General features: G+C 65.0%; 54 protein-coding genes, 1 other RNA gene and 2 pseudogenes (2 of these 57 cut by a window edge). 15 read left to right on the plus strand and 42 right to left on the minus strand.

Annotation, left to right across the window (positions count from 1 at the left end; all coding sequences use genetic code 11):
* The 12 genes from GGD61_RS09705 to GGD61_RS09760 form a co-directional block, all read right to left on the minus strand.
* Positions 1-1,282 carry the 5' portion of an NAD-dependent malic enzyme gene (locus GGD61_RS09705; RefSeq protein ID WP_283806119.1) on the minus strand. It extends 371 nt beyond the left edge of the window, so the window shows 1,282 of its 1,653 coding nt (coding positions 1-1,282); its start codon is at positions 1,280-1,282; the stop codon falls past the left edge of the window.
* A gap of 161 nt (positions 1,283-1,443) precedes the next feature.
* On the minus strand, positions 1,444-2,436 hold the full coding sequence (locus GGD61_RS09710) for a tripartite tricarboxylate transporter substrate binding protein (protein ID WP_092253295.1): 993 nt from the start codon (positions 2,434-2,436) through the stop codon (positions 1,444-1,446).
* A gap of 98 nt (positions 2,437-2,534) precedes the next feature.
* On the minus strand, positions 2,535-4,874 hold the full coding sequence (locus GGD61_RS09715) for a mechanosensitive ion channel domain-containing protein (protein WP_183230644.1): 2,340 nt from the start codon (positions 4,872-4,874) through the stop codon (positions 2,535-2,537).
* An 819-nt stretch (positions 4,875-5,693) separates the two neighbouring features.
* Positions 5,694-6,731, minus strand: a complete 1,038-nt coding sequence (locus GGD61_RS09720; protein ID WP_092253299.1) for a patatin-like phospholipase family protein — start codon at positions 6,729-6,731, stop codon at positions 5,694-5,696.
* Positions 6,728-7,657, minus strand: coding sequence for a polyphosphate kinase 2 family protein (locus tag GGD61_RS09725; protein WP_092253301.1), 930 nt, complete (start codon positions 7,655-7,657; stop codon positions 6,728-6,730). Before GGD61_RS09725 ends, GGD61_RS09720 begins: the two co-directional genes overlap by 4 nt.
* Positions 7,617-8,636 (minus strand): branched-chain amino acid ABC transporter permease, encoded by a 1,020-nt coding sequence (locus tag GGD61_RS09730; RefSeq protein WP_026202244.1) that lies wholly within the window; start codon positions 8,634-8,636, stop codon positions 7,617-7,619. The genes GGD61_RS09725 and GGD61_RS09730 overlap by 41 nt, the downstream gene beginning before the upstream one ends.
* Positions 8,633-9,514 carry a branched-chain amino acid ABC transporter permease gene (locus tag GGD61_RS09735; RefSeq protein ID WP_092253303.1) on the minus strand — a complete coding sequence of 294 codons (882 nt, stop codon included), beginning with the start codon at positions 9,512-9,514 and terminating at the stop codon, positions 8,633-8,635. Before GGD61_RS09735 ends, GGD61_RS09730 begins: the two co-directional genes overlap by 4 nt.
* Before the next feature lie 5 nt (positions 9,515-9,519).
* Positions 9,520-10,224, minus strand: a complete 705-nt coding sequence (locus tag GGD61_RS09740; RefSeq protein ID WP_092253305.1) for an ABC transporter ATP-binding protein — start codon at positions 10,222-10,224, stop codon at positions 9,520-9,522.
* Positions 10,225-10,226: 2 nt separating this feature from the next.
* Positions 10,227-10,994, minus strand: a complete 768-nt coding sequence (locus GGD61_RS09745; RefSeq protein WP_018319739.1) for an ABC transporter ATP-binding protein — start codon at positions 10,992-10,994, stop codon at positions 10,227-10,229.
* Between the two features lie 14 nt (positions 10,995-11,008).
* Positions 11,009-12,319, minus strand: a complete 1,311-nt coding sequence (locus tag GGD61_RS09750) for an ABC transporter substrate-binding protein (RefSeq protein ID WP_092253307.1) — start codon at positions 12,317-12,319, stop codon at positions 11,009-11,011.
* 93 nt (positions 12,320-12,412) lie between these two features.
* Positions 12,413-13,117 (minus strand): NUDIX hydrolase, encoded by a 705-nt coding sequence (locus GGD61_RS09755; RefSeq protein WP_092253309.1) that lies wholly within the window; start codon positions 13,115-13,117, stop codon positions 12,413-12,415.
* A gap of 30 nt (positions 13,118-13,147) precedes the next feature.
* Complete coding sequence (locus tag GGD61_RS09760) at positions 13,148-14,173, minus strand: ABC transporter substrate-binding protein (protein WP_183230645.1); 1,026 nt, start codon at positions 14,171-14,173, stop codon at positions 13,148-13,150.
* Positions 14,174-14,311: 138 nt separating this feature from the next.
* Here GGD61_RS09760 and GGD61_RS09765 point away from each other — a divergent pair, with 138 nt between their 5' ends.
* Positions 14,312-14,761 (plus strand): cupin domain-containing protein, encoded by a 450-nt coding sequence (locus GGD61_RS09765; protein WP_028145436.1) that lies wholly within the window; start codon positions 14,312-14,314, stop codon positions 14,759-14,761.
* A 47-nt stretch (positions 14,762-14,808) separates the two neighbouring features.
* Here GGD61_RS09765 and GGD61_RS09770 read toward each other — a convergent pair whose 3' ends face one another.
* Together GGD61_RS09770 and GGD61_RS09775 are read right to left on the minus strand one after the other, a co-directional pair.
* The gene (locus tag GGD61_RS09770; RefSeq protein ID WP_183230646.1) at positions 14,809-15,597 is read right to left on the minus strand and encodes an ABC transporter permease; all 789 of its coding nucleotides are present in this window, start codon (positions 15,595-15,597) and stop codon (positions 14,809-14,811) included.
* Positions 15,597-16,415 carry an ABC transporter ATP-binding protein gene (locus GGD61_RS09775; protein WP_092253313.1) on the minus strand — a complete coding sequence of 273 codons (819 nt, stop codon included), beginning with the start codon at positions 16,413-16,415 and terminating at the stop codon, positions 15,597-15,599. The genes GGD61_RS09770 and GGD61_RS09775 overlap by 1 nt, the downstream gene beginning before the upstream one ends.
* A 280-nt stretch (positions 16,416-16,695) precedes the next feature.
* Between GGD61_RS09775 and GGD61_RS09780 the strand changes: the two genes are divergently transcribed.
* Both GGD61_RS09780 and GGD61_RS09785 read left to right on the plus strand, forming a co-directional pair.
* Positions 16,696-17,478 carry an ABC transporter ATP-binding protein gene (locus tag GGD61_RS09780; RefSeq protein WP_092253315.1) on the plus strand — a complete coding sequence of 261 codons (783 nt, stop codon included), beginning with the start codon at positions 16,696-16,698 and terminating at the stop codon, positions 17,476-17,478.
* Complete coding sequence (locus GGD61_RS09785) at positions 17,475-19,034, plus strand: glycine betaine ABC transporter substrate-binding protein (RefSeq protein ID WP_092253317.1); 1,560 nt, start codon at positions 17,475-17,477, stop codon at positions 19,032-19,034. Before GGD61_RS09780 ends, GGD61_RS09785 begins: the two co-directional genes overlap by 4 nt.
* A 134-nt stretch (positions 19,035-19,168) precedes the next feature.
* Here the strand turns inward: GGD61_RS09785 and GGD61_RS09790 are convergent, their stop codons facing one another.
* Both GGD61_RS09790 and GGD61_RS09795 read right to left on the minus strand, forming a co-directional pair.
* A complete protein-coding gene (locus GGD61_RS09790) occupies positions 19,169-20,881 on the minus strand; it encodes a sulfatase-like hydrolase/transferase (RefSeq protein WP_092253319.1) in 1,713 nt (570 codons plus the stop codon).
* A gap of 215 nt (positions 20,882-21,096) precedes the next feature.
* Positions 21,097-21,750, minus strand: coding sequence for a TetR/AcrR family transcriptional regulator (locus GGD61_RS09795; protein WP_244550618.1), 654 nt, complete (start codon positions 21,748-21,750; stop codon positions 21,097-21,099).
* Between the two features lie 107 nt (positions 21,751-21,857).
* Between GGD61_RS09795 and GGD61_RS09800 the strand changes: the two genes are divergently transcribed.
* Positions 21,858-22,478 (plus strand): hypothetical protein, encoded by a 621-nt coding sequence (locus GGD61_RS09800; protein ID WP_092253323.1) that lies wholly within the window; start codon positions 21,858-21,860, stop codon positions 22,476-22,478.
* Positions 22,479-22,489: 11 nt separating this feature from the next.
* Here GGD61_RS09800 and GGD61_RS09805 read toward each other — a convergent pair whose 3' ends face one another.
* From GGD61_RS09805 to miaA, 9 genes are all read right to left on the minus strand, one after another.
* Positions 22,490-23,338, minus strand: coding sequence for an SDR family oxidoreductase (locus GGD61_RS09805; RefSeq protein ID WP_092253325.1), 849 nt, complete (start codon positions 23,336-23,338; stop codon positions 22,490-22,492).
* Between the two features lie 161 nt (positions 23,339-23,499).
* Positions 23,500-24,519: a ketol-acid reductoisomerase gene (gene ilvC / locus GGD61_RS09810; protein WP_018319725.1), complete on the minus strand. Its 1,020-nt coding sequence runs from the start codon at positions 24,517-24,519 to the stop codon at positions 23,500-23,502.
* 147 nt (positions 24,520-24,666) lie between these two features.
* Complete coding sequence (locus GGD61_RS09815; RefSeq protein ID WP_177236957.1) at positions 24,667-25,269, minus strand: LysE family translocator; 603 nt, start codon at positions 25,267-25,269, stop codon at positions 24,667-24,669.
* A gap of 7 nt (positions 25,270-25,276) precedes the next feature.
* Complete coding sequence (locus GGD61_RS09820) at positions 25,277-26,167, minus strand: EamA family transporter (protein ID WP_092253329.1); 891 nt, start codon at positions 26,165-26,167, stop codon at positions 25,277-25,279.
* 45 nt (positions 26,168-26,212) lie between these two features.
* Complete coding sequence (locus GGD61_RS09825; RefSeq protein ID WP_018319722.1) at positions 26,213-26,908, minus strand: class I SAM-dependent methyltransferase; 696 nt, start codon at positions 26,906-26,908, stop codon at positions 26,213-26,215.
* 3 nt (positions 26,909-26,911) lie between these two features.
* Entirely contained in the window at positions 26,912-27,454 is a 543-nt protein-coding gene (gene ilvN / locus GGD61_RS09830; RefSeq protein WP_011089241.1) for an acetolactate synthase small subunit, read from the minus strand.
* Positions 27,455-27,477: 23 nt separating this feature from the next.
* Positions 27,478-28,449 (minus strand): threonine dehydratase, encoded by a 972-nt coding sequence (locus tag GGD61_RS09835; RefSeq protein ID WP_092253331.1) that lies wholly within the window; start codon positions 28,447-28,449, stop codon positions 27,478-27,480.
* A gap of 4 nt (positions 28,450-28,453) precedes the next feature.
* Positions 28,454-30,229, minus strand: coding sequence for an acetolactate synthase 3 large subunit (locus GGD61_RS09840; protein ID WP_092253333.1), 1,776 nt, complete (start codon positions 30,227-30,229; stop codon positions 28,454-28,456).
* A gap of 329 nt (positions 30,230-30,558) precedes the next feature.
* Positions 30,559-31,515, minus strand: coding sequence for a tRNA (adenosine(37)-N6)-dimethylallyltransferase MiaA (miaA, locus tag GGD61_RS09845; protein WP_092253335.1), 957 nt, complete (start codon positions 31,513-31,515; stop codon positions 30,559-30,561).
* A gap of 11 nt (positions 31,516-31,526) precedes the next feature.
* On the opposite strand from miaA, the gene serB reads away from it, so the two are divergent.
* Positions 31,527-32,432 carry a phosphoserine phosphatase SerB gene (gene serB, locus GGD61_RS09850; RefSeq protein ID WP_092253337.1) on the plus strand — a complete coding sequence of 302 codons (906 nt, stop codon included), beginning with the start codon at positions 31,527-31,529 and terminating at the stop codon, positions 32,430-32,432.
* A 161-nt stretch (positions 32,433-32,593) separates the two neighbouring features.
* On the opposite strand, the gene GGD61_RS09855 is transcribed toward serB, so the two are convergent.
* The 12 genes and pseudogenes from GGD61_RS09855 to GGD61_RS09910 all read right to left on the minus strand — a co-directional run.
* Positions 32,594-34,111, minus strand: a complete 1,518-nt coding sequence (locus GGD61_RS09855; protein WP_092253339.1) for a Do family serine endopeptidase — start codon at positions 34,109-34,111, stop codon at positions 32,594-32,596.
* Between the two features lie 141 nt (positions 34,112-34,252).
* Positions 34,253-34,459 (minus strand): DUF2065 domain-containing protein, encoded by a 207-nt coding sequence (locus GGD61_RS09860; RefSeq protein WP_018319716.1) that lies wholly within the window; start codon positions 34,457-34,459, stop codon positions 34,253-34,255.
* Positions 34,460-34,530: 71 nt separating this feature from the next.
* Positions 34,531-35,427 (minus strand): protease modulator HflC, encoded by an 897-nt coding sequence (gene hflC / locus GGD61_RS09865; RefSeq protein ID WP_018319715.1) that lies wholly within the window; start codon positions 35,425-35,427, stop codon positions 34,531-34,533.
* Positions 35,424-36,560: an FtsH protease activity modulator HflK gene (gene hflK / locus GGD61_RS09870; RefSeq protein WP_092253341.1), complete on the minus strand. Its 1,137-nt coding sequence runs from the start codon at positions 36,558-36,560 to the stop codon at positions 35,424-35,426. Before hflK ends, hflC begins: the two co-directional genes overlap by 4 nt.
* Before the next feature lie 152 nt (positions 36,561-36,712).
* The gene (locus tag GGD61_RS09875; protein WP_092253343.1) at positions 36,713-37,225 is read right to left on the minus strand and encodes a dihydrofolate reductase; all 513 of its coding nucleotides are present in this window, start codon (positions 37,223-37,225) and stop codon (positions 36,713-36,715) included.
* On the minus strand, positions 37,225-37,710 hold the full coding sequence (locus GGD61_RS09880) for a GNAT family N-acetyltransferase (RefSeq protein ID WP_183230647.1): 486 nt from the start codon (positions 37,708-37,710) through the stop codon (positions 37,225-37,227). Before GGD61_RS09880 ends, GGD61_RS09875 begins: the two co-directional genes overlap by 1 nt.
* Positions 37,711-37,715: 5 nt before the next feature.
* Positions 37,716-38,510: a thymidylate synthase gene (locus GGD61_RS09885; protein WP_018319711.1), complete on the minus strand. Its 795-nt coding sequence runs from the start codon at positions 38,508-38,510 to the stop codon at positions 37,716-37,718.
* Positions 38,511-38,681: 171 nt separating this feature from the next.
* Entirely contained in the window at positions 38,682-39,662 is a 981-nt protein-coding gene (locus tag GGD61_RS09890; RefSeq protein ID WP_092253347.1) for a tripartite tricarboxylate transporter substrate binding protein BugD, read from the minus strand.
* Positions 39,663-39,841: 179 nt separating this feature from the next.
* Positions 39,842-41,356, minus strand: a complete 1,515-nt coding sequence (locus GGD61_RS09895) for a tripartite tricarboxylate transporter permease (RefSeq protein WP_026202241.1) — start codon at positions 41,354-41,356, stop codon at positions 39,842-39,844.
* A gap of 7 nt (positions 41,357-41,363) precedes the next feature.
* Positions 41,364-42,125, minus strand: a complete 762-nt coding sequence (locus tag GGD61_RS09900; RefSeq protein ID WP_092253349.1) for a tripartite tricarboxylate transporter TctB family protein — start codon at positions 42,123-42,125, stop codon at positions 41,364-41,366.
* A 94-nt stretch (positions 42,126-42,219) separates the two neighbouring features.
* Positions 42,220-42,751: pseudogene (locus tag GGD61_RS09905) on the minus strand (chromate transporter).
* A pseudogene (locus GGD61_RS09910) lies at positions 42,748-43,049 on the minus strand (chromate transporter); the annotation flags it as partial. The pseudogenes GGD61_RS09910 and GGD61_RS09905, both read right to left, overlap by 4 nt.
* Before the next feature lie 132 nt (positions 43,050-43,181).
* On the opposite strand from GGD61_RS09910, the gene ssrA reads away from it, so the two are divergent.
* The 8 genes from ssrA (at position 43,182) to GGD61_RS09950 (ending at position 49,618) form a co-directional block, all read left to right on the plus strand.
* Positions 43,182-43,547: a transfer-messenger RNA gene (ssrA, locus tag GGD61_RS09915) on the plus strand.
* 115 nt (positions 43,548-43,662) lie between these two features.
* A complete protein-coding gene (locus GGD61_RS09920; protein ID WP_018319705.1) occupies positions 43,663-44,181 on the plus strand; it encodes an SspB family protein in 519 nt (172 codons plus the stop codon).
* 89 nt (positions 44,182-44,270) lie between these two features.
* Positions 44,271-45,719 carry a class II fumarate hydratase gene (gene fumC, locus GGD61_RS09925; protein WP_183230727.1) on the plus strand — a complete coding sequence of 483 codons (1,449 nt, stop codon included), beginning with the start codon at positions 44,271-44,273 and terminating at the stop codon, positions 45,717-45,719.
* 281 nt (positions 45,720-46,000) lie between these two features.
* Positions 46,001-46,204, plus strand: coding sequence for a DUF4169 family protein (locus GGD61_RS09930; RefSeq protein ID WP_018319703.1), 204 nt, complete (start codon positions 46,001-46,003; stop codon positions 46,202-46,204).
* Positions 46,201-46,452, plus strand: a complete 252-nt coding sequence (locus GGD61_RS09935) for a ribbon-helix-helix domain-containing protein (protein ID WP_018319702.1) — start codon at positions 46,201-46,203, stop codon at positions 46,450-46,452. Before GGD61_RS09930 ends, GGD61_RS09935 begins: the two co-directional genes overlap by 4 nt.
* A gap of 114 nt (positions 46,453-46,566) precedes the next feature.
* Complete coding sequence (locus GGD61_RS09940) at positions 46,567-46,842, plus strand: FeoA family protein (protein WP_018319701.1); 276 nt, start codon at positions 46,567-46,569, stop codon at positions 46,840-46,842.
* Positions 46,843-46,879: 37 nt separating this feature from the next.
* The gene (locus GGD61_RS09945) at positions 46,880-48,751 is read left to right on the plus strand and encodes a ferrous iron transporter B (RefSeq protein WP_183230648.1); all 1,872 of its coding nucleotides are present in this window, start codon (positions 46,880-46,882) and stop codon (positions 48,749-48,751) included.
* A 417-nt stretch (positions 48,752-49,168) separates the two neighbouring features.
* Entirely contained in the window at positions 49,169-49,618 is a 450-nt protein-coding gene (locus tag GGD61_RS09950; RefSeq protein ID WP_183230649.1) for a hypothetical protein, read from the plus strand.
* 115 nt (positions 49,619-49,733) lie between these two features.
* On the opposite strand, the gene GGD61_RS09955 is transcribed toward GGD61_RS09950, so the two are convergent.
* A complete protein-coding gene (locus GGD61_RS09955) occupies positions 49,734-50,495 on the minus strand; it encodes an outer membrane protein (protein ID WP_183230650.1) in 762 nt (253 codons plus the stop codon).
* A gap of 158 nt (positions 50,496-50,653) precedes the next feature.
* Positions 50,654-50,995, minus strand: a complete 342-nt coding sequence (locus GGD61_RS09960) for a hypothetical protein (protein ID WP_409362459.1) — start codon at positions 50,993-50,995, stop codon at positions 50,654-50,656.
* Positions 50,996-51,213: 218 nt separating this feature from the next.
* Here GGD61_RS09960 and cax point away from each other — a divergent pair, with 218 nt between their 5' ends.
* Both cax and GGD61_RS09970 read left to right on the plus strand, forming a co-directional pair.
* A complete protein-coding gene (cax, locus tag GGD61_RS09965; RefSeq protein WP_092253355.1) occupies positions 51,214-52,317 on the plus strand; it encodes a calcium/proton exchanger in 1,104 nt (367 codons plus the stop codon).
* Between the two features lie 167 nt (positions 52,318-52,484).
* Positions 52,485-52,982, plus strand: coding sequence for a GNAT family N-acetyltransferase (locus GGD61_RS09970; protein ID WP_183230651.1), 498 nt, complete (start codon positions 52,485-52,487; stop codon positions 52,980-52,982).
* Positions 52,983-53,136: 154 nt separating this feature from the next.
* Here the strand turns inward: GGD61_RS09970 and GGD61_RS09975 are convergent, their stop codons facing one another.
* The 3 genes from GGD61_RS09975 to GGD61_RS09985 all read right to left on the minus strand — a co-directional run.
* The gene (locus GGD61_RS09975; protein ID WP_092253357.1) at positions 53,137-53,379 is read right to left on the minus strand and encodes a hypothetical protein; all 243 of its coding nucleotides are present in this window, start codon (positions 53,377-53,379) and stop codon (positions 53,137-53,139) included.
* Between the two features lie 34 nt (positions 53,380-53,413).
* Positions 53,414-54,532 (minus strand): DUF2336 domain-containing protein, encoded by a 1,119-nt coding sequence (locus tag GGD61_RS09980; RefSeq protein ID WP_183230652.1) that lies wholly within the window; start codon positions 54,530-54,532, stop codon positions 53,414-53,416.
* Positions 54,533-54,879: 347 nt separating this feature from the next.
* A protein-coding gene (locus GGD61_RS09985) for an AsmA-like C-terminal region-containing protein (RefSeq protein ID WP_092253361.1) crosses the window boundary here: on the minus strand, positions 54,880-56,829 show its 3' portion. It continues 1,662 nt past the right edge of the window; 1,950 of the gene's 3,612 nt are visible here — the last part of the coding sequence; its start codon lies beyond the right edge, outside the window; its stop codon occupies positions 54,880-54,882.

The raw sequence follows: 56,829 nt of genomic DNA on the forward strand, positions 1-56,829 counted from the left end.
CGGTGTAGCGATAGGCGTCTTCCGCCGAGCATTCGGCCTTCGAGGTCGGGTTGGAGAGCGCGAACACGATCGGCTGCTCGTTGAGTTCAGCCATCGCCTTGAGCACCTCGGGCGTGAAGGCGCCGCCAACCGCGGCAACCCCGATGATCGCGGTCGGCTTCAGCGTCTTGATCGCGGTGAGGAAGTCGGCGATCGGCGCTTGACCCGTATGCGCATAGCGCAGCTTGTGGCCGGAAAGGCCCTCACGGCCGCCGACGACGAGCCCGCGGGAATCCACCAGCCAGTTGCGCCGGAGTGCTTCGGCTTCCGAAGCCCCCTCCGCCATCATCGCGGAGACCACGAGATCGGCAATGCCGGTTGCCGCCTCGCCTGCGCCGAGGAACAGGATGCGCTGATCCTTCAGCTTGCCGCCGTTCACGCGTAGCGCCGAGAACAGGCCGGCGAGCGCGACCGCCGCAGTGCCCTGAATGTCGTCGTTGAAGACGCAGGCCTCGTCGCGATATTTGTGCAGCAGCTTGAACGCCGAATGATTGGCGAAATCCTCGAACTGGATCAGCACGCCCGGAAAGGTCTTTCGCGCGGCTTGCATGAATTCGTCGACGAAGCTGTCATAGGCCTCGCCCGTCAGCCGTCGCTCTCGCAGGCCGAGATAATAGGGATCGTTCAAGAGCTCTTCGTTGTTGGTGCCGACGTCGAGCACAATCGGCAGGCACGCTTCCGGATGCACGCCCGCGCAGGCCGAATAGAGCGAGAGCTTGCCGACCGGAATACCCATGCCGTTGGCACCGAGATCGCCCAGTCCCAAAATGCGCTCGCCGTCGGTGACGACGATCAGCTTGGCCGCATAGGGCCAGTTCTTCAGAATGTCCGCGATCTGACCGCGGTCGCGCGAGGAGATGAACATGCCGCGCGGCCGCTGGAAGATCAGGCCGAATTTCTGGCAGGCGAGCCCGACCGTCGGGGTGTAGATGATCGGCTGGATCTCGTCGATATTGTCGACGACGACGCGGAAGAACAGCGCCTCGTTGCGGTCATGCAGCGCGTTCAGCGCGACGTATTTTTCCAGATCGGTCGGCAGCGTTCGCAGATTGGTGAGGACGCGCTGAGCCTGCGTCTCCATCGTCAGCACGCAAGGCGGCAACAGGCCGCGCAGGCCCAGCGCCTCGCGCTCGGCTTCCGTGAAGGCGGTCCCCTTGTTGAGCAAGGGATCGCGCAGCAGTGTCATGCCTTGCGGCGGACTGGACGATGTCGGTTGGGCAACGACCCGGGCAGGTCTATTCACGAATTCCCCCAAGAAGCTTCATATTGAACCGCGGACATTGTCGGCCAGCGCTCCATTGAGATCAAGGACGTAGCGACGGAGGCATCAATTGTGATCTCGCACCGCAGCGAGACTCTCGCGAACGACAGGCAGTCGCACGCGAAAAGGTTAACGTCGCAAGGCTATTCCGGCTTGATATCGGCAGCCTTCACGATCGGCCACCATTTCTCGGTCTCGGCCTTCTGGAACGCCGCAAGCGCTGCGGGCGTCTGCTGCGCCGGGTGCGGAATCTCCTGCCCCAGTTCGGCAAAGCGCTGCTTAACGGCGGGCTCGGCGAGCACGGCGATGATGGCCGCGTTGAGCTTGGTGACGATGTCCTTCGGCGTGTTCTTCGGTGCCCAGATGCCGTGCCAGTAGGAGATGTAGAGACCCGGCAGGCCCGCTTCGTCGACGGTCGGCACATCGGGCGCAGACGCGAGCCGCGTCGGCGAAGTCACCGCGAAGGCCTTGATCGCGCCGCTCTTGACGTGCGGCAGCGAGTTCGAGGCCTGGTCGAACATGATGTCGATCTGCCCGGCGACGAGATCGATCATGGCGGGTCCTGCGCCGCGATAAGGCACGAACTGGAAGTCGGTGCCGGTCTTGTCCTTGAAGAAGACGCCGGCGACATGCGCGCCCGTGCCGGCCCCGGCCGTCCCGGCGGTGGCCTTGCCGGGGTTGGCCTTCAGCCAGGCGATCATCTCTTTCAGGCTGTTCGCCTCGAGCGACTTCCTGCCGACGATGAGCTGCGTTCCCATCGCGATCATTGCGACCGGCTCGAAATCGGCGACCACGTCATAGGGCAGCTTGAAGATCGCGCCGTTCAGCACATGGGTGCCCCAATGGCCGATGGTGATCGTGGTGCCGTCGGGTGTCGCGCGTGCAACGCGCGCGCCGGCGATGCTGCCGGATGCGCCCGCCACGTTCTCGACCACGATCGTAGTGTGCAGTTCGGCGGCGATTCGCTCGGACAGGATTCGCGCCAGCGTGTCGGTCGGGCCTCCCGCCGCGAACGGTACGATGAGGGTTATGGGGCGCGATGGCTGGGCGCTTGCCGGTGCGCACCACATCGCGCATCCAATCAACGCGCCAACGACGATCACGTGACCGCGCAACACGGCCCACAGCCCCCGCATCAGCCTCTCCCACCCCTTTTCGCCGCCCGCATGTCGGCAGCGGGCTGGAGGGCGAGTGAACGCTGCCGGGCGGGCCGAGGCAAGCGGTAAGTTGACCGCTATCCGGCGGCCCGCCGCGGCGTCAGATTGGCCGCACCATCTGCCGGCGGCACGACGTGCATCAGGATGGTCTGGGTGGCGGAAGCGACGTCGATACCGTTCTGCTGGAAGCGCAGCTTCATGCGGCGGTTGAATTCGCGCTGGACCGGCCAGCGCCCGGCCTCGGTGCAGCGGATCTGGCCGACGATCGACACCATCGCACCGTCGACCTTGTCGATGCCCCACAGATCGAGGTCGCCGCGGATCAGCGGGCGGAATTCCGGTTCGCGGCGCATCTCGTCGACGATGTCCTTGAGGATCTGGCCGGCGCGGTCGGTGTCTTCCTTGTAGGCGACGTTGACGCTGACCGAGGCGTTGCCGGCGCCGCGGCTGGCATTGGTGATGGTCGTGACCGCGCTGAACGGCACGATGTGCACGGCGCCGTCGCCGGCGCGCAGACGGATGGTGCGGATCGAGACGTTCTCGACCACGCCCGACAGCCCTGACACGCTGACATTGTCGCCGACCTGCACCGTGTTCTCCAGCAGCAAAAAGAGCCCGGTGATGAGATCCTGCACCAGCTTCTGCGAGCCGAAGCCGATCGCGATGCCGACGATGCCGGCGCCCGCGAGCAGCGGCGCGACATTGACGCCGATCTCGCTCAGCGCGGTGAGGCCGACGACGGTGGCGATCAGGCACAGCAGCGCCGTGCGCAGCATCGGCTGGAAGGTGCGCAACCGCGCGGCACGGGCGTAGTGCCCGTCCCGCGACAACGTGTTGATCTGGCGGTCCAGCAGCGCGTTGCTGGCTTCCCAGATCGCCGCCGCGATCAGGACGGCAAGGCCGATCGTCACCACGGCCGAGATCAGCCGGCTGCCGATCTTTCCGCCATAGAACCAGACGATGGCGTCCACGCCCCAGACCTCGAGCACGGCGACGAAGCCGATGAAGCCGATCACGCCGGAAACGATCTTGCGCAGCAGCGGCAGATAGCGGTTGGCGCGGATCTCGAGACCGGGAAAGCGGTGGAGGATCTCAGGCTTGATGCGGAAGCCGCGGTCGATCAGGCTGAGCGTCAGCATGATGGCGACGCGCGTGACCAGCGCCACAACGACCGTACCGACGAAATACTGCAAAAGCAGGGAATAGCCGTTGCGGATGTTGAGCGCCCACACCGCCCACAGCGCAAGATCGAGGGCGATGGCGAGATAATGCCAGCCGCCGGCGACGCGGTTGCGCAGGCGGGCCGCGATGCCCTGCCGCTCGGCCGGCGCACGGATGGCCTCGGCGACCTGCCGGCGGCATTGCAGGATGATGACGACGATGAAGAGGTGCACGACCAGCATCACCATGCGCAGCAGCGCCGCATAACCGGTACGATGCAGGCCGAGCAGCAGGGCCACATTGGCAAAGGCGATGCCGGAGACGCCGACGCCGACGATGCGGCGCGCCCAGATCTCGATATAGGCCGCGGTCTCGGCCCGGACCGGAAACAGCCCGAACGGTCCCGCCAGCGCCCGGATCACGCAGATGAGTCCGCGCGAGAAGGCATAGGCATTGACCACCGCGAGGATCACGAGGCGAACGGTCGTGGGCTCGCCGATCTCGGTGCCGAGCAGCGCGGTGGCGACGCCGACGAAGATGACCACCGGCAGCAGTTCGAGCACGAGACGTCCCAGCACGAAGGGCAGCCGCAACAGGACCTGCCACACGCGCGCGAGGCTGTGGCGTCGCTTGTTCAAGTCGGGCGCGGGCGTGACATCGGCCGTTGAGGACGGCGGGTCGGCAATGGGGATCACCTGTGCCGGCAGGTGCGCGGTTTGCGGCACGCGTCCTTCCAGGAACGCAACCGGGCGGCGGATCAAGCGAAAGATCACCCACTCGGCTGCAAGGGCGCAGCCGAGCACCAGCGCCAGCTTCCAGGCGATCTCGATCAGGAGATTGTAGGCGGCAGGATCGTTCGCAGTCCGCAGGAACCAGTAGTAGAAGGCCGGGAAGTGCGTGAGCGTCCGCGCCATGCTGGCGATCTCGCTCGAGATCGCGCCAATCTCCTCCGACACCGTGAGCAGGAGTTGCGCGCCAAGGCCGTCGGCGGAGAGCGGGATCGGCGACTTCTGCTCAGGCGCGGGCGGCGCAGGCTGCTGCTGACCGGACGCACTCGCGATCGCGCGCAGCGTATCGATCATCTGCGCGCGCTTCTTGTCGTCCTGGAGCGTCTCCAGCGCGCGCCTGGCTTCGTCGGGCGACAGTGCGGCAGCATTGTTGGTCGCCGGCCGAGGCGTTTCGGCGCGGACGCCGGAGAAAGAGGAGATCGCGAGGAAGAGAGCGGCGAGGACCGCCGGGGCAAGCTTATGCGACACGAGGATTCCCTGGAAAAAATGAATGAGCCGGCGGCGTCGGCACCGTCGCCGCCGAAGCACACGCGTCATGTCGGATCGCAGCTATTCGCCTCCGGCCTGTGTCGGAAGTTGGCCTTTGAGGCGACATTCTCTTGGCATTTGCCGCAATGCGAAGATCGGGGGAACCGCAACATCAGCGCGGGTCAATTGCCTGGCAATTGCGCTGCGGCCATGGTTCGAGACGCGCTCGGGCCAGCCGACGTGCCATGCAACACCCTCCGTCATTCCGGGAGTCGGCCCGGAATGACGGCAAGGAGGAAGGTGGAGGAGAAAAGCAGGATGTCAAAACCACCTGTCGCGGTCAGCCTCGTCTTGGCCATCCGGACACGGTCGATGTGATGCAAAATACAGCGCCGGGAAGGTAGGGGCTCTGCCTCACTGATGCAGCCCGCTAAACCTTGACCCGGCGTGCCGTTCGCGGTTTCCGCCGCTATGCGATAGTCCGAACGAGCTCCATCGCACTTAACGCGGCTGGATTTGCGGAGGTGGAGTCATAGACCTCCCCTTGCTCATGAGGTGGACGTTGCGCGTCGCTTATTGCGACCAGCGGAATGCTCCTCCTGTGCCACAAAACTGTCAAGCGAGATCAATGATGTGAAAGATCACATTTGAATGTGCCGGTTCCCCGGATGGGCATGGCGACATCATGTCCCTGTTTTGCCCGACGCGCCAACTCGATTTCGTAAAGTCAGCATTCATACGACACCCGCCGGCAAGCCATTGATTCCGCTGCGCCCGGCTACTGTGCATGGGGTCGTTTTCGTAGTTTTTGTCTGTGGCCTAGAGAAACATGTCGGCCAGGTCCACCGTCGAGGCCATCCCGACCTGGTCGAAGTTGCGCGCCAGCCAGCTTCGCGCCGCCGAACGGCCCTCGTCGCGCAGGCGGCACAACAGGCTCCATTCGGGATGGAATTGCGTGGCCGTGCCGAGCTGCGACATCAGCTGGTCGTTGCCGATCCAGTGCATGTACATGCGGCTGTGCTTGCCGCTGTCGAGCTCGCCATCGTCGATCAGCCGTGTGGCGAAGGCGATCGCGCGCATCTCACGCATCAGGGACGAATTGAAGCTGATCTCGTTGATGCGATGGAGGACGTCGGCCGCGCTCGTCGGCAGCTCGTCGCGCCGGATCGCCGTGACCTGCACGACGATGACGTCGTGGCTGCCCTTGCGGTAGATCAGCGGGAAGATCGCGGGGTTGCCGAGGTAGCCGCCGTCCCAATAATGCTCGCCGTCGATCTCGACGGCCTGGAAATAGGGCGGCAGGCAGGCCGAGGCCAGCACGGTATCTGCGGTGAGATGCGGGCTCTGAAATACCTTGATCTTGCCGGTGCGGACGTTGGTCGCGTTGAGGAACAGTTGCGGTGCCTCGGGCGAGGAATTGAGCCGATCGAAATCGACGACCCGCTGCAAGAGCGACCGGAGCGGATTGAAATGAAAGGGATTGAGCAGACCCGGCGGCAGCGTGTGCGTCAACGTGTGGATGACGGCGTGAACCGGATGATATTCCGGCGGCAGCTTCAGGGCCTGGATCCACTGGTTCAGCGGCGACATCAAATCGTATGCCATGTCCATGCGAGACACTTCGTACCAGAATGCGTGCAGGCTCTCCCGCGCGGCCTCCGCGCCCCCGTGCGCCATGCCGGAAGCCATCGCCACCGCGTTCATGGCGCCGGCACTGGTCGCGCTGACCGCCTCGATCGCGAGCCTGCCGTCTTCGAGCACCTGGTCGAGCACGCCCCAGACGAAGGCGCCGTGCGCGCCGCCGCCCTGGAGCGCGAAATTGATGGTCTTGCGGTCGGCGGTCCGGTTGGCTGTCACTTTGCTTTCTTCTTGCCTCCCGTCCCCTCTTTCTCCAAGGCCTTGCGCACCTCGTCGAACTCCGCCACCGAGGCCTTGTCGGCGCGGGGGAAACGCAGGTCGAGCTTTTCGAGCGCGGCATTGATCACCGAGCCGATCACGACGCGCGCGAACCATTTGTGGTCCGCGGGCACGACGTACCACGGCGCATACGGCGTAGAGGTGTGCCGGACGATATCCTGGTAGACCGCCTGGTAGCGCGGCCACAGCGCGCGCTCCTTGATGTCGTCCATCGAGAACTTCCATTGCTTGGCCGGCTCCTCCAGCCGGTCGAGGAAGCGCTTGCGCTGCTCCTCTCTGGAGACGTTGAGGAAGAACTTCAGCACCACGGTGCCGTTGCGGCAGAGATACCGCTCCCAGGCGGCAATGTCCTCGAACCGCTCGTTCCAGATGTTCTTGGTGAGGAGCTTTGACGGCAGCTTCTCGTTGGCCAGAAGTTGCGGATGAACGCGCGTGACGAGGCATTCCTCGTAGTGCGAGCGATTGAAGATGCCGATATGGCCGCGTTCGGGCAGCGCGACCGCGTGCCGCCAAAGGAAATCGTGGTCGAGTTCGTTCTTGCTCGGCGCCTTGAAGGCGGTCACCTCGCAGCCCTGCGGGTTGATGCCCTCGAAGATCGCCTTGATGGCGCTGTCCTTGCCGCCGGCGTCCATGGCCTGAAATACGATCAGGAGCGACCAGCGGTCCTGGGCATAGAGCTTCTCCTGAAACCCGATCAGCCGCTTCTTGTTGGCGTCGAGAATCGCCAGCGCCTTCTCCTTGTCGAGATCGCCCTTCTCGTCGGTCTTGTGCGCCTTGAGATGAAACTTGCCCGATCCATCGTAGCGGAACGGCGTGATGTAGCGGTCAAGTTCCTGGGCGAGCGATTTGGACGGCTTCTTGCTCATGAGCGCGGGGCACCTTGGGTTGCGGCTTCAATCGGTCGAGCAAGCTACCAAGGATGCCCTTGGGAAGGAATATGATGAAAAGGACCAGCAGCACGCCGTAGACGAGATTGTCCCAGCCGACCGCCTTGGTGCCGAAGCCGATGCGAAGGGTTTCCGCCAGCAGGATGGTGATCACGGCGCCAAAGGTCGGACCGAGCGAGACGAACAGGCCACCCACGATGGCCGCGAACACCATCTGCAGCGACACCGCGATGCCGCTGACGGTGTCGGGCGTGATGAACATCTGGTACTGGCAGTAGATCGCGCCCGCGAGCGCCGTCATCAGGGCACTGAGCAGCGTGATCTTCAGCTTCTCCGCGGTGACGTCGACGCCGGCGGCGGCGGCTGCGTCCTCGTCCTCCGAGATCGCCTCCAGCGCATAGCGGCTCATGCTGCGGTCGACCCAGTGCCAGACCACGATGCCGAACAGCCAGACCCCGAGCGCAATCAGATACCAGGTCGTCTTGTCGTCGAACTGCAGTGCCAGCAGCTTGTTGCCCGAGGTTCGATTCGGCGTGTAGCCCAGCGAGCCGCCGGTGTAGTCGCGCGTCGCCGTGATGACCTGGAGCACGATGCCCGACAGCGCCAGCGTCACCAGCACGAAATAGTGTCCGGTGATGCGGAAGCGGAAGCAGGGATAACCGACGATCAGCGCCAGTGCGCCGGCAGCGACCATGCTGACGGGAATGCCGATCCAGGGCGACACGCCGAGGTGATTCCAGAGCAGCGCGGTGACATAGGCGCCGATCCCCATGAAGCCGCCATGGCCGAGCGAGACGAGGCCGAACCGCCCCATCATCGACCACGACGTGTAGGCGAACGACCAGATCAGGATCAGCACCAGGATGTGCAGATGATAGGGATCGCGATAGACGAAGGGCAGCGCGACCAGCGCCGCCAGCCCAATCCCCCATGCCGCAAGCCGCCCCTGCCCCATCATCGGCGCCTCGCGAGCAGGCCCGCGGGCCGGATGAACATCATGACGATGAAAAAGGCGAAGGCGAGCACATAACCCCATTCGAGGTCGGAGAACAGGCCGCCGAGCGAGATGATCTCGGCGAACACGAAGGCGGCGATGAAGCCGCCGATGAAATTGCCGAGCCCGCCGAGCACGCAGATCAGGAAGGTGATCGGCCCGAAGGACAGGCCGACGAATGGATGCACGTCATATTGCAGCACCAGGAGGCAGGCGGCGAGCCCCGCGAGCGCGCCGCCGAGCGCGGAGGTGATGAGATAGATCCGCTTGGTGTCGACGCCCATCAACGCCATGATCTGCCGGTCCTGCGAGATGGCACGGATCGCGGTGCCGGTGAAGGTGCGGGTCATGAACAGATAGACGGCGACCATGCCGACCAGCGCGGCCAGGAACGACAGTAGCCGCGCGTAGCTGAAATTCATGTCGCCGAGCGCGAGCACCGGCAGGCGGATGCCGAGATTGCGGAAATCGATGCCGAAGGCGACGGTGGCAAAGCTCTGCAGCACGAACAGCACGCCGCCGGTCGCAAGCAGCTGGTTGATCGGCGGCGCAGTCAACAGCGGCGCGATCACGAGGTAATGCAGCGCCGCGCCGAGGATCGCGACCAGCAGGATGGTGAAGGGCGCGGCGACGAAATAGCTGACGCCGTAATACTGCACCATGAAATACATGGCGTACATGCCGATCATCACCAGCTCGGCATAGCAGATCCAGGTCACGTCGATCACGCCGAAGATCAGGTTCAGCCCGAGCGCGAGCAGCGCCAGCACGCCGCCGAGCAGGATGCCGTTGATCACGGCCTCCAGCAGATAGATGTCGAAGACGTCCAAGAATGCCTGCATGCCCCTCACACCCCGAGATACGCTTCCTTGACCGTGTCGCTCGCCAGCATCTCGGCGGACGTGCCGGATGCCCGGATGGTGCCCGCCTCGATCAGATAGGCGCGATCGACCACTTTCAGCACCTGCTGCACGTTCTGCTCCACGATCAGCACGGTCAGCCCGCTGGCGCGGATCCGCTTCACCAGCTCGAACACCTGCTGCACCACGACCGGCGCGAGGCCGGCCGAGGGCTCGTCGAGCAGCAGCAGCTTTGGATTGGACATCAGCGCACGGCCGATCGCGCACATCTGCTGCTCGCCGCCGGACATGGTGCCGGCCATCTGGTGGCGCCGTTCCTTCAGGCGTGGAAACAGGTCGAACACCACTTCGAGTCGCTCGGCATACTGACTGCGCGCCTCCTTCATGAAGGCGCCCATCTTGAGATTGTCGTCGACCGAGAGCTGCGGAAACAGCCGCCGGTTTTCCGGCACATGCGCAATGCCGAGGCTGACGATCTTGTGCGGCGGAGTCGCCACGACGTCGGTCCGCTCCATCCGAATCGAGCCGCGCGAGGGCCGGATCAGGCCGGAGACGACACGCATCAGGGTGGTCTTGCCGGCGCCATTGGGGCCGATGACGCCGACGGCTTCGCCGGCCTTCACGTCGAGATTGACATCGAACAGCGCCTGGAACGTGCCATAGCCGGCATTGACGGCGCGGAGCTCCAGCATGCCTAGCCTCCCGCGCGGCGGCGCGCTTCGGCGGCCGCGGCCTGCGTGGTCTCGGCATCGGTGCCGAGATAGACCTCGATCACGCGCGGGTCGCCCGCGACCGCGCTCGGCAGGCCTTCCGAGATCTTCTCGCCGTGATCGAGCACCATGACGCGATCGACGACGCGCATCAGCACGCCCATGATGTGCTCGACCCAGATGATGGTGATGCCGAGCTCGTCGCGGATATTGCGCAACATGTCGGCGGCCTGATCCATCTCGGTTTCGTCGAGACCGCCGAGGCTCTCGTCGGCCAGCAGCAGCTTTGGCGCCGTGGCGAGCGCTTTCGCAAGCTCGAGCTTCTTCAACCCCGCTGCGCCGAGACCGTCGACGCTGGCATGGCGATCGGTCGGCAGACCGACCATCGCGAGTGACCGTTCGGCCGCTTCCTCGGCCTTGATGCGGCTGTGGCGGCCCTGGCCGTAAAAGCCGGCGAGCGCGACGTTCTCGAAGATGGTCAGGCGGCGGAACGGTCGCGGAATCTGGAAGGTGCGGCCGATTCCGCTGTTGATGATCCGGTGCGGTGCGAGGCCCGCAATCTCGGAGCCGCCGAACACGATCGAGCCCGATGTCGGCGCGAGCGTGCCGGAGAGCATGTTGAAGATCGTGCTCTTGCCCGAACCGTTCGGCCCGATCAGGCCGAGGATCTCGCCCTGATCAACCCGAAACGACACGTTGTTGACGGCGGTGAAGCCGCCGAACCGCTTCACCAGCCCACTGACCTCCAGCACCAGACACTCCGCCGCTATTGGTTGCTGTAGGTGGTGCCTTTCGGCAGCGGCAGCACGGCTTCGCGCTGCGCCTGGCTCTTCGGCCACACCACGGAGGATTTGTCGTCGATGTACTGGATCACGACGGGGAACGAGCGCTCGTTCTGCCCGGCCATGGGGCTGCCCTCGCCGTAGAACTTCACGCCGAAGCCGAGCATGGTGCCGCCTTCGGGGATGTCGGTGTCGAGCGCCGCCTTGCGCAGCGCCTCGGGATCGACACCGCCATATTTCTTGATCGCGCGCGGCAGCACGTCGGCCATGAACACGTAAGTGTTGGACGCGCCGATGCCGACATGGGCGGAGCGGATGGCAACCCCGGGCCGGATCTTGTCGAACTCCTCGCCGACCATCTTGATCACGGGCGGGAGCTTCGGATCCATGGTCTTCTGGTTGGCGAGCCAGATCGAGATCGGGTCGGCGTTGAAGATGTAGGTGGCGTCGGCCCCCATGCCTTCCTTCAGCTTCTCATAGACGCCGTAGCCCGCACCATGGCCCATCAGCGCGCCGAACTTCAGGCCCTGCTCGCGGGCCTGGCGGAGCAGCAGCGTGATGTCGGGGTTGTAGCCGGTGTGGAAGATCACGTCGGGCTTGGCCCGCTTGAGCTTGGTCACCAGCGCCGACAGATCGGGCGCGGTCGCCGAATAGCCCTCCTTCATCACGACGTTGAAGCCGGCTTTCTTCGCGCCTGCCTCGTTGCCCTTGGAGACGTCGACGCCATAGGCGCCGTCCTCGTGGATGATGGCGACGCGCAGGTCCTTCGGCTCCTTGTCGAACTTCGCCTTGGCGTTCTGCGCGATGAAGTCCATCGTCATCATGCCGAACTGGTCGCCGCTCGCCTGCGGGCGGAAGACGTATTTGTAGCCCTTCTCGTTGAACACGGCGGACGAGATGCAGGTCGTCATCCACATGAACTTCTTGAGCTGCTCGACGCGGGCGGCCACCGGCACGCACTGCGCCGAGGAGAAGAAGCCGAGCACCATGTCGACCTTCTCCTGCTCGAGCAGGCGGACGGATTCGTTGATGGCGATGTCGGGCTTGCTCTGCGCATCGGCATAGACCGCCTCGATCTTGTAGCCTTCGACGCCGGTCTTGGCGAAATGGTCGAGGATGATCTTCGCGCCGATATAGCCGAGTTCGGAACCGCCGCCGGCCAGAGGTCCGGTCAAATCAAAAACGACGCCGATCTTGATCTTCTTGTCCTGAGCCTGGGCGGCCACCGCCAGGCTCGTCGCGGATATCGCGATCACCAGCCCACGTACCAATCGGGCAGCCATGCGCAGGCGCATCAAAACCTCCCTGGACGATTGTGCATTGCATTCGTCTTGCTTTTGGTTGCCCCCATCACATGGGCAGAGCGCAGGGATGTCAAGCCTCGCGCATCAGCGCGAGGCGAACTGCTGCTCGATAAAGGCCGTGACAAATCGCGGCATGGTCGGCGTGAGATCACCCGTCCCGCGCACGAGATGAATCGCCGACAATTCCGGCTCGTGCTCACGGGCGAGATTGGTTTCGATCCGGGCGCGGGCCTCGTCGCCGGGCATATCGAGGTTGAGCACCTGCATCATCGCAATCGTGGGGCCGCTGACGACGCAATACCAGTCCGGCTCGGCCCGATAGTCCGCCGCCGTCAAGCCGGTCTCTTCCTGGATTTCGCGGACGACGCTGCCGGGAATGTCCAGCATCCCATCCCTGACATCGTCGAGATCGGGCGTGCCCGACGGGAAATAGATGCGGCCTGCGTTCGCGGTGTGCTGCGCCATCTCGCCCATCAGGAAGGCGCCGTCGGACGTGCGCAGCGCGCCCATGCCAAACCCGTTGAACACGGGCGCGCCGGGAAAGCCCCAGTCGCGCCAGGCAAGGAAGCTTGCGAAATCGGTCTCGAAATAGGTCGAGGCGAAATGGCCGTCCGTGAATACGGGATGGCACCCGAGCAGGACGCGGCCGTTCCAGATCTTCGGCCGCTCGCGCTGCTTCTCGGCGAAGTGCGCCGCGATCTCGGCCCGACGCTCCTCGGCGAACGGCCAGACGATCGGCCGCACGGCAAGAGCAAGCGTCGTGACGCGATGAATGATCGGTGACGTCATGAGGGGGCGACTATCACGCCTTCGCGTCAGCTATTTGGCGTTCCCCGTGGTCTTCTTGGCCTGCTCAACGAACTTGTTGGTGAAGGTCTTGCTGACGTCGATCTTGGCGTTCGCCACCTCGGGCGAGCCGACGCTGAACACCGCGAGCACGGCATCCGCGCCCTTCGGGTCCATCTTGCCGGTCTCCGAGTACATCGGGATCGTGTTCTTCAGCGCGGCGAGATAGAGATCCTTGTTCTTGCCGACCGTCTCCTCCGGCATCTTCGCCATGATCTCCTCAGGGCTGTGCGAATGGATCCAGGCGAGCGTGGCGAGGATCGCGTTGGTGAGCGCCTGCGTCTCCTTCTCGTGCTTGGCAACCCAGGCCGCGGTCGAGTACAGCGCGCCGCCGGGATATTCGCCGCCGAAGGTCTCGAGCGTGTCCTTCTGCGTCCGCGTGTCGGAGAGGATACGCAAATCCTTGTGGCTGCCCTGCAGCACGGTGACGGAGGGATCGAGCATCACGGCCGCGTCGATCTGGCCCTGCTCCATCGCGGCGACCGCGGTGGCGCCGAGGCCGACGCCAATCACGGCGGCGCTGGTCGGATCGATGCCGTTCTTCTTGAGCATGTACTTCAGGAAGAAGTCGGTCGAGGAACCGGGCGCGCTGACGCCGACCTTCTTGCCGGCGAGATCCTTGACCGACTTGATGTCGTTGGTGCGCGAGGGCGCGACCACGAGCACGAGGCGGGGATAGCGGTCATAGACCACGAAAGCCTGGAGCTCCTGCTTCTTGGCCGCCAGATTGACGCAATGGTCGAAATAGCCGGACACGACGTCGGCGCTGCCGCCGAGCACGGCCTTGAGCGCGTCCGAGCCGCCCTTGAGGTCGACCAGCTCGACATCGAGGCCGGCCTTCTCGTATTCGCCGAGCTGCTTGGCCAGCACCGTCGGCAAATAGCACAGGCAGGAGCCGCCGCCGACCGCGATGGTGACCTTGCTTTGCGCCGCGGCAAATCCGGTGGTGAGCGTAAGCGCGAGCAGCGCCGCGGCGAGCCTGGCAATCGTGTTCTTCATTGGTTTCCTCCGTTCGGCCGGCGGCACCATAGAGCAGCGCGACGGGCTTGAGAAGCGTAGCCTAAGGCACTGGCCATCGGCCTTTTGGCGCAATAGCATGCGGGTACAACAACAAACTCGTGATGGGGAGGATCATCCATGAATCGTCTTGCAATCGGGCTGTCGATCGCCGCCGCCTTTGCCGCCGGATGCGGCGCGAACCAGCTGCTCCGGCCGGCGCTGGCCGCCGAGAACATCACCGCGCAGATCATCCACACCGGCGAGATGGAAGGCGATGCGCTCGGCGCCGCCAACAATGTCGGCTACCGCTCAAAAATGTTCGCGAGCGCCGACGGCGCCACGATCTCGATCCAGGTCGGCAATGTGCCCAAGCACATGCATCCCAACACCAACGAGATCCAGTACATCCTGGACGGGACCGGCACGATCTGGCTTGGCGACAAGGAAGTCACGGTCAAGCCGGGCGACCTCGTCATCATCCCGAAGGGCACGCCGCATGGCGGCACCAAGCCGATCAGCGGACAGGTCAAGGCGATCGCGATCAAGACGCCGCCGCAGGCACCCGACGACACCAAGCTGCTGGATTGAGGCTTCGCGATTGGGGCCCGCGCCGATACGCGGGTCCCGCCTCGCGCCTAGCCGCGCCCATCCGATGCGGTCGGCCGCCACACCAACAGGCGCCGCTCCACCAGCGTGACCCCATAGTCGATCAGGATCACGAACGCCGACAGCACGAACATGCCGGCGAACACGCCGGCGACGTCGAACACGCCCTCCGCCTGCTGGATGAGATAGCCGAGGCCCGCTGCCGATCCCAGATATTCGCCGACGACCGCGCCGACCACGGCAAAGCCGACCGAGGTGTGCAGCGAGGAGAACATCCAGGACAGCGCCGAGGGCCAATAGACGTGCCGCATCAGCTGCCGCTCGCTCATGCCGAGCATGCGGCCATTGTCGAGCACGGTGCGGCTGACCTCCTTGACGCCCTGATAGACGTTGAAGAACACGATGAAGAACACCAGGGTCACGCCGAGCGCGACCTTGGACCAGATGCCGAGGCCCAGCCCCAGCGCGAAGATCGGCGCCAGCACCACGCGCGGCAGCGCGTTGACCATCTTGACGTAGGGGTCGAACACTGCCGCTACAATCGGCTGGCGCGCGAACCAGAAGCCGACCAGCACGCCGCCGAGCGAACCGATCACGAAGGCGAGGATCGATTCCGCCAACGTGATGCCGAGGTGCTTCCAGATCACGCCGGAAGAGAACCACTTCACGATCTGGCTGAACACGTCGAACGGGTTGGAGAAGAAGAACGGCGGCAGCAGGATCTTGCCGAACACGGGAACGGTCGACAGCACCTGCCACAGCACGATGCAAACGACCGCGACCAGGACTTGCAGCGCGAACAGCGTCGGGCGCGACATCAGACCGCCTCCGCCGCTTGGGTGGATTGCGCGTAGCCCTTCATCACCTCGTCCTTGAGCACGCTCCAGATCTCGCGGTGGAGCGCATGGAACTCCTTGTCCAGTCGCACCTCGAAGATGTCGCGCGGGCGCGGCAGGCTCACCTGCCAGTCGCCGATGATGCGCGAGGACGGCCCGGCCGACATGATCACGACGCGGTCGGCGAGCGCGATCGCCTCTTCGAGATCATGGGTGACGAACAGCACGGCCTTGCGGTCGGCGTTCCAGAGGTCCAGCAGCAGGTTGCCCATCACCTGGCGGGTCTGCGCATCGAGCGGCCCGAACGGCTCGTCCATCAAAAGGATTTTTGGATCGCGGATCAGCACCTGCGCCAGCGCCACACGCTTGCGCTGGCCGCCCGAGAGCATATGCGGATAGCGACCCGCGAACGCGCCAAGGCCGACCGAGGTCAGCCATTTCCGTGCGCGCGGCAGTGCCTCGGCGCGCGGCGTGCCCTTGATCTCCAGCCCGATCGCGACATTGTCGAGCGCGGTCTTCCACGGGAACAGCGCGTCGGCCTGGAACAGGTAGCCGGCATCCCGGTTCAGCCCCGCGAGCGGCCGGTCGAAAATCCTGACGCTGCCGGCGGCCGGCTTCAGCAGCCCGGCCGCGACGTTGAGCAGCGTCGATTTCCCGCAGCCCGTGGGCCCGACGATGGCGACGAACTCGCCTTGCGCCACTGTGAGGTGGGCCTTTTCCACCGCCGTGTAGACCCGCCCGTCCCCGAGCCGGAACGCAACCTTGGCATCTTCCAGCGCCACTGCCGTTGGCGTTGACATATATTCCCTCCGAACTTGGCCCGATGCCTTAGCCGCTCGCGCGGCCAAGTTCAATCAAGCCGCCAAGCGTGCTACGCATGGGCGTCGCCGCGCTCTTACCCTCCCCTGGAGGGGGAGGGTCGGCTCACATGAGCGCCAGCGAAATGTGAGACGGGGTGGGGTGACGGTCTCTCCACGTCCAACACTGCCCGTGTCGAGAGACCACCCCACCCCGCTCGCGCAGCGCGCGATCGACCCTCCCCCTCCAGGGGAGGGTAAGAGAAAAGCGAGCTTACCTGCGATGCCTTCCAAGCCAGCCATCAGCTATGCCCACGTCACCAAGAGCTTCGGCCTGCTGAAGGCCGTGGACGGTTTGTCGCTCGACATCGCCGAGGGCGAATTTGTGGCGATCGTCGGCGGATCGGGCTCCGGCAAGACCACGCTGCTGCGGCTCGCCAACCGGCTGATCGAGGCCGAGGGCGGCACCATCACGGTCGAGGGCGAGGACGTGCAAAGCGTCGATCCGGTCGCGCTGCGGCGGCGGATCGGCTACGTGTTCCAGAGCGGCGGGCTGTTTCCGCATCTGAGCGTTGCCGACAATATCGGGATCACGCCGAAACTGCTGGGCCAGCCGGCGGCCGATATTGCAGCGCGCGTCGACGAGCTGCTGGAGCTTGTGCAGCTCGATCGTGACGCGCATCGCAGCCGTCTGCCGGAGGCGCTCTCCGGCGGCCAGCGCCAGCGCGTCGGCGTGGCGCGGGCGCTGGCGGCAAGGCCCCGCATCGTGCTGATGGACGAGCCGTTCGGCGCGCTCGATCCCATTACCCGCGATGCGCTCGGCGACGACTATCGTTCGCTGCATCGCAAGCTCGGCCTGACCACCGTGATGATCACGCATGACATGACGGAGGCGATCCTGCTCGCCGACCGCATCGCGGTGATGCGCAGCGGACAGCTGCTCGCGCAGGGCACCCCCACCGAGCTCTCGAACAGCAGCGACGCTTACGTGCTGGAGCTGCTGCGTACGCCGCGGCGCCAGGTCGAGCGGCTGAACGCGCTGCTGCCGCAAAGCGGTGCGGCATGAGCCTGTTTTCCGATCCACGCTGGGGCGAGGCGCTGGCGCATCTGCCCGATTATCTCGGCAATCATGTGCGGGTCAGTCTCGCCGCGCTCGAGCTTGGCCTTGCCGTCAGCCTGCCGCTGGCGATCCTGACGCGCAGCCGTCCGGCGCCGCGAGCTATCCTGCTCGCAATCGCCAGCATCGTGCAGACAGTGCCGGGCCTGGCGCTGCTCGCGCTGTTCTATCCGCTGCTGCTGCTGGCCGCCTCGGTGACGCTGGCCTGGTTCGGCGTATCCTTCTCGGCGTTCGGCTTCCTGCCGGCGATGCTGGCGCTGGCGCTCTATTCGATGCTGCCAGTGCTGCGCAACGGCATCACCGGGCTCAACGGCATCGATCCCGCGCTGATCGAGGCCGCCAAGGGCGTCGGCATGACCGCGCGGCAGTCGCTCGTCATGGTCGAGCTGCCGCTGGCGCTGCCGGTGATGATGGCGGGCATCCGCACCGCCGCGGTGTGGGTGATCGGCACCGCGACGTTGTCGACGCCGATCGGGCAGACCAGCCTCGGCAATTACATCTTTGCCGGGCTTCAAACCCAGAACTGGGTGTTCGTGCTGTTCGGCTGCTTTGCCTCGGCGCTGCTGGCGCTCGCCGTCGATCAGCTGCTCGGCCTGATCGAGGGCGGCCTGCGCCAGCGCAGCCGCGCCCGCACCGCGCTCGGCGCAGCCGGTATCGCGGCGCTGGTCGCTGCAACGCTGGTGCCGACGATGGGACGCTCGTCGCAGGGCTATGTCGTCGGCGCCAAGACCTTCGCCGAGCAATATGTGCTGTCGGCGCTACTGAGGGACCGCCTCCAGGCCGCCGGTCTGCCCGCGACGACGCGCTCGGGCCTCGGCTCCAGCGTGATCTTCGGGGCGTTGAAGGCCGGCGACATCGATCTCTATGTCGATTATTCCGGCACGCTCTGGGCCAATCAGCTGCATCGCTCCGACATCAAGCCGCGCGCAGAGCTGTTGACGGATTTGAAGGCAAGCCTGGCAAAGGACAACATCACCCTGCTCGGCGAGCTCGGCTTCGAGAACGCCTATGCGTTGGTGCTTCCGAAGAAGCGCGCCGAAGCGCTTGGCATCCGGACCATTGCCGATCTCGCGGCGCACGCATCGACGCTATCGATTGCCGGCGACTACGAGTTCTTCTCGCGGCCGGAATGGGCGGCGCTGCAAAAGGCCTACGGCCTTTCGTTCCGCGCCCAGCGCCAGATGCAGCCGGATTTCATGTATGCAGCGGTTGCGAGCGGCGAAGTCGACGTGATCGCCGGCTACACCAGCGACGGGTTGATCGCGAAATACGATCTTGTCGCGCTCGACGATCCCAAGCACGCGATTCCGCCCTACGACGCGATCCTCCTGCTCGCACCGAAGCGCGCCGGGGATGAGCGGCTCAAGGCAGCGCTGCAACCGCTGCTCGGCAAGATCGACATCGCCACTATGCGCGAGGCGAATCTGCGCGCCAGCGGCAATGACGCGAATTCCTCGCCGGATGCGGTGGCGAAGTGGCTGTGGGAGAAGGTGGGCGGGCGGTAGGTTGAGATTTCGTAGGGTGGGCAAAGGCGCGCAATGCGTGTGAGAGGTGGTGGGCACGCTTCCGCCTTCGCTCTTCGAGCTACGGCGGACACGTCGCTTTGCCCACCTACGGATGCTCAGGATGGCGGCAGAGCCTACAGCCCCCTGATGATCCCCGCGTTGATCAGCAGGCGGTTCAGCCGCCGCGCTTCGACGCCGTCCTTGCAGCTGTAGAACACGCCCTTGCAGCGGAGCATGATCTCCTTCTGCTCGGCGAAGGACGGATCGAGCGGGATGCCGGCGGCCTCCTGGATCACCAGCGGCAGATAAGGGCCGTCGATCGTGTCCATCACGGCAGCACTCTTCACCGGCTCGAAATTGACGGCGTCGATCGCGTAATAGGTCGCGTAGAGGCGCGGATCGTAGGCGTCCAGCTTCTTGCCGAGAGCGCCCTCGTCGAGCCCGGGCTCGAGGATAGCAGGCGCGAACTCGGGTTGATGATCGCCATAGCGCACGATCAGGAAGGGCTCGCCCGGGAACGTCTTCTTCAGGCCCGCGACGAACGCCTTGTATTGCTCGGCGCTGATCGCCTGCCGACGCAGATATTCGTCGATGGACGGCACATTGCCCGGCGCGCGCCAGTTCGGCAGCAGGTCGGGACGGAAGCGCGTCTCCCACGGGAAATGATTGGCACCGAGATAGATGAAGGTGAACAGCGGCTTGTTGGGCGGCTGCTGGCCCATCAGCTGGAGCGCCTTGTCGTAGAAGAAGCCGTCGGGCTCGACGTCCTTGGCACCGAGGTCCTTGGCGTCGAGGAAGCGTTCGATGCCCGTCGTCAGCTGGAAGCTGCGCGCGGCCATGAAGCCGCCATGGGCGGGATAGAGCGACATCGTGTCGTAGCCGCAACGGCGCAGCGCCAGCGGCAGCCCGCGCTCGACGCGGTTCGAGGCGATGCGCGTCACGAAGTAGGCAAAGCGGCCGAACGAGCGCGAGGAGAGGCCTGCAAGCACGTTGTATTCGGTGAACCAGCTCGGCCCGCCATTGCTCTCGGCCAGGAACGTGCGTTGCTTGCCGTCCCAGGATTTGAAGTGGCTGCCATAGCCCTGCGGCACCTTGATGCCCTGGGCGGCGCGGATGTCGAAGCTCGATTCATCATGGACCATGATGATGTTCGGCCGGCGTCCGGCAGGATGGCAGGAATCGACCAGCGGCATGTTGAGGCGCTCGTTGGTCGCGGCGGCCGATTCCATGAAACCGTACTGCACGAAATCGGAGACCGAGCTGACGCCGGAGCGGAAGAATTTCGACAGATAGCCGTCGTCGTAATAGCCGCGCCAGGCTTCGTCCGGATGATAGAGCGAATAGCCGACCAGCGCGGCAAGGCAGGCCAGCTTGCAGGCGAACGCCGGCAGACGGCGGATGCGGAACGGATCGAGCCACCACAGCGCATACATCAGCGGCAGCGTGACGAAGCCGGCCAGGATCACCGACCAGCGCAAATTCGGGAAGATCGTGAACAAGAACGCGACGGTGTCGCGGTCGATCATCATCAGGTCGATGAAGTTGACCGTCATCTGGACGACGTCGTGCTTGAGCCGCGACAGCAGCACCAGCACGACGACCATGGTCAGCGACAGCGCGCCTGATAGCGCCGGCCGGCGCAGCAGCGTGATCCAGAAAAAATTGAGAATGCCCCAGGCCAGCGCGAAGGAGAGCCGCGAGCCGAAATCGGTCTCGGTCTGGTACATCAGCGCGAGCGCGGCCAGATGCGGCGCGGCAACCGCGAGCAGCCGCCAGATGCCGAGCGCGGCGACGCTCGCCAGCACGGCGGTCGTGGCAGAAGGACCTGGATTGGGCGCGGACGCCATCGACGACACGCTATACTTCAAGTCCGGCGCGGTGATGCCAGGCCGTCTGGTCCTCGAGACGGTGACGGGGCGTCCGGAGCAGCCGGAAGCCTGCACCGTGTCATAAAACTGTAACGGAACGGTCAAGGACAGGCAACGCATGCGGTGACCCGACCTTCGCTTATTGTTAGTGACCGGCGAAGCCCGCACGGCGGCGGGCCGAGCCGCTCGCTCGGTTAAGGCTTTGCGATGCCGGCGATGAAGAGGTCGAGCACGCCTTCCGCCATCCGCTCGATCGCCCCCTCCTCGACGCCCCAGCGCGGAAAGTGGCCATCGAGATTCATCCGGGCGAAGCCGTAGACCAGGGCGCGGCCGGCGATCTGGATGCGCTTGAGGTCCGCCGACCGCAGCAGGCCCTGCTCCGCCGCCTCGGCCAGGATTCCCTCGGTCAGCGCGATCAACTCGGCATTGTCGCGCGTCAATTCCGCGGAGCTGCCATGGGCGAAATAGCGCCCGGTGGAGATGATCTCGAAATGGGCGGGATTGCGCATCGCCCAGCGCAGGTAAGCAAGGCCAAAGGCACGGAAACGGGCAAGCGGGCCGGCCGGCGGAGCCTCGCTCAGCGCGGCCTCGATCTCGACACGGAAACGCCGCTGCGCCTCCTCGGCGGCCGCCGCCATCAGTGCATCGCGGTTCGGAAAGTGCCGGAACGGCGCGCCCGGCGACACCGCGGCCCGGCGCGCGGCCTCACGGACGGAGACCTCCGCTCCCTCCGCCGCCAATTGCAGCGCAGCATCGATCAGGACACGGCGGAGGTCGCCGTGGTGATACGGCCTGGCCTGGGCTGCAGGGCGGCGGGCGCGCGGCTTGGACGGCTGGCGGGCGGACATGGCGCTTCCTAGCATCACCCGAACGTGAATGTAAGCGATGATTACACCATTGACCGCCGCGCGGCGCCGAAATGTAATCGATGATTACATAACGGAGGAAGATCACCATGCCGCAACGTCAAAGCTGGTTCGAAGGCTGGCGGCTGCTCGCCGCCCTCACCCTCAGCCTGGTCCTTCTCAGCCTGTGGATCGCCTCGATGCGGCAGTTCGAGGTCGAGGGCGTGCGGATGGTGATCCGTTTCACCGCACGCAGCTCGCTGCTGCTGTTCTGCCTCGCCTTCAGCGCCGCGGCGATGGCGCGGCTTTGGCCCAACGCATGGACCCGCTGGCAGCGCCGCAACCGCCGCTATCTCGGCCTCAGTTTTGCGGCTTCCCACGCCACCCACGCGGTTGCGATCGTTGTTTTCGCCTGGATGGATCCTGCCGGCTTTGCCGAGACGACCTCGGCCGTCTCCTACATCTTCGGCGGCATCGGCTATGGCTTCATCGTCGCGATGAGCGCCACCTCGTTCGACCGCACCGCCGCGCTGATCGGCCCCCGCGCTTGGCGCACGCTGCACCTGGTCGGCGGCTATTATCTCTGGTTCCAGTTCATGGTGTCATTCGGCAAGCGCGTGCCGGCGATGCCGCTCTATGCCGCGTTCCTCATTCCGCTGCTGATCGTGATGACGCTGCGTATGATCGCGATGGCCCGCCACCCGCGCGGGCAGACCGTTGCAGCGGGCTGAAGCGCCCGCCTTTACTGCGGCAGCAGTCCGAGCCGCTTGGCGATGATCCGGTCGACCGTCCGTTTCGGCAGTACGGCACCGATCAGATGGCGGAGCGGGTCGGGCGTGATCTGGTAACGTACCTTGGGGCTTACCGCCGTCAGCGCCTCGAACACGATCTCGGCGATCCGCTCGGCCGGCAGGCCCTTCGCGCCGAGGTCCATCATGAAGGCCATGACCTTGTTGAGCGCCGGGAGATAGGGCGAGTTCTGGTAGACGGAGAGATCGATCTGCTCGGCCTTGCTCCAGATCGGTGTCTTCACCGCGCCGGGGGCGACGATGATGACGTCGATGCCGAACAGCATCAATTCGCGGCGCAGGCTTTCCGACAATCCCTCGACGGCGTGCTTGGAGGTGCAGTAGGGCGCCGACAACGGATTGCCGTTCTTTCCTGCGACCGAGCTGATCATCACGATCCGCCCCTTCGGCCCCTTCAGCGACGGGTCGGCCCCGAGCAGCGGCCCGAACGCCTGCGTCGCGATGACAGGGCCGATGACGTTGATGTCCATCTGGCGGCGGAAATCATCCGCCGACAATTCGAGCACGGGACCGGCGACGGCGATGCCCGCATTGTTGACGAGGCCGGCCAGCGTCTCACCGTTCAGCGCTTCGCGAACTTTTCGCGCAGCAGCGAGGACCGCGGCCTCGTCGGTGACGTCGAACAGCAGCGGCCTGAAATTGGCGCCAAACTCGCCCTGAAGCCGGTCGGCATCGGCCTGCTTGCGGACGCTGCCGAACACGCGATAGCCGCGCCCGATCAGGAATTTGGCAGTAGCCCAGCCGATGCCTGTGGACGCACCGGTGACGACGACAGATCGCATGGTCTTCCTCCCCTGGAGTTCCTGCGATCATGCCTTGGATTTTTGCCCATGTCCCGGACAAGCGCAGCGAAACGGAGCGCAGAAGCCGAGACCCGGGAGCCGCAATGGCCCCCGGATCAGCAGCGCACCACTTGCGTGATGCGCTGCGTCCGGGAGACGACTTAGTTCTTCGACTTGTCGACCAGCGCGCCCTTCTTGATCCAGGGCATCATGTCGCGCAGCTTGGCGCCGACTTCCTCGATCGGGTGCTGAGCGAGCTTGGCGCGGGTCGCCTTGAACGAGGTCTGGTTGACCTTGTTCTCGAGCATCCAGTCGCGGGCGAACTTGCCGCCCTGGATGTCGGCGAGAACGCGCTTCATCTCGGCCTTGGTCTCGGCGGTGACGATGCGCGGGCCGGTGACGTACTCGCCGTACTCCGCGGTGTTGGAGATCGAGTAGTTCATGTTGGCGATGCCGCCTTCATAAATCAGGTCGACGATCAGCTTCACTTCGTGCAGGCACTCGAAATAGGCCATCTCCGGAGCGTAGCCAGCTTCGACCAGGGTCTCGTAGCCGCCCTTGATCAGCTCGACCAGGCCGCCGCAGAGCACCACCTGCTCGCCGAAAAGATCGGTCTCGCACTCTTCCTTGAAGGTGGTCTCGATGATGCCGGCGCGGCCGCCGCCGACAGCCGAGGCGTAGGACAGGCCGAGGTCATGGGCGTTGCCCGAGACGTCCTTGGCGATTGCGATCAGGCAGGGCACGCCGCCGCCGCGCTGATATTCCGAGCGCACGGTGTGGCCGGGGCCCTTCGGCGCGATCATGAGCACGTCGAGATCGGCGCGCGGGTCGAGCAGGTTGAAGTGGACGTTGAGGCCGTGCGCGAACACGAGGGCGGCGCCCTTCTTCATGTTGTCGTGCAGGTGATCGCGATAGATGTCGCCCTGGAGCTCGTCCGGGGTCAGCATCATGACGAGGTCGGCCCATTTGGCGGCTTCGGCGACTTCCATCACCTTGAAGCCGGCGGCTTCCGCCTTCTTGACCGAGCCCGAGTCCTTGCGCAGCGCAATGGCAACGTCCTTGACGCCGGAATCCTTCAGGTTGAGCGCATGGGCGTGGCCCTGGCTGCCATAGCCCACGATGGCGACCTTCTTGCCCTTGATCAGGTTCAGGTCGGCGTCGCGATCGTAATAAACACGCATGGGTCGTTTCCTCGTTAGGGGCCAGAATCGGCCGTTGGTCAGGTCCGACTGCTCAAGTCTTGGACGGTGAAATTTGCGGATTTCGGGGGCTGTCTAGAGCATTTTCAGCCGGCTGGGAAACCCGTTTCTGCATGGAAATCCGCGACATCATGCATCCATGAAAACGGGGTAGAGGGAGGCCAGCAGCAGGATCGCCATCAGGATATTGAAGGCGCGGACCAGCCGCTCCGAGGTCAGGACCGGCCGCAATGCCGAGCCGAACAGGGCCCAGACCACGGTCGAGACGGTGCCGACGATCAGGCTGATCACGGTTTGGATCGCGATGTTGAGCGGAAATTGGGCGATCGCCGCATAGGCGGTGATGGTGCCGATCACGATCACCCAGCCCTTGGCATTGATCCATTGGAACATCGCCGCGCCCCAGAAGGTCATCGGGCCGCGGCCATCCCCCTCGCCCGGCTTGGCCGGGCCGGACATGGCGATCGCGACGGCAAGATAGATCAGGTAGGCAGCACCGGCATATTTCAGGATGGTCTGGAGGATCGGATAGGCCAGGAACACGGAGCCAAGCCCGAGGCCGACGGCGGCGACCATGAAGGCGAAACCGAGGACGATGCCGGCGATGTGGGGGATGGTGCGCCGGAAGCCGTAGGTCAGGCCCGAGGACAGCAGCATGATGTTGTTCGGTCCGGGCGTGAAATACATCACGACCATGAAGATCAGGAAGGCATAGAGCAGCGACTGGGACATGCTCACCTCACGCCGTTTTCGGCAACGGTTCTTCGGGTAACGCCTTGGGCCGCTTCGCCAGCACCATCACCGCGATACCGCCGATCACGGTCAGCATGCCGGCGAGCCGCAAGGGTCCGAACCGCTCGCCAAACACGATGCTGGAGGCGGCCGAGCCGACGAACGGCACCAGCAGCGCAAACGGCACCACTTGCGCGGCGGGATAGTCACGCAGCAGCCGGCCCCAGAGCCAATAGGCGATACTCGTTGAGATGCCGCCAAGCGCCAGCATGCAGAGAGCCGATGTCAGCGATATGTGGCTCAGCGACGTCCATGTCGGCGCGGGACCATTGGCGATCAGCGCCAGCACGAACAGCGGCACGGCCGCGGCAAGGCACAACCACGCGAACAGGTCGAACATCGGCACGCCGCGGGCGCCGCGCAGCAGCAGATTGCCGACGGCAAAGCTGATCGGCGAGATCATCAGCACCGCAAACGCGGCGACGCTGAAATCATAGCCGACCGTACCGCAGATCATCAGAAGGCCGATCGCAGCGATACCAACGCCGAGCGCCTGCATCGGCGTCGGCCGCTCGCCAAAAGCGATCGCGGCAAAGCCGATCGTGAACAGCGCCTGGCTCTGCACGACGACGCTGGTCAGCCCCACCGGCACACCATGGGCGATGCCATAGGCCTGGCTCAGGAACTGACCGAGGAACAGCGTAAAGCTGATTGCGATCAGCAGCGACCAGGCGATTTTGGGCTTGCGGATGAACAGGCACGGCAACGCGGCGATGGAAAAACGCAGCGCCGTCATCAGCTCCGGCGAAAGCTCGTCGAGCGCGATCCGGCTCGCCACGAAGGCAAGTCCCCAGATGATCGCCACCAGGATGGCGATGAGGATATCGGCCGGCTTCATTGTTGTTCTCGGTTCTGCCCTGTCGTGCAGCCCTGTTGTTGTCGTTTAGCCTTGCTCGCCGGCTCTTGGTTTGCGCAGCAGATAGGTGCCGTGCATCGGTGCGTGGTAATCGGCCGAGACCAGCGTGAAGCCGACGTCGGTCAGCATCCGCTCCATCACCCAGCCGAAGGTGGAGTATTCGTCGCGCATATGCGTGACGACGCCTTCGCGCGAAAAATCGTGGTTCTTGATCTGGTAGTCAGCCCATTGCTCGACGTCGCGCTCGATCGCGTCGGGCATGGAGGCATAGACGATGTCGCGCAGATAGAAGCTCGCGCCCGGCTTCAGCGCACGATAGATTCGCGACATCGCCACCGCCTTCCAGAAATCCGGCAGGTGGTGCAGCGTGAATTCGCTGACGATCAGGTCGTAGGATTCCGGCCGATAGGCGAAGCTGAGCAGGCCGGCGGACTGTGTGCGCACGGGCGCCTTGCGATCACGCGCGTAGATCTCGGCAAGCGCCAGCATTGCCGGCGAGATGTCGATGGCGTCCACTTCCGCGCCCAGCAGTGCGGCTTCGGTCGCCAGCACGCCGTTGCCGCAGCCGATGTCGGCGATGCGCCAGCCGCGCTGGACTCCCAGCATTTTCAGCGCGGCGCGCGCCCGCAGATCGGCATCGTCGTGGGCGTCGTAGATCGAGGCCACCGCGGGCTCGATCCCCATCCGGTTCCGCTCGTTATAGTACCAGTCGCGCGCCAGCATGGTTCACATCCCTTCAGGCCCGCGGCCGATCGCGGCAACGCCGGTGCGCGACACCTCGACGAGGCCGAGCGGGCGCATCAGGTCGATATATTGATTGATCTTGTCCGTATTGCCTGTGATCTCGAACACAAAGCTCTCGGTCGTGGCGTCGATCACCCGGGCGCGGAACGCATCCGCGAGCCTGAGCGCCTCGACCCGATGCTCGCCCTGCCCGCGCACCTTCACCATCGCCAGCTCGCGCTCGATCGAGCGCTTGGTCTGGGTCATGTCGACGACCCGGTAGACCGGGATCATGCGGTCGAGCTGGTGCTTGATCTGCTCGATCACCATCGGCGTACCCGTCGTGACGATGGTGATGCGCGACAGGTGCTTCTGGGCCTCGGTCTCCGAGACCGTGAGGCTCTCGATGTTGTAGCCGCGGCCCGAGAACAGGCCGATGACGCGCGCGAGCACGCCCGGCTCGTTCTGCACGAGCACCGAGAGCGTATGCGTCTCGTTGGGATCGTGGCGATCCTCGATGAAGTAGGCGGATGCGGGCTGGTTCATTGTCGTCCCCTCTTGTCTCTTCCTCACGCCATCGCTGACGCGTCCGTCCCGACCCAACGGCGGAACAGATCGAAATCGATATTGCCGCCGGACAGCACGAGACCGACGCGCTTGCCCTTCAACTTGCTCTTTTCCTGAAGCGCCGCGGCGAGCGCGGCTGCTCCCGCGCCTTCGGCGAGATTGTGCGTGTCGGTCCAGAGCGCACGGATCGCGGCCGCGACCTCAGCGTCGGTGACCTCTACGATGCGTGAGGCACCCTTGCGGATCAGCGTGAATGCCTCGGCGTCCGGAATGCGCGTCGCCATGCCGTCGGCGAGCGTGTTGCTGGTTTCGGTCGTCACGATCTTGCCGGCCGCAAACGACAGCGCGTAGGACGGAGCTTCGGTCGACTGCACGCCAACGATCTCGGTCTTCAGGCCGAGCAGGTCGCGCGCCATGATGCAGCCGCAGATGCCGGAGCCCTGCCCGATCGGCACATAGAGCATGTCGAGGTCCGCCGCCGCCTTGAACAGCTCAAGCGCATAAGTGGCGACGCCGAGCACAAGGTCGGGGTGGAACGACGGCACCATATGGAGCCCGGCAAACTGCGCGCGGCGCTCGGCTTCCTCACGCGCGGCCTGGAAATCCTCGCCATGCTCGACGAGCTCGGCGCCAAAGGCCTTCATCGCGCGATTCTTCTCGGCCGAATTGCCGCGCGGCACGTAGATCACTGCGGGCACGCCGTGGCGGCTCGCCGCGAACGCCAGGCTCTGGCCGTGATTGCCGCGCGTCGCCGAGATGATGCCGGATGTCTTCGGCCGCTCGCGCTTCAGCCGCTCGAGATAGACCAGCCCGCCGCGCACCTTGAAAGCCCCGATCGGCGTGTGGTTCTCGTGCTTGACCACGACCTGCGCGCCGAGCCGCTCGGCGAGCAAAGGCCAGGCGTGCGCCGGCGTTGCCGGCACCGCCTGCCCCACGATCGCATGTGCGCGCTCGAGCTCGGTCAGGTCGAACATGGCCTCACACCAGCGCCTTGCCGCCGGCGAAAGCCTTGGCGGTGGCCTCGTCGTTGGCCTGCTCCGGCAACAGCATCTCGTTGTGCGCCTTGCCCGAGGGGATCATCGGGAAGCAGTTTTCGAGCGCGGCAACGCGGCAGTCGAACAGCACCGGGCGCTTGACCGAGATCATCTCCTGGATGGCGCCGTCGAGATCGCCGGGCTTGTGCACCTGGATGCCGACGCCGCCATAGGCCTCCGCGAGCTTGACGAAGTCCGGCATCGCCTCCGAGTAGGAATGCGACAGGCGGTTGCCGTGCAGCAGCTGCTGCCACTGCCGCACCATGCCCATGTACTGGTTGTTCAGGATGAATATCTTGATCGGCAGCTCGTACTGAACCGCCGTCGACATCTCCTGCATCGTCATCTGCACCGAGGCATCGCCCGCGATGTCGATGACGAGGCTGTCGGGATGGGCAACCTGCACGCCGACCGCCGCCGGCAGGCCGTAGCCCATGGTGCCGAGACCGCCCGAGGTCATCCAGCGATGCGGCTCCTCGAAACCGAAGAACTGCGCCGCCCACATCTGGTGCTGGCCGACTTCCGTCGTGATGTAGGTATCCCTGCCGCGCGTCGCCTCGAACAGGCTCTGGATCGCGTGCTGCGGCAGGATCACCTCGTTGCTCTTCCGGTAGTAGAGCGAGTTGCGGGCGCGCCACTGCGCGATCTGCTGCCACCACGCCTTGATGTCGGGCTTCTTCGCCTCGGCCTTGAACACCTGGAGGATGTCGCCGAGGATGTTGCCGCAATCGCCGATGATCGGCACGTCGACGCGGATGTTCTTGTTGATCGAGGACGGGTCGATGTCGATGTGGATCTTCTTCGAGCCCGGCGAGAACGCATCGACGCGGCCGGTGATGCGGTCGTCGAAGCGCGCGCCGACGCACAGCATGACGTCGCAATCATGCATCGTCATGTTGGCTTCATAGGTGCCGTGCATGCCGAGCATGCCGAGCCAGTTCTTGCCCGACGCCGGATAGGCGCCGAGGCCCATCAGTGTCGAGGTGATCGGGAATCCGGTGACCTCGACCAGCTCGCGCAGCATCTTGGTCGCTTCGGGACCGGAATTGATGACGCCGCCGCCGCTGTAGATCACGGGGCGCTTGGCATGGGCCAGCAGTGCGACGGCTTTGCGGATCTGCGTCGCATCTCCCTTCACGCGTGGCGCGTAGGAGCGGTGCACGTCGGATTTGCGCGGCGGATGATAGGTGCCGGTCGCGAATTGCACGTCCTTGGGGACGTCGACCAGCACCGGGCCGGGACGGCCGGAGGTCGCGACATAGAAGGCTTCGTGCAGCACTTTGGCGAGATCGTTGACGTCGCGCACCAGCCAATTGTGCTTGGTGCAGGGACGCGTGATGCCGACGGTGTCGCATTCCTGGAACGCGTCGTTGCCGATCAGATGCGTTGGCACCTGGCCGGAGATGCAGACCAGCGGGATCGAATCCATCAGCGCGTCGGTGAGCGGCGTCACCATATTGGTGGCACCGGGGCCGGAGGTCACCAGCGCAACGCCCGGCTTGCCGGTCGAGCGCGCATAACCTTCTGCGGCGTGGCCGGCGCCCTGCTCGTGGCGGACCAGGATGTGCTGGACCTCGCTCTGCTGAAAGATCTCGTCATAGATCGGAAGCACCGCGCCGCCGGGATAGCCGAAAATGTCGGTCACGCCATGATCGATGAGCGCGCGAACGATCATCGCAGCGCCGGTCATCTGGTTCGGATCGTGGCTCTTGTCGCTCATTGGCTTGCTCCGGATGCGCTGTTGTCAGCGGCTTCGTTCGTGTCTGGTTCGGGAAATAAAAAAGGCCCCGAAGAGGGCCCATGCACACCGCCTGTCATGTGGATGGCAGCTAGCCACCCCCGGCGGTGTGCCTGGGTACGACGGCGACAAGGAGTTTGGTAATAATGTTACGCATGGCAGGTGCCCGGCTTCCCAAAGGTTGCGCGAAACATAACGGCCAAAGCCCGGATGTCAAGGCGATGCGGCCGTTCCCGCGCGATTTTGGCAGTGTAGCGGTGTTCCCCGGGTTCGGCGAGAGGTAAATTCGGGAACCCGGACAGAAAAGCGCCTCAGGCGGGGCCGCGGGTCGCGTTTACAATGGCGGCGAGCCATCCCCTCGCCTCCCCGGGCTTCACCCATTCGAACTCCGGCAATTGGTGCCGGAACCAGGTGAATTGCCGCTTGGCGTAGTGGCGGGTATCGGCGCGGCCGGTGGTGGCGGCCTGCTCCAGGCTGAGCTCACCGCGCAAATGCCGGATCAGGCCCGGCACGCCATGAGCCTTCATCGCCGGCAGCAGCGGATCGAGGTTTCTGGCGGCAAGTCGCTCAACCTCACTCAACGCGCCGGCGCCCAGCATGGCGTCGAAGCGGGCATCGATACGGGCATAGAGCTCGTCCCGTTCGGGTGCGAGAAATACCGCGCGAAAACTGTCCTTCGGCAGCAGCGGCGGCTGGCCCTCCCGGTGCCAGTCGAGCAGCGAGCGGCCGGTCGCCTCGACCACTTCGAGCGCGCGCGCGATCCGGGTGCGGTCACGCAGGTTCAATCGCTCGGCCGCACTGGGGTCGCGAAGCGCCAGTTCCGCATGCAGCGCCTCGACGCCGTTGCGTTCCAGCCGCGCGCGCACATCCTCGCGCACCTCGGCAGGGATTGGCGGCACCACGGAGAGCCCCGCCGTCAGTGCCTTGAAATAGAGCCCGGTGCCGCCGATGAAGATCGGCAGACGGCCTTCCGCTTCTGCCTCGTCGAGCGCCTTGGCTGCATCACTCACCCAGGCACCGGCCGAAAAATTCACGGCTGCATCGACATGACCGTACAGGCGATGCGGCGCGCGCGCTTCCTCGCTTTGTGTGGGGCGCGCCGTGATGATCCGCAGGTCACGATAGACCTGCATGGAATCGGCATTGATGACGACCCCGCCCGTGCTGAGGGCAAGCTCCAGCGCCAGCGCCGACTTGCCGCTGGCGGTCGGGCCTGCGATAAGCACGGCCTTGCCAACATGGCTTCTGCTGACTTGCCCCTCGCTCACGAAAACCTCAAATGTCCCTCGTCGCCACGCTGATCTGCAACCCCGACAATCCCGCGCTCGACTCCACCATCGTCGATGGCGCCCGCGCCGTGCTGCCCCAGGCAGCTCCCGCTCACTGGCTGTTCGACGGGGTTGCGGTCGACATTCCCTTCGGCGCCGACAGTAACCTCGAAGCCGACCGTCACGCCATCGAGCAGCGGCTCCGCGAGCTTCGCGGCGACCTGCCCGTCGACATCGTCGTGCAGCCAGTCGGCGCCCGGCGCAAGAAGCTTTTTCTCGCCGACATGGATTCCACCATGATCGGCCAGGAATGCATCGACGAGCTCGCCGATCTCGTCGGGATGAAGGCCCACGTCGCCGCCATCACCGAACGCGCCATGCGCGGCGAGATCGAGTTCGAGCCGGCACTGCGCGAGCGCGTCGCGCTGCTGAAGGACCTGCCCGCCGGCGTGGTCGATGAGGTGCTGGCCAAGCGCATCACGCTGACCCCGGGCGGCCGCGAACTGGTCGCGACCATGCGCAAGCACGGCGCCTATACCTGCCTCGTCTCCGGCGGCTTCACGCTGTTCACGACCGCGGTCGCCGCCAAGATCGGCTTCCAGGAGAACCGCGCCAACGAGCTGGTCGTGCGCGACGGCAAGTTCACCGGCGAGGTGAAGGAGCCGATTTTGGGCCGCGCGGCGAAGCTCGCGACGCTGGTGGATCTGATGGAGTCGTTCGATCTCGACGACATCGACTCGGTCGTGGTCGGCGACGGCGCCAATGATCTCGCGATGATCCAGGCCGCGGGGCTGGGCGTCGCCTATCACGCCAAGCCGGCCGTGGCGGCTGCGGCCGCGGCGCGGATCGATCACGGCGACCTCACCGCGCTGCTGTATGCGCAGGGGTATCGGCGGGACGAGTTCGTGGAGGGGTAGCCTCTTGCCGCATGCTCAGCGGCCGTAGGGTGGGCAAAGGCGCAAAGCGCCGTGCCCACGATCTTTCTCCGACGGCGACAGGGGGTGGGCACGCTTCCGCCTTCGCTCTTCGAGCTACGGCGGACAAGTCGCTTTGCCCACCCTACGGCACCGGCCAGCGACTACTGCACGCTCAGCGCCACAAACCGCAGCTCGCCGTCGGCGTTCGACACCAGCAGCAGCACCGACTTCTTGCCGTCCTTCTTGAGCTGGTCGACCCGCTTCTGGATGTCGGCGCCGCTGGAGACGGCCTCCTGCGCGACCTCGACGATGACGTCGCCGGCGGAGAGGCGCTTCTCGGCGGCGTCGGAATTCGCGTCGACATTGGTGACGACCACGCCCTTGACGCTCTCCTTGATCTTGTAGCGGGTGCGCAGATCCTTGTTCAGCGCCGCAAGATCAAGGCCGAGCGCCTTCTGCGTCACCGGCTTCTCGGGCGCGGGCTCGTCGGTCTTCACCGCGGCCTGCACCTTCTCGGGATCCTGGAGACGGCCGAGGGTGACCTTCTTGGTTTCTTCCTTGCCCTTGCGGATGATGATGACGTCGACTTCCTTGCCGACCGCCGTGTCGGCGACGACGCGGGACAGGTCCTTCGGATCCTTGACGTCCTTGCCGTCGAACTTGACGACGACGTCGCCCGGCTCGATGCCGGCCGGCTTGGCCGGGCCCTTGTCGTCGACGCCCGCAACCAGCGCGCCGCGCGCCGGCTTGATGCTGAGGCTCTCGGCGATCTCGTCGGTGACGCTCTGGATCCGCACGCCGAGCCAGCCGCGCCGCAGCTCGCCGAACTGGCGGAGCTGGTCGACGACGCCTGCGACCGTCTTCGAGGGCACGGCGAAGCCGATGCCGATCGAGCCGCCCGAGGGCGAGATGATCAGCGTGTTGACGCCGATGACGTCGCCATCGAGGTTGAACAGCGGACCGCCGGAATTGCCGCGGTTGATGGAGGCATCGGTCTGGATGTAGCTGTCATAAGGACCCGAGGAAATGTCGCGGTTCTTGGCCGAGACGATGCCGGCCGTCACCGTGCCGCCCAGGCTGAACGGGTTGCCGATCGCGACCACCCAGTCGCCGAGACGCAGCTTGTCGCTATCGCCGAACTTCACCGCGACCAGCGGCTTGGTCGGCTTGAACTTCAAGACTGCAAGGTCGGTCTTCTTGTCGACGCCGACCAGCTCGGCCTTGATCTTGGTACCGTCGTTGAGGATGACGTTGATCTCGTCGGCATCCGCGATGACGTGGTTGTTGGTGACGACGACGCCTGATGTGTCGATGATGAAGCCGCTTCCGAGCGAGTTGGTCTTGCGCGGCGGCGGGCCGCCGTCGCCGCGCTCGCCACCCTTGCTGCTGCCGCCCGGACCTTTGCGGTTCTTGAAGAAATCGTCGAAGAACTCCTCGAAGGGCGAGCCGGGCGGCAATTGCGGCATGGCGTTGCTGCCGCCGCCCTTGGCCTCGACGGTCTGCGAGGTCGAGATGTTGACGACCGCGTCGATCACCTTCTCGGCGACGTCGGCGATGCCCTCCGGTCCGCGCGCATAAGCCGGCGAGCCGAACGCGCTGACAGCAGCGACGGCGAGCGCGGCCAGCCCAATTCGCACACCAAGTCGCGAGCGGGACGGGGCAATGGTGGCAGCGGTCATTGTGATCTCCAGAGAGAGGGATTCGGCGCCAGACTGCGCTTGACGGGGGGACGGCGCAAGCGCGCAGGTTAATGGGCCTCAACACCCCGATAATACGGCGAAAACCGGTCTCTCGCCTTCACTTTGGCGTTGGCGCGCCGCCTAAATGGGGCGCCGCATGACCCAGATCAGGACCAGGCCGACGATGGCCGAACCGATCCCGACCGCCCGCAGGATGTTGTCCGGCGTGGCGATAGCGCTCTTCATGGCCTTGCGCATCCAGTTGGGACTTGCCGCGAACATCAAGCCTTCCAGCACGAACAGGATGCCCAAGCCGATGAGGAAGTCGGCGAACGCAATGGACCTCATCGGATTGGAACCTCCCGTTATGCTGTTCTTGTCTGGACGAAGGGCGGCGAGATCGCCGCCCTTTGTCTAGCTTACGGCTTCGCCGGCGTCTCGGTCGCCGTCTTGCCGGACGGGTTACTGAAGTACCGGAAGAAATCCGAGTCCGGCCGCAGCAGGAAGCGGGTGTCGTTCGAACGCAGCCCGTTCTCGTAAGCCGTCATCGACCGGTAGAAGGCGAAGAAGTCGGCATCCTTGCTGTAGGCTTCGGCGAACAGGCGGTTGCGCTCGGCATCGCCGGCGCCCCGGGTCTGCTCGGCCTGCGAATTCGCCTCGGCGACGATGACGGTCGCCTCACGATCGGCCTTGGACCTGATCTCCTGGGCCTTCTGGCCGCCCTGCGCGCGGAACTCGGCCGCCTCGCGCTCGCGCTCGGTCTTCATGCGCAGATAGACCGCCTGGCTGTTCTGCTCCGGCAGATCGGCGCGGCGGATCCGGACGTCGACGACCTGGATGCCGTAGCCATCGGCCTCGCGATCGAGCTGGTCGCGGATGCGCTGCATCAGCTTCTCGCGGTCGTCGCGCACCACGTTGATGAAGGAGACCTCGCCCAGCACGCGGCGCAGCGCCGCGTTCAGCAGCGTGGTGAGCTGGATGTTGGCAGCCTGGATCGAGCCGACGCTCTGATAGAAGCGCAGCGCATCCTTGATGCGGTAGCGCGCGAAGGCGTCGACCACGAGCCGCTTCTGATCGGAGGCGATCGCTTCCTGCGACGGGTTCTCCAGATCGAGGATCCGCTTGTCGATGTTGATCACCGAATTCCACGGCGCCTTGAAGTGCAGGCCGGGTGCGGTGACGACGTCGACGGGCCGGCCGAACTGGAGCACGATGGTCTGCTCGGTCTGCTGCACCGTGAACAGCGACATGTAGCCGACGATCACGACCAGCAGGAGCCCGACCAGCGTGACGAAACCTGTGACCGGGGACCTCATCGGTTGCCTCCGCTCGACTGCGGACCGGTGGTAGGCGGCCGCTTGGTCGTCAGTTCGCCGAGCGGCAGATAGGGCACGATGCCCTGGCCCGAGGGCCCGCCGTCAAAGACCAGCTTGTCGGCGCCGCCGAGCACGCGCTCCATCGTCTCCAGATAGATCCGTTCACGCGTCACGTCGGGCGCCTTCTTGTATTCCTCGTACACCTTCAGGAAGCGCGCGCTCTGGCCCTTGGCCTCGGCGACCGCCTGCTCCTTGTAGCCTTCGGCGTCTTGCAGGATCTTGGCCGAGCGGCCCCGCGCCTGCGGCACCACCTGGTTGGCGTAGGTCTGCGCCTCGTTCTGCAACTGCTCGAGATTGGCGCGCGCCGCCTGGACGTCGCGGAACGCGTCGATCACCTGCGCCGGCGGATCGACCTTCTGCATCTGCACCTGGGTGACCTGAATGCCGGCGCCATAGCTGTCCAGCGTCCTCTGGATCAACTCCTGCACGCCCTGCTCGGTGACGTTGCGTGCGCCGGTCAGGATCGGCTGGATCTGCGAGCGGCCGATCACCTCGCGCATCGCGCTCTCGGAGACCGCCTTCACGGTGCCTTCGGGATTCTGGATGTTGAAGAGGAAGTCGCCGACGCCGTCCGGCTTGATGCGCCAGAGCACGGTGAAGTCGACGTCGACGATGTTCTCGTCGCCGGTCAACATCAGGCTCTCTTCCGGCACGTCACGAATGGAGCGGCCGCGCCGCGCCGGATCGTCGATCAGCGTCATGCCGATCGAAATGGTGTTGACGCGCAGCGCTTTGGGCAGCAGCACTGTCTCGATCGGATAGGGCAGATGATAGTTCAGGCCCGGCTGCACGGTGCGAACATGCTTGCCGAAACGCAGCACGACGCCGAGCTCTTCGGACTGCACGCGGAAGAAGCCCGACAGCAGCCAGAACGCGACGATCAGCAGCACGATCAGCGTGATGCCGATGCCGGAGAAATAGCCGCCCGGCATGATCTGCTGGAGGCGGTCCTGGCCGCGCCGCAGAAGGTCTTCCAGATCCGGCGGCCTCGGCCCGACCGGTTGCGGGCCTGAGCCCCATGGTCCCTTCGGACCCGAGCCCCATGGGCCACCGCCCTGATTCTTCCACGGCATTCGACGCTCTCCTCGGCAGGGTGGAATTGCCCCCGCCCGCTTTGTCCGGTCCGCTTTATAGGGGACAGGCAAGTCCCTTACAACGCAGCGGTGACCGTCTTCCGAGCTATGCTCGGGCACGAAAAAGTCAATGTAAACATTGAAGAAAGCGGTTAATGGCCGCGCCGCCGACGATATGTCACATAGGAGTATTCGGCGCTGTCCTCGCCTGCGGCAGGATGGCGGACACGCGCCACCTCGTCCCATTCCGCCTTGTCGATGTCGAAATACGTATCGCCTTCGGGTCGCGCGTGGACTTCGGTGATTTCGAGCCGATCGGCGCGGTCGAGCCATTGCCGAAAGATTTCGGCGCCGCCGATCACCGCGATCTCAGTGACCGAACGCCGCAGGGCATCGCCGCGCGCGACCGCGTCGGCGTCCGCGGCCGACGTCGTGACGATGGCACCATTGGCGCGATAACCCGCATCGCGCGTGATGAGGATGTTCGTGCGGCCCGGCAGCGGGCGGCGGGGCAATGATTCAAAGGTCTTGCGGCCCATGATCACGGGCTTGCCGATCGTGAGCGCCTTGAAGCGCGCCATGTCGGATTTCAATCGCCACGGGATCGCGTTGCCCGCGCCGATGACGCCGTTCTCCGCGATCGCGACGACGAAGACGATCTCCATCAGGGCGCACTCCCGGCAAGCCGCGTCAGCGCCGGCCCGGTGACGCGGCACAGCGTCCAGTCGTCCATCATCACCGCGCCGAGCGACTTGTAGAACGCGATCGACGGCGCGTTCCAGTCGAGCACCGCCCATTGCAGGCGGGACCAGCCGTTATCGGCGCATTCCTTGGCCAGATAAACCAGCAGCGCCTTGCCGAGCCCCCTGCCGCGATGCGACGGCCGCACGTAGAGCTCCTCGAGATAGATGCCGTGACGGCCACTAAAGGTGGAGAAATTTGTAAACCAGACCGCGAAGCCGGCCGGCTCGCCGTCCCACTCGGCGATCGCGCAATAGAGTTGCGGTCGCTCGCCGAACAGCGCATCGGCGATGTCGGCCTCGGTCGCTTCGACCTCGTGCGAGAGTTTTTCGTATTCGGCGAGCTCTCGGATGAAAGCGAGAACGAGCCCGGCTTCGCCCGGGCGCACACGGCGAATGTTGAGCGACATCGGCGCTAAACCGCGACTTCCGCCTTGATGTGCGGATGCGGGTCGTAGCCGACGAGCTCGAAATCCTCAAAGCGGAAGGAGAAGATGTCCTTCACATCGGGATTGATCCGCATCACCGGCAGCGCGCGCGGCGCGCGCGTGAGCTGAAGCCGGGCCTGCTCCAGATGGTTGGAATAGAGATGGGTATCGCCGAACGAATGTACGAAGTCGCCGGGCTTCAGGCCGGTGACCTGCGCCACCATCATGGTCAGCAACGCATAGGAGGCGATGTTGAAGGGCACGCCGAGGAAGACGTCGGCCGAGCGCTGATAGAGCTGGCAGGACAGCTTGCCGCCTGCGACGTAGAACTGAAACAGACAATGGCACGGCGGCAGCGCCATCTTGTCGACTTCGGCTGGATTCCACGCCGAGACGATCAGGCGGCGCGAGTCCGGATTGCGCTTGATCATGTCGACCACGTTCGCAATCTGGTCGATGCTGCGGCCGTCAGGCGCCGGCCAGGAGCGCCATTGATGGCCATAGACCGGGCCGAGATCGCCATTGGCATCCGCCCATTCGTCCCAGATGGTGACACCGTTGTCGCGCAGATATTTGATGTTGGTGTCGCCCTTCAGGAACCACAGCAGCTCGTGGATGATCGCCTTCAGCGGCAGCCGCTTGGTGGTCAGCATCGGGAAGCCGGCCGACAGATTGAAGCGCATCTGATGACCGAACACCGAGAGCGTGCCGGTACCGGTCCGGTCGGTCTTCTCGGCGCCGTCTGAAAGAATCCGCTCGAGCAGGTCCTGATACTGGTGCATGTGCGACTGAGCCTTTGGGGAGGCGGCGAACTTAGCGGCCGTCCCCGCGCTGCAACAGCGGCGATTCGCTGTCCGCTCCGATTATACCCGGAAAAGTGAGTGGTCCCGGCGCAAACGACAAGGGGCGGAACCCAAGTCCCGCCCCTTGCCCTATCGGCTTGATCGCACTGCCTAAGTTGCCGGCTTGAGCACCGGGGTCCATTTCGCGATCTCGTTCTTGACGAGGGTGGCCAGCGCCTCCGGCGTCCGCTCCGCAGGGCCCGGGATGACGCTGCCGAGCTCGAGCAGGCGCTTCTTCACGGTCTCGTCGTCGAGCGCCTTGCTGGCCGCAGCGTTCAGGCTGGCCAGAATCGCCGGCGAAGTTCCCTTGGGCGCGAACATCGCATTCCAGGCCTGGGCCTGGAATTTCGGCAGGCCCGCTTCTGCCGTGGTCGGCACGTTCGGCAGCGACGGATTGCGCTCCGGCGTTGCGATCGCATAGGCCTTGATGGTCCCGGCATTGATCTGCGGCACGGCGTTGACGATCTGGTCGCACATGTAGTCGACCTGCCCCGCCACCAGCGCGTTCATCGCAGGTCCCGTGCCGTTGAAGGGCACGCCGACCGGCTTGATGTCGAGGATCGAGTGCAGGAGCTCGCAGGAAACGTGCGAGACCGAGCCGACGCCGGCATGGGCAGCATTCACCTTCTCGGCGTTGGCCTTCACATAGGCCACGAACTCCTTCAAATCCTTCGGCGGAAAGTCCTTGCGCGCGAGGATCAGGATCGGGGTGCCCGCGAGCAGCGCGATCGGCTCGAAATCCTTCTCGGGATGATACGCGAGCTTGGGATAGAGCGGCACCGAGGCGGCATGCGTGCCCATATGCCCGGTGATGAGCGCATAGCCGTCATTGGCCGCGCGCGCGGCGCGGGTGGTTGCGGTGGTGCCGCCGGCGCCGACCACGTTCTCGATGATGATGCTCTGTCCCAGCGTCTGCGCCATATGCCCGGTGACGATGCGCGCGACGACGTCGGTCGGGCCGCCGGCCGCAAACGGCACGATCATGGTGATGCTGCGCGTCGGATAAGTCTGCGCCTCAGCCGGCGCAACAAAAGCGCACAGCGAGGCGAGCGCTGCGGCACATGCGCTCGTGAGCGCGCGAATGAAGGTCATGTCGATCCCCGTCGTTCCCTTGGACACAGCAAAATGCCGGCCCAAAGGCCGGCATTTTCATTTCACGAAGCCGTAACACAAGTCGATTCGACTTCCGAATGCGGCGCGCCGACGCAGGCGGCTTTTCACTTGAGCATGATCTTTCCGGAAAACCGCCTGACACTTTTCCGGATCATGCCCTAGTTCTCAGACTCGGTGAACACCTGGTCCCGCTTCGATCGCAACACAGGCAGCACCGTGAGCAGCAGCAGGCTCGCCGCGATCGCGAGCAGCACCGCCGACAGCGGACGCGTCAGGAACACGCTCCAGTCGCCGCGCGAGATCAGCAGCGCACGGCGCAGGTTCTCTTCCATCAGCGGGCCGAGCACCATTCCGAGCAGCAGCGGTGCCGGCTCGAAATCGTGCTTGATCAGCCAGTAGCCGACGAGACCGAACACGCCGGCAAGGATGACGTCGACCGGCGCGTTGTTCACCGAGTAGATGCCGATCGCGCAGAAGATCACGATCGAGGGGAACATCAGCCGGTACGGCACACGAAGCAACCGGACCCAGATTCCGACCAGCGGCAGGTTGATGATGATCAGCATCAGATTGCCGATCCACATCGAGGCGATCATGCCCCAGACGAGGTCGGGCTGCTTCTGCATCACCTGCGGACCCGGCACGATGCCGTGGATGGTCATCGCGCCCACCATCAGCGCCATCACCGCGTTCGGCGGGATGCCGAGCGTCAGCAGCGGGATGAAGGAGGTCTGCGCCGCAGCGTTGTTGGCGCTTTCCGGCGCCGCCACGCCCTCGATCGCGCCGCGGCCGAACCGCGACGGGTTCTTGGCGAGCTTCTTCTCGAGCGTATAGGCCGCGAACGAGGCGATGACCGCGCCGCCGCCGGGCAGGATGCCGAGGATCGAGCCGAGCACGGTGCCGCGCAGGATCGGCGGCGTCGAGTCGAGCAGGTCCTTCTTGGTCGGCATCAGGCCGGTGATCTTCTGCTGCACGAGATCGCGGTTCATCTCGGCGCCATGGTCGAGATTGCGGATGATCTCGGCGAAGCCGAACACGCCCATCGCCACCGTCGCAAAGCCGAGGCCGTCGGCGAGCTCTGGAATGTTGAAGGCCATGCGCGAGGCGCCGGTCTCGATGTCCGAGCCGACCATCGACAGCAGCAGGCCGAACACGATCATCGCGATCGCCTTCAGCACCGAACCCTTGGCCAGCACGACCGCGAAGATCAGGCCGAGCACCATCAGCGAGAAATACTCGGCCGGACCGAACGCCAGCGCCAGCTTGGTCAGCGGCGCGCCGAGCAGGGCAATCAGCACGGTCGCAACGCAGCCGGCGAAGAACGAGCCGATCGCCGCGATCGCCAGCGCCGGGCCGGCACGGCCCTGCTTGGCCATCTGGTGACCGTCGATAGCGGTGACGACCGATGTCGCCTCACCTGGAATATTGACCAGGATCGACGTGGTCGAGCCGCCATACTGGGCGCCGTAATAGATGCCGGCGAGCATGATCAGCGCGCCAACCGGCGGCAATCCGAAGGTGATCGGTAGCAGCATCGCGACGGTGGCGATGGTGCCGATGCCCGGGAGCACGCCGACCAGGGTGCCGACCAGCGCGCCAATCAGGCACATCAGCAGGTTGATCGGGGTCAGCGCGACGGCAAAACCGTGAGCGAGGTTGGCAAAGATATCCATCACACCCTCACTGGATCATGAAACGCGGGTACATCGGCATCGGCAACCCGAGCACGTAGGGAAAGAGGATCGCGCAGCCGATGGTCAGGCAGGCGCCGACGATGGCGGCCTCCAGCCAGCGCGTCTCATGCGACCCCGTCGCGGCGATCATGAAGCTCGCAAAGGCCGTGACCACGAGGCCGAGCGGCCGGATCGCCAGCGCGAAGAACAGGATCGCGGCCATCACGAACAGCGGCCCGCGCCACGAGTAATGGGCCATCGTCGGCCCATCGGTCAGAAGTCCGGTCAGGGCGATGCCGGCGGACAAGGCGACCAGCAGTCCGCCGAACATCCGCGGCGCGGTGCCGGCGCCGAAGGAGAAGCCGCGCATCCCCTGCAGATCGCTCGAGGCCCACAGCGCAAACAGGGCCAGCGCCATCAGGATGACCCCGCCGACATAGTCCTGCGCCGACCTGATGGTCATGAACAGCGTGACGATCGCGACCACGAAGATCGGATAGGAATAGATCAGCGCCAGCAGCACCTCGGACGACGCCTTCTTGGTGTCACCGGTGGCCGCTCCCATCAACGTACTGGGCGCGCCGGCGAGCAACGCGGTGGCGTGGCTGATCACGACCGTGGCCGGGCCGCGTCCCGCGCCCCAACCGAAAATCGTCCCTATCGACCAGATGAATTCGAAAATCTGCGGCGCAATCGCCAGCAGACAGAAGCCGAGCGCCACCTGGGTATTTCGGGTGGCTGTCGCCGTGTGGCCCATCGTATCGGCCATGCATGTCTCCTCCGCGACCGGTAAGTCACGAGCACTGTTGTTCTAAATCGGCTGGAACTGGGTCCCCCGCCCGGATCACGCCTAGCGATTTTCATTACACAATGCCAGCAAAACCCAACAGTCCCCCGGCGAGCAGGAGCCAGAGTGGATTGATGCGCGGGACCGCGGCGATCACCGCAACCATTGCGGTCAGAAGCACTGCAGCAATTGTGCGATCGGTCGACTGGGCCAGGATCAAGGCACTTGCCGCCATCAATCCGATCGAAAGCGGAACCAGTGCAGCTTGAATCAAGCCGGGCCAGCGCGATTTGCTGGGCCGATTGAGGAGGCGGCTGACATAATTGGCAAGCAGCGCCGTCGGCAGGCACATCGCCAGCCGTCGCCGCCAGTGCGCCGGGGATGCCGGCGACGGCATAGCCGATTAAGGTCACGATAAGCACGTTCGGACCTGGCGAGAGCTGCGCGATCGCGTAGGCGTCGGTGAACTGCTTGTCGGTCATCCAGTGATGCACCTCGACCGCGATGCGGTGCATCTCGGCCACCGCCGCCGCGGCGCCGCCGACCGCGAACAGCGACATCAGTCCAAAGGTGGAGATCAGCGCCCAGATCGGATTCTCGGGCTTCATGCTGCTACTTTCCGCCGCAGGAAAAAAGTGGCGCCGACACTGACGGGGATCGCGACCAGCAGCACCGCCGGAAGCGGCAGGCGAAGCACGCCGATGGCGAGAAACACGCCGGCCATCAGGATCAATGCGAGGGGATCCGTCCGCTTCAGCAGCGGCGTCATCATGCGGACCACTACTGCGATCCTACCGCCGCGCAGGAGATGCCGGCGAGGCTGCGGCGCAGCACGTCGAGGTCGCCGTAACGGGCGTAGATGATCGCAAGCACCGTCATGATCAGCGTCGGCGGCAGCAACAGGCCTGGCGCTCGGCCGGCCGGTGCTGAATCCTCGGACATCTCAGAAGCTTAGAACGCCGGCCGCGGCGTCGCTAAGGCCAGGTGCCCCTCCGTCCGGAACCTATCCCAAGGGAACTGCGCGGGAACGTTCAAAACCCCCTGTTTTTCAAACCCTTTGCGCCCTATATTGGGGCTGCCGGTTCGCCGGCTATGGAAATAAACGGTCGTCGCAATAAACCATTCGGACCCGGGGGCGGTACCCGGCGCCTCCACCAAAGCCCACCAACGGGTCATCCCGAAGCGGGCTTTGGCGGGGGCGAAATAGGATCGACGAGGGCGTAAAGGGCGTACTTTTTCCCGGTATTGTTCCGCCGTTATCGGGCTACTGCAATAGTTGCCAACGACAACTTTGCTCCGGTTGCTCAGGCTGCGTAACGCAGTTTGAAAGACCATCTTAAAGTCCTAACGGGTTAAGCTCCGTTAGGCGGGGTTCGGAGGCACCTGGCAACAGAAGCCTCCACTTTACTCTTGATTTCTTCCCCGGCGGGGACTCCTGCTGACCCGTCAGGCGCGGTACTATTGCGGCTTGGCGAGTCGGGTCGGCACGGTCCGGCTTCGGGGATGCAACAGGACCACCATGGCGACCGATCATATCCGATACGATGTGCTGGCCCGCGACGCGCTGCGCGGCGTGCTGCGGAAGGTGCTGACCGATGCCGCGGCCCAGGGCCTGCCGGGCGAGCACCATTTCTTCATCACCTTCGTGTCGAAGGCCGAGGGCGTGAAGCTGTCGCCGCGGCTGCTGGCGCAATATCCGGAAGAGATGACGATCATCCTGCAGCATCAGTTCTGGGACCTGACCGTGCTCGAGGATCGCTTCGAGGTCGGCCTGTCCTTCGGCGGCATTCCGGAGCGGCTGATCGTGCCGTTCAGCGCCATCAAGAGCTTCCTCGATCCGTCCGTGAAATTCGGCCTGCAGTTCGACACGTCCGACGTCGCCGAGGTCGCGCCCGAAACGCTGCCGACAGCTCCCGCGCCGTCGGCCGTCGCCGTGCAGACGCCTGCCCCTGAAACGGCGGAGGGCACGGAGGAGCCGGCGGCTCCGAACCAGGGCGGCGCCGAAGTCGTGCGGCTCGATCGTTTCCGCAAGAAATGATCTAGGTTGGGGCCGAAGCCATCGCGCCCGGCCAAACTGTCTATATAGAAGAGCACATGAAACGGCCGCGCGGCATTTCGGGCGGCAGGATGGATGTGCTCATGGCCAAAACTGCCCGCTCGAAGACTGACCGATCGAAGACTGCCCGCCCCGCCACCCGCATCGAGACCGACAGTTTCGGCCCCATCGAGGTCCCCTCCGATCGTTATTGGGGGGCGCAGACCGAGCGCTCGCGCCAGAACTTTCGCATCGGCACCGACCGCATGCCGATCGCGCTCCTGCATGCGCTCGGCATCGTCAAGCTCGCGGCCGCGCAGTCCAACCTCGAGCTCGGCCTGCTCGACCGGCGCCGCGCGGGCGCCATCATCCGCGCCGCGCGCGAAGTGATCGAGGGCAAGCTCGATGACCATTTCCCGCTTGTCGTGTGGCAGACCGGCTCGGGCACACAAAGCAACATGAACCTCAACGAGGTGATCGCCAACCGCGCCAACGAGCTGCTCGGCGGCGAGCTCGGCGCCAAGAAGCCGGTGCATCCCAACGATCACGTCAACATGAGCCAGTCGTCGAACGATTCGTTCCCGACCGCGATGCATGTCGCGGCCGCGAGTCGCATCAATGCCGACCTCATTCCTGCGCTCGATGAGCTGCTCCGCGCGCTGCGCAAGAAGGAGAAAGCGTTCGCAAAAATCGTCAAGATCGGCCGGACTCATACGCAGGATGCCACGCCCCTGACGCTCGGCCAGGAGTTTTCCGGCTATGCCGCGCAGGTCGAAAGCGGCATCGCCCGGCTCAAGGTCGCGGTGAAGGACCTCTATCCGCTGGCGCAGGGCGGCACCGCCGTCGGCACCGGCCTCAACTCGAAGCCGCGCTTCGCGAAGCTTTTCGCCAAGCACGTGGTCGGGATCACGAAGCTGCCCTTCACCAGCGCCGCCAACAAATTCGAGGCACTGGCCTCCAACGACGCCTACGTGCTGGCGCATGGCGCCATCAACTCGGTCGCGACAGGGCTGTTCAAGATCGCCAACGACATCCGCCTCTTGGGATCGGGCCCGCGCTCAGGGCTAGGCGAGCTGATCCTGCCGGAGAACGAGCCGGGCTCCTCGATCATGCCGGGCAAGGTCAATCCGACCCAGTGCGAGGCGATGACCATGGTGTGCTGCCAGGTGTTCGGCAATCACACCGCGATCACGGTGGCCGGCAGCCAGGGCCATTTCGAGCTCAACGTCTACAAGCCCGTGCTCGCCTACAACATGCTGCACTCGATCCGCCTGATGGCGGATGCGGCGCGATCCTTCACCGAGCATTGCGTGAGCGGCATCCGTGCCGACGAAAAGCGCATAAGTGAGCTGATGCAGCGTTCGCTGATGCTGGTGACGGCGCTCGCCCCGAAGATCGGCTACGACAACGCCGCCAAGGTGGCCAAGACGGCCCACGCCAACGGCACCACGCTGAAGGAGGAAGCGCTGCGGCTCGGCTTCGTCTCGGCTGATGAGTTCGATCGCCTGGTACGCCCCGAGAAGATGACCAGCCCGGGATAGAACTCCGAATTCCGATAGCCATCCGTAATGATACGGACGCTCGTCGCCCTAGAAATGTGCGGCTTTGGGGGCGGGATTTGATTACCGTCAATGTTCCGGCAGGACGGCGTGCTACGCAGCCCTTCCGCCCCTCGACGGGGGCGAAATTCATCGTTTGATGGCCCGAGAGGCCGATTGACGAGGACAAGCGAATGGCGATCAAGTCTTGTGGGGCGCAGTGCGGCACCCTGTTTCTGAGTGTTTCATCCTGCCTGGAAAGGATCGGATGATGGAGACGCGGCATGGGGAACGTCATCAACCTGAATCGTTTCAGGAAGCGCGCCGAACGGGAAGCCTCGGCGAAGCAGGCGGACGCCAACCGGACGAAGTTCGGCCGCACGAAGGCGGAACGGTCGGCGCAGGAGACGCGCGCGGACAAGGCGAAGGCGCATCTGGACCAGCATCAGTTGGACCAGCACCAGATCGATCGCGAGGAGCAGCCATGAAGTCGCCCGTCGTGAAACGGTCGATCGTCGTCGCCGGGCACAAGACCAGCGTCAGCCTGGAAGAGGCGTTCTGGAACGGCATGAAGGAGATCTCCGGCTTGCGCAACATGACGTTGTCCGAGCTGGTCGGCGAGATCGACAACAACCGCCAGCAGGGCAATTTGTCGTCGGCGATCCGCCTGTTCGTGCTGGACTACTTCAAGAGCCGGGCCATGGCCCCCCAGCCGGACAAGGTCGCGGCCCAGTAACCGCCGGGGCGCCTTGGACGGCGCTCCGCGACCTGCACTTTAAAATCACTCTAAGATGCGGTTTCAGCGAGCGCGCGCGCTTGACCTCAATGCCTTGCGTTGAAAATACAGGGCATGACCGACACCAATGACACGCGCCCGCACATGCCGCTGGGTCTGGCCCAGCGCGGCTATACCGGCGTCATCCAGCATCTTTCCGCTCGCGAGGCGGGCTCGGCGCTCTCCGACATCGAGCTCGAGAGCCGCCTGATCGAGCTCGGCTTCGTCGAGGGCGCCCGGGTCGAGGTCCTGCACGAGGGGCTGGTCGGGCGCGACCCGATCGCCGTGCGGGTCGACAGCATCACGATTGCGGTCCGACGCCGCGAGGCCATGGCCATCATCGTCGCCTAGACAGCGACCGGACCTCTGATCCCGGACCAGTGATTCCATGGAATTACCCCTGCTGCATCTCGCCCTGGTGGGCACGCCGAACAGCGGCAAGACCTCGCTGTTCAATGCCCTGACCGGCAGCCGGCAGAAGGTCGCGAACTATCCGGGCGTCACCGTCGAGCGCAAGGAAGGCTTCTTCGTCACTCCCCTGGGACGCCAGGTCTCGGTGGTCGACCTGCCCGGCACCTATTCGCTGCGCGGCCGCAGCCCGGACGAGGAGATCACCCGCGACTTCGTGCTCGGCAAGGCCTCCGGCGAGACCGTGCCCGACCTCGTGCTGTGCGTGGCCGATTCGACCAATTTGCGGCTGACCATCCGCCTGCTGCTCGAGCTCAAGCGCACCGGACGGCCGATGCTGCTCGTGCTCAACATGTTCGACATCGCGGCCCGCCGCGGCATCACCGTCGACACGGAGCGGCTCGCCAAGGAGCTCGGCCTGCCCGTGGTCACCTCGATCGCGGTGCGCAAGGGCGGCACCGCCGACCTCTTGAAGCTGACCGACGAGGTCTCGGCAAAGCTCGCCGCCGAGGCGGAGGCGAACAACTGGCGCGCGCTCAGCGTCTCCGAATTGCGCGCGACCCAGCGCGAGGCCGACCGCATCATCGCCGACTGCGTCAGCCTGCCTGCCAGGCCCGACACATGGACCGCGCGGATCGACGCGATCGTGCTGCATCCGGTCGGCGGCCTCATCGTGCTCGCGCTGATCCTGTTCGTGATGTTCCAGGCGGTGTTCGCCTGGGCGCAACCGGCAATGGACGTGCTCAAGTCCGGCTTCGACGGGCTCGGGGAGCTCGTGCAGGCCACCCTGCCCGACGGCCTGTTGCAGAGCTTCCTGCAGAATGGCGTGATCTCCGGCGTCGGCAGCGTCATCGTGTTCCTGCCGCAGATCATCCTCATCTTCCTGTTCATCCTGCTGCTGGAAGATTTCGGCTACATGGCGCGCGCCGCGTTCCTGATGGACCGCATCATGGGCGGCGCCGGCCTGCACGGCCGCGCTTTCATTCCGCTGCTGTCGAGCTTTGCCTGCGCCATTCCCGGCATCATGGCGACGCGCGTGATCGACAACAAGCGCGACCGGCTGACCACGATCCTGATCGCGCCGCTGATGACCTGCTCGGCGCGTATTCCGGTCTACACGCTGATCATCTCGGCTTTCATCCCTGCGAAGGACGTCTGGGGCTTCATCAACCTGCAGGGCCTCGTGATGTTCGGCCTCTATGCCTGCGGCATCATCAGCGCGCTTCTCGTCTCATTCCTGATCAAGTTCTTCATGCTGCGCGACTATGCGCCGGCGCCGTTCATGCTCGAGCTGCCGGACTACAAGATGCCCAGGCTGAAATCGATCGTGATCGGCATCTTCACCCGCGCCAAGATGTTTCTGTACCGCGCCGGCACCACGATCTTCTCGATGATGGTGCTGATCTGGTTCCTGGCCTCGTTCCCGCAGCCTCCGGCGGGCGCGACCGAACCCGCGATCGACTTCAGCCTCGCCGCGATGATCGGCAAGGCACTCGAACCGCTGCTCGCCCCGGTCGGCTTCAACTGGCAGATCGCGGTCGCGCTGATCCCGGGCATGGCGGCGCGCGAGGTCGCGGTCGCGGCACTCGGCACCGTCTATGCGATCGAAGGCGGCAAGGAAGCGGCCGAGCAGATCGGCCAGGTGCTGGCGACGAAATGGTCGCTCGCCACCGCGCTGTCGATGCTGGCCTGGTACATCTTCGCCCCGCAATGCGCCTCGACGCTGGCCGTGATCCGGCGCGAGACCGGAAGCTGGACCTGGATGGCCGTGACCTTCACCTACATGCTGGTGCTGGCCTATGCCGCGAGCCTCCTGACCTACAACGTCGCGGTGGCGCTGGGCGCCGGCTAGCCCCTCCAAAACAAAAATCGCGAAAACAACCCCATGCACAGTAGACGGGGGCTGTGAAATCAATGGCTTACGCGCGGGCGAGAGTCGTCTCGGCTGCCTGGTCGGGCGAAAAACTGGCACGATGCCATTCTCCCGAGAATCATCGATGCCGCACAGGTCTGGCTCGCAAGTCACGAGCTTTGCCGACGCGCGACCAGACTGCTGCGAAGCTGCGGCAGCGGTCGAGCTGCATGCTGCTTCCGAGGCGCGGCATCGTCGGGCAAAGCATGGATGCAATGACATCATCAAAGAGTCGCCAGGACCAGGTTGGAGATATTTCGCGCACTTGATCTGGATCAAGCTGCCTCGCGCAACGAGTCGGAAACTGGCGGAACGTCGTCGCAAGCTGGGCCATTGTGGGGGCACGGAGCGACCGGGATGCCGTTATTGGCCTATTTCTGGAAGGTCGGAGCGGCGTTGCTCGCGCTCCTGTTCGTTGCGGACTTTTGTCTGCCCGGCGCGCAAATCGCCGAGAGGACGATCGCGGATCGGGCGACCATACGCATTCACTCGGACCGCAAATGGCCCGAGCGTGTGGTCCTCGATATGACCGCGCCAGTGATCGTGGCGGTCGCATCTGCACCTTCGACTACAGAGCCTCCTTCCCTCGCCCGCACAGAGCCGCCGGTCATTCGGGCGGAGACATCCGCGGTTGCCAATGCACTCGCGATGGCGCGCGCGGACTCGCCGCCGCGCGAATCCGTCGAGCACAAGCGGCCGCGAAGGCCGCAACACATTGCGACGCGATCGAAACGACACCCGACGCCGCAGATGGTTCTGGCGGCGCGGCAACCACAGTTCGGGTGGTTTGGCTACCGGGACTGGTGATCGCAATGGCGCTCGTGCGGCACTCGAACACGCCGGACATTCTCGCGTCTGTTCATCTCCCACGAAAAAGGCCCCGGTCGATGCCGGGGCCTGAGTTCACCGGGAAGACCTGAGATCAGTAGCGAGCCGTGACCGGCGCGCCGTAACCGCCGAAGCGATAGTTCAGCCGAAGTGTGACCATGTCGATATCCTGGGTGACGCCGCTGCCCGTGAGCGCGAGCCCGCCGGGCGTGACCACGCCGGCTGCGAAGGCGGTGTTGTCGCGCCCCATCCAGAGATGGTCGTACTCGACACCGACCGACCAGTTCGGCGTGAAGCCGTATTCCCAGCCAACACCGAGAGCACCGCCCCAGCGCGTGTGACCTGCGGAGGCGAGGCCAACGCCCGTGACGTTGTTGAAAATGTCGAAGCGATTACGGGTCACCGCCGCACCGCCCTTCAGGTAGAACAGCGAGGCGTTCCATGCCCAACCTACCTGGGCCGTAAAGAGCCCGATGCCATCTGTCTTGCCCGTGGTCGAGACCAGCGGATCAATCAGGCTGACACGCGTGTTCTTGATCTCGGCCCAATCGCCCTGCGCTTCCAGGCCGAGCACAAACTGATTGGTCTGCCAGCGATACCCGAGCTGTCCGCCGATCAAGCCGCCGGAGCGATCGGCGCAACCACTTGCGAGCGTCCCTGCGGCCGTCACGAAGTCCACGCAGCCATGGCTTTGCCCCCAGCCGCCGTTGGCGCCGATGTAGAATCCCGTCCAGTTATAGACTGCCATCACAGGTACTGGCGGCGGCGCTGCCTTGAGAGCCATATCGGCAGCCATGGCCGGAGCCACCATGCTCAGCGCCGCGAAGCCGATCGCAGCTATCGAGAGCTTCTTCATCGTCGTATCCCCTTTTCCTAGATCTCTTCCGTTCAAAAATTGAGCCTTATGCAGCTGGCGTGCATATTGCGAACGTCTCGAAGGTTACGCGCGAGGGAAGCTTTGGCCCGTACCAAAATGGCAACACCCAAGCGCCACGTCTGTGCACGATAACGTGCTTACTCGCCATCCATCTCGGAGAGCGAAGTGCTGTCTTGTTCGTCGGCAAGCCAAGCGTGGATGCCGGAGGATGGGATGAGCCGCCTGGGAAGATGGGGGTTGATCGTGCCTGCAAAGACCGCAAGCCCCTCGTCGAGCCTGGCACGCGCGAACAGCTTGGCTTCATGCTCGGTCGCGAAAGTCTTCGTCTCACGCGGACTCCGCTGTCTCAAAAGTAGCCCCCGTTTTCGAACTTCAAAGGTGACGTACCAAGTCGGAATCATCGCTCGCACCAACGCCTCGCCAACCAGCCCGGTTGCTGTTGTGGTTTGGCCGTGATCGCATCGCTTGATGCAGATCAACTCGAATGGCTTGTCGAATTCGCCAGCGAGGAAGGCCAGATGCAGCGCAGCAGCGGCGGGAGCTGCCGCCTATGGCGCCTATGGCTATCGCCGGGCGTGCGGATATCAGCCGCCCTGCTATTGAGGCGCCGGTTCGAGGGCGCGCAAGCCGTTGAGCTAGATCAACACCGGGCCCCTCTCCGGCGGCAGCGTCGAGGTCTGACCGCGAAGGACGGACCATGAATGCGCTCCTCAGGGAAATCCGGCACAGCCCGCTGCTGTGGCTGCTGATTGTCGTGCCTGTCGTGATCGTGCTCGAGCACGTCATGCCGGACGCGCATACGCTGCTGTTCGTGCTGGCCGTGATCGCCATCGTGCCGCTCGCGAGCCTGCTCAGCCACGCGACGGAGGCCGTGGCCGAGAAGACAGGCGATGCGGTCGGCGGGCTGTTGAACGCCACGCTTGGCAATCTCACGGAGCTCATCATCGCGGTCACAGCGTTGCAGGCCGGTCAATACATGCTGGTCAAAGCCTCGATCGCGGGTGCGATCGTGACCAACTCGCTGTTCATGCTGGGCGCATCGCTGTTCCTGGGCGGATTGAGGCATCGCGTGCAGGAATACAACCGGGCAGGTGGCAGGCTCCATTCCGCGCTGCTGCTGATGGCCACGATTGCCCTATTGTCACCCTCGGCCGTGGCCGATCTCGACTTTCCCGGACACGAGGCGACGGTGCAGCGCTTGAGCACCGCCTTGGCGGTCCTGCTGATCGCGGCCTATGGTCTCAGCCTGCTGTTCTCGCTGAAGACGCACAAGGAGCTGTTTGCAAGCAGCGACCATGGCGAGGCTGGCGGCCCGATACTGCCGCTTGCAATCGCCGTTCCGACACTGGGGATCGTCACCGTGCTGGTTGCGCTCGTGAGCGAAATCTTCGTCGCGTCGGTGCAGAAGGCCGCCGAAACGCTCGGCATGACGCCGGCATTCGTCGGGTTCATCGTCGTTGCCCTGGTCGGGGCCGCGGCCGAGATGGCCGTGGCGTTTTCCGCGGCACGCCGCAACCGGCTCGACATGAGCGTGAGCATCGCGCTCGGAAGCGCCAGCCAGATCGCCTTGTTCGTCGCACCCGTTCTCGTGCTGCTGAGCTACGTTGTCGGGCCGCAGCCCATGGATCTTCAATTCTGGCCGGGCGCGGTGACCATGGTCATGATCGCCGCCGTGGTGACGAGCTTCGTCACCAATGGCGGACGCTCCGCCTGGTTCGTCGGCGCGCTCCTGCTCTGCATCTACGCGATCTTCGCGATGACGCTCTACATGGTCCCGCCCGGGTCGCACGGCCCGGTCTAAAGCATGATCCGGAAAAGTGCGCAGCGGTTTTCCGAAAAGATCATGCTTGAACAACGACCTAAAGCGCCGCGCGCCGGTTGACCTGTCGGGCGAAACAGCGGCACGATGGCATCATCGGCCTCGATAACATCCAGATCGCGACCAGCTCCGGGCGACACTCTGCTTCCATGAATCGCTTCAGTACCGACAACCTGAACGCCGAGCGGCTGAACGAAAGTCACCTCGCCGACCTCGTCGCGCTCCATCTGGATCCCGAAGCGTCGCGTTATCTCGGCGGCGTGCGCTCGGCGGAGGCAACGGAGAAATATCTCGTCGCCAACATGGCGCATTGGGATCAATACGGCTTCGGCCTGTGGACCCTGCGCACGAAAGACGGCGCCTTTGCCGGACGGGCGGGCATCCGGCACATCCTGGTGGATGACGTCGACGAGATCGAGATCGCCTACGCGTTCGTGCGCGGCATCTGGGGCCGCGGATTTGCCAGCGAGATCGCGACTGCGCTCACTCGGATCGGGCTGTCACAACTCGAGCTGCCGTCTCTCATCGGCATCGTCTATGTCGCAAACGGCGCATCGCGCCGTGTGCTGGAGAAATCGAATTACCTGGTCGAGCGGAGCACGATCCGTCACGGCGAGGACATGGTGATCTACCGAATCCGTCGATGAAAGCCGCGGGTCCTCCTGCGCGGTGACGACGTAACCACCGCGCAAGAGGTTGAGCCGCCCAGCCCCTTAAGGCGCGATGCGATCAGGATGGAGCGTCATCGCGCTTTAGCTTGTTGTTTATGCATGATGACGTCGCCGCGCGGCCTCGCGGATCCTACCTGAAATACCCCAGCACGAGATCGATGTCGGAGCTTCCGGCCACCGTGCCGGTCAGCTCGGCGTCGATGACGCGGCGGCAGGCGTCGATCGCGGCGTGGTCGCCGAGGTCGTTGGCGGCTTCCAGCACGAGCCAGGCCGCGTCCACCGACGCCTTGTCGGGTGCTCCGCCGCCGAGATCGGCGGTGACGGCGCTGTTGAGGTTCTTCTTGCGAACCGCGGTGCCGAATTGAGGCAACATTGCAAATACTCCCCTTCGAATTCCGGGACGATGCTCAGTGGACCTGAAGCTCGGGCTGACGGCCGCCGGCGGCGGAATCCGCGGTCTTGCGCGACTGGTAGAACTTCAAGACGCTGCGCGAGGTCTCGATCTTGAGCCGGCCGAAATCGCGCTCGTTTTCGTGCAGCTCGCGCGCCGTGATCAGATGATCCTTGGCGCCGAGGAACAGCAGCGACATGGTCGTATCCCAGGAGAAGTCGAGCGCCTTGCACAGCACCAGAATCATCTCGCGGTTGCGGTCCATCATCGCGCGCTCGATCACGTCGACCGGCAGCGCCGACAGCAGCGACAGGCCGATCTGCACCTCGTCGAAGCGATGCTGGCGCGCATAGTTCGAGATCGAATCCTGGTTGAGGTTGCCCTGGCGATGCTGCGTCGTCACCACGCGCTTGGCGACGAAATAGCTGCGCGAGGACGGGCCGAACTTGGACTGGAGATCGCCGGTGACCTCGGTCACCGAGCTCTGGATCTGCGCCATCATTTCGGGCCGCTCGGTCTCGAGGCGGCGGCGGACGTCTTCCGACGCCTTCGAGATCAGCTGCTGGAAGATGTGGCGCGGCACGTCCTTGCGCAGGCCAAGCTGCTCGGCGAGGATCGAATCGCCTTCGGCGCGCCGGACCATGTGCAACAGGCCCGAACCGGAGAAGCGCGCGCCCTCGTTCCTGGCCACCGACGTCACGACCTCCTGATCGCCGCGCTTGACCAGCACGTCGGTGACGGCCTCGCCGATCGATTTGCGCTGGGCGATTGCGAGCAGATGCGACTGGCCCTTGGTCATGGCGCTCTCGACCAGCATCTTCTCGTCGAGACGAGTGGAGTCGCGCAGCACGGGACCGGCGACCTCGATCTCGTCGTCGAGCGCCAGCTTTTCGATGACGTTGAGCGGAGCGTGATCGCACGCCGACATCAGCTCCGAGAGCTGCGCCCGCGCAGCGACCTCGATCTCGTCGGCGAGCCGCCCGATGACCTCGCCGAACATGCTGATCTCGTCGTCGCTGTAGCGGCCGGTGATCAGAATGTCGGTCGCATGCCACAACGCCTTTGCTCGACTCTCGTCAGTGCCGCGCGCGATCGCGTCGTCCAGATCCTGTAGAAGCGTTTTCGCCCCGTTCATCTCGATAACCCCAATTCTTGGCAGTTCTTTTGGCGCGCCGCCCCGCCGCTCGTGGCGGGACACCGGATTCCCTGGGAACTGACGCTAGAGATCAAACGCGAGAATTCGGTAAAATCGGCAAATCAGTTTTGCCGGGCAAAATTCATTCAAATGCGAGGGAATGGGTTTACGGGCGCGGAAGGTGCACTCCCTCTCCCGCTTGCGGGAGAGGGTTGGGGAGAGGTTGTCTCAACGGAGAGACTCCCAATGTGGAGAGAGCCCCCACCCGGCGCTTCGTGCCGACCTCCCCCGCAAGCGGGAGAGGTCGCACCGAGCCCGCGGATTCATCTCTCTAAACAAGGGCACCCTTACGGATTCTGCGGCGTCAGCACCAGCGGCGGCTTTGGCTTGGGCTTGGCGGGCGGCGGACCCGGGGCGGGCTTCACGTCGATGGCCGGCGGCAGCGGCGCAAGCTGTTGGGCGAGTGGCGGGCTTGGCGCGGCGGGAGCTGCCTGCGGGGCCTTTGGCAACGGCGCGGCTTTCGGCTTTGACGGCGCGCGGCGCGGATCCTGGCCCGGCAGCGGCACGTTAACCGGCGCCTGCTCGGGCGCTGCATCCGGAGACACCAGCGTCGGCAGCGCCGCGGTCGCCGGCGGCGGCTCGCCGCGCTCGATGGCGTCGAGCCGGCGCGTCTCGCGGTCGATCGTGCGCACCGCAAGCCAGGACGACAGCGGCGCAAGGTCGATGGTGCGATTGAGCTTGTCGGGAGGGCCGGCCGCGAACAGCTGGATCTCCGGCGGGGCGCCGGAGAGGCCGGTCATGATCGGCGTCAGGCTGGCGCGGATGTCGGCCTGGTCGGCGGGAATGTCGTAGCCGCCGGAGACGATGGCGCGGGCGTTCTTCGCTTCCAGCGGCGTGGCGCCGACGCGCAAGCGTCCGTCGCGGATCGTGAACGGGATCTGCGCCGAGGCCACCGCGATCGGTGCGGCGGCAAGCGCGGGCTCGACCAGCTGGCGCAGGCGGTTGTCGTCGGCGACCTGGCCGCCATCGCTGGCGCGAATCGCGATCTCGAAGGCGCGCGGATTGAGGCCGCCGATTTCCGCGGAGTCCAGCGTCACCGTGCCGTTGCCGGCGAGCGCACCGGTGAGTGCCGCGACGCTGCGGCCCTGGCTGGTCAGCGCCATCTGCACCGAGGCGCGCCCCTTCGGCAGCGCGAGATCGCGGTAGCGCAGCGTCGCCGCATCGACATTGCTGAGATCGATGCGCGCGTTCAGCGCAAGACCATTCGCGCCGTTGCGTGCGTCGAAGCTCGCCGACATCTCGCCGCCACTGAGGCCGCCCTTTAATGCATCGAGTGCGAGCGACTGGCCGTCGCTTCGCAGCGTGCCGCCGAACGGGCGCAGCTCGATGCCGCCGGGCAACATCCCGCGCAACGCCTGGAAAGCGATGCGGCCGCGCCAGCCGCCCAACAACCCCGCGCTCAGCGGCTCGCCGGACTCATGCCCGGCGGCGCCGATGGCCATCGCCAGCGCGGGCGCCAGATCGAGCGTATCGAGGCCGACTTCGCCGTCGACGCTCCTTTCCTGATCGAGCGTCACCGCCAGATGACCGCGCAAATGCGAGCCCGCTGCATTGCCGTCGAGATCGTCGAAGGTCAGGCGGTTGCCGGAGAGCGTGAGGCGGGAGGACAGGCTGACGGCCTGCATCGATTTGCCGGCCGGGCTGGTCCCGAACAGCGGCGCCAGATTGGCGTTGCGCACGCGCAGGTTCACGCTGGCTTTCGGCTCCGACAATTCGACGCTGCCCTGCGCATCGGCGTCGAGCCCGCCGCCGCTGAGCTTTGCGTTCAATTGCAAAGGCCGCCGCCATGCACCGGTCAGCTTGCCTTCGAATTGCGACGCGCCCTCGCCTGCGGCCACCACGCGATCGAGCCCGAGCAGCGCCAGCAGCGCGCCGGCCTGCGGCGTCGATATCTTCGAGTCCAGCGTGAAGTCGCTGTTGCGCAATTTGTCGATATCGATGCCGTTGACCGCCGCCACCGGCTTCTGCGCGGACAGCGTCGCGGTGGCCTTGAGCTGCGGCGCGTCGAGGTCGAGCACGGCGCGGGCATTGCTGCGATCGGCATGCTCGGCATTCCTGTCGAGGCTGAGATCGAGCTTGAGACGGGTCGCGCCTGGTAATGAGGGGATGGCATCGAAACGGGCGCGGACCGCAGGCGCAAACGGCTCGATCAACGCGGTGAGCTCGCGCAGCGAATTGGCCGAGGATTTCAGCGCGAGCTTGCCGGTGGCCTTGGTGCGGTCGAAGCTGCCGCTCGC

This window comes from Bradyrhizobium sp. SBR1B (assembly GCF_014198205.1).
GTDB lineage: Bacteria > Pseudomonadota > Alphaproteobacteria > Rhizobiales > Xanthobacteraceae > Bradyrhizobium.

Coding starts and splice junctions, on each gene's coding strand:
- GGD61_RS09800 (WP_092253323.1), top strand. CDS start 21,858: ATGCCGCAACGTCAAAGCTGGTTCGAAGGCTGGCGGCTGCTCGCCGCC.
- GGD61_RS09940 (WP_018319701.1), top strand. CDS start 46,567: ATGACCGACACCAATGACACGCGCCCGCACATGCCGCTGGGTCTGGCC.
- GGD61_RS09740 (WP_092253305.1), bottom strand. CDS start 10,224: ATGCTGGAGCTCCGCGCCGTCAATGCCGGCTATGGCACGTTCCAGGCG.
- GGD61_RS09900 (WP_092253349.1), bottom strand. CDS start 42,125: ATGGCCGATACGATGGGCCACACGGCGACAGCCACCCGAAATACCCAG.
- GGD61_RS09780 (WP_092253315.1), top strand. CDS start 16,696: ATGCCTTCCAAGCCAGCCATCAGCTATGCCCACGTCACCAAGAGCTTC.
- GGD61_RS09945 (WP_183230648.1), top strand. CDS start 46,880: ATGGAATTACCCCTGCTGCATCTCGCCCTGGTGGGCACGCCGAACAGC.
- GGD61_RS09980 (WP_183230652.1), bottom strand. CDS start 54,532: ATGAACGGGGCGAAAACGCTTCTACAGGATCTGGACGACGCGATCGCG.
- hflC (WP_018319715.1), bottom strand. CDS start 35,427: ATGAGGTCCCCGGTCACAGGTTTCGTCACGCTGGTCGGGCTCCTGCTG.
- GGD61_RS09895 (WP_026202241.1), bottom strand. CDS start 41,356: ATGGATATCTTTGCCAACCTCGCTCACGGTTTTGCCGTCGCGCTGACC.
- GGD61_RS09730 (WP_026202244.1), bottom strand. CDS start 8,636: ATGATGGGGCAGGGGCGGCTTGCGGCATGGGGGATTGGGCTGGCGGCG.
- GGD61_RS09795 (WP_244550618.1), bottom strand. CDS start 21,750: ATGTCCGCCCGCCAGCCGTCCAAGCCGCGCGCCCGCCGCCCTGCAGCC.
- GGD61_RS09890 (WP_092253347.1), bottom strand. CDS start 39,662: ATGACCTTCATTCGCGCGCTCACGAGCGCATGTGCCGCAGCGCTCGCC.
- GGD61_RS09790 (WP_092253319.1), bottom strand. CDS start 20,881: ATGGCGTCCGCGCCCAATCCAGGTCCTTCTGCCACGACCGCCGTGCTG.
- GGD61_RS09935 (WP_018319702.1), top strand. CDS start 46,201: ATGAAGTCGCCCGTCGTGAAACGGTCGATCGTCGTCGCCGGGCACAAG.
- hflK (WP_092253341.1), bottom strand. CDS start 36,560: ATGCCGTGGAAGAATCAGGGCGGTGGCCCATGGGGCTCGGGTCCGAAG.
- GGD61_RS09930 (WP_018319703.1), top strand. CDS start 46,001: ATGGGGAACGTCATCAACCTGAATCGTTTCAGGAAGCGCGCCGAACGG.
- GGD61_RS09725 (WP_092253301.1), bottom strand. CDS start 7,657: ATGAGCAAGAAGCCGTCCAAATCGCTCGCCCAGGAACTTGACCGCTAC.
- GGD61_RS09785 (WP_092253317.1), top strand. CDS start 17,475: ATGAGCCTGTTTTCCGATCCACGCTGGGGCGAGGCGCTGGCGCATCTG.
- cax (WP_092253355.1), top strand. CDS start 51,214: ATGAATGCGCTCCTCAGGGAAATCCGGCACAGCCCGCTGCTGTGGCTG.
- ilvC (WP_018319725.1), bottom strand. CDS start 24,519: ATGCGTGTTTATTACGATCGCGACGCCGACCTGAACCTGATCAAGGGC.
- GGD61_RS09835 (WP_092253331.1), bottom strand. CDS start 28,449: ATGTTCGACCTGACCGAGCTCGAGCGCGCACATGCGATCGTGGGGCAG.
- GGD61_RS09885 (WP_018319711.1), bottom strand. CDS start 38,510: ATGCACCAGTATCAGGACCTGCTCGAGCGGATTCTTTCAGACGGCGCC.
- GGD61_RS09765 (WP_028145436.1), top strand. CDS start 14,312: ATGAATCGTCTTGCAATCGGGCTGTCGATCGCCGCCGCCTTTGCCGCC.
- ilvN (WP_011089241.1), bottom strand. CDS start 27,454: ATGAACCAGCCCGCATCCGCCTACTTCATCGAGGATCGCCACGATCCC.
- GGD61_RS09750 (WP_092253307.1), bottom strand. CDS start 12,319: ATGCGCCTGCGCATGGCTGCCCGATTGGTACGTGGGCTGGTGATCGCG.
- fumC (WP_183230727.1), top strand. CDS start 44,271: ATGGATGTGCTCATGGCCAAAACTGCCCGCTCGAAGACTGACCGATCG.
- GGD61_RS09815 (WP_177236957.1), bottom strand. CDS start 25,269: ATGTCCCAGTCGCTGCTCTATGCCTTCCTGATCTTCATGGTCGTGATG.
- GGD61_RS09755 (WP_092253309.1), bottom strand. CDS start 13,117: ATGACGTCACCGATCATTCATCGCGTCACGACGCTTGCTCTTGCCGTG.
- GGD61_RS09820 (WP_092253329.1), bottom strand. CDS start 26,167: ATGAAGCCGGCCGATATCCTCATCGCCATCCTGGTGGCGATCATCTGG.
- GGD61_RS09805 (WP_092253325.1), bottom strand. CDS start 23,338: ATGCGATCTGTCGTCGTCACCGGTGCGTCCACAGGCATCGGCTGGGCT.
- GGD61_RS09760 (WP_183230645.1), bottom strand. CDS start 14,173: ATGAAGAACACGATTGCCAGGCTCGCCGCGGCGCTGCTCGCGCTTACG.
- serB (WP_092253337.1), top strand. CDS start 31,527: ATGTCCCTCGTCGCCACGCTGATCTGCAACCCCGACAATCCCGCGCTC.
- GGD61_RS09825 (WP_018319722.1), bottom strand. CDS start 26,908: ATGCTGGCGCGCGACTGGTACTATAACGAGCGGAACCGGATGGGGATC.
- GGD61_RS09975 (WP_092253357.1), bottom strand. CDS start 53,379: ATGTTGCCTCAATTCGGCACCGCGGTTCGCAAGAAGAACCTCAACAGC.
- GGD61_RS09880 (WP_183230647.1), bottom strand. CDS start 37,710: ATGTCGCTCAACATTCGCCGTGTGCGCCCGGGCGAAGCCGGGCTCGTT.
- GGD61_RS09710 (WP_092253295.1), bottom strand. CDS start 2,436: ATGCGGGGGCTGTGGGCCGTGTTGCGCGGTCACGTGATCGTCGTTGGC.
- GGD61_RS09770 (WP_183230646.1), bottom strand. CDS start 15,597: ATGTCGCGCCCGACGCTGTTCGCGCTGCAAGTCCTGGTCGCGGTCGTT.
- GGD61_RS09970 (WP_183230651.1), top strand. CDS start 52,485: ATGAATCGCTTCAGTACCGACAACCTGAACGCCGAGCGGCTGAACGAA.
- GGD61_RS09950 (WP_183230649.1), top strand. CDS start 49,169: ATGCCGTTATTGGCCTATTTCTGGAAGGTCGGAGCGGCGTTGCTCGCG.
- GGD61_RS09955 (WP_183230650.1), bottom strand. CDS start 50,495: ATGAAGAAGCTCTCGATAGCTGCGATCGGCTTCGCGGCGCTGAGCATG.
- GGD61_RS09735 (WP_092253303.1), bottom strand. CDS start 9,514: ATGCAGGCATTCTTGGACGTCTTCGACATCTATCTGCTGGAGGCCGTG.
- GGD61_RS09875 (WP_092253343.1), bottom strand. CDS start 37,225: ATGGAGATCGTCTTCGTCGTCGCGATCGCGGAGAACGGCGTCATCGGC.
- GGD61_RS09855 (WP_092253339.1), bottom strand. CDS start 34,111: ATGACCGCTGCCACCATTGCCCCGTCCCGCTCGCGACTTGGTGTGCGA.
- GGD61_RS09920 (WP_018319705.1), top strand. CDS start 43,663: ATGGCGACCGATCATATCCGATACGATGTGCTGGCCCGCGACGCGCTG.
- GGD61_RS09860 (WP_018319716.1), bottom strand. CDS start 34,459: ATGAGGTCCATTGCGTTCGCCGACTTCCTCATCGGCTTGGGCATCCTG.
- GGD61_RS09775 (WP_092253313.1), bottom strand. CDS start 16,415: ATGTCAACGCCAACGGCAGTGGCGCTGGAAGATGCCAAGGTTGCGTTC.
- GGD61_RS09840 (WP_092253333.1), bottom strand. CDS start 30,229: ATGAGCGACAAGAGCCACGATCCGAACCAGATGACCGGCGCTGCGATG.